Below are 52346 nucleotides of genomic sequence, written 5' to 3'. Positions count from 1 at the left end.
GTCGGCCTCCGACGCCGCCCGGTCCGCCCGGCGCTCCCGGCGCTCCCGGCTCGGGGCAGCCGCCCGCGCCGCCCGGTGCCCCCGGGGGCGGTGCCCACCACGCGGCGACGATGCTCGCCGGGCCCGGTGTGCCGCAGCCGCCCGGCCCGCCCGGTGCGCCCGGCGGCGGGCTCGATCATGCCGCGACGATGTTGGCCGGTCCGGCCGTCGGACAGCCCCCGACGCCCCCCGGCCCGCCCGGGCCGCCGCAGGGCGGCGCCGCGGGGCGGCCGCCGGTCCCGACCGGCGCGCCCACGGTCGGCCCCGGCTACCAGGCCGTGCTGCGCTACCGCGCGCCCGACGGCTCCGAGCAGCAGCTCATCCGTCGCTCGGCGCCCGGTACCCCGCACCCCGAGTGGCAGATCCTGTACGAGCTCCGCGCGATGAACGTGCCGCCGCAGCAGGTGCTGGAGCTGCACACGGAGCTGGCCTCCTGCGAGCTGCCGGGCGGGTACTGCGCCCGGATGATCCGGGAGACCTGGCCGCAGGTGCGGATCACCAGCGTGGCCCCGTACGGAACGGACCACGCGGGCCGTCAGCAGGGCGTGCGGCACCTCCTCACCCATCAGGGTGAGCTGCACCAGGTGGCGGACGGTCCGGCGCGCCCCGCGCCGGTACGGGCGCCGCTGCCCCAGGTCCCGCTCCAGCCGGCCGTTCCGATGGAGGTCATCGGGCAGGAGCTGGCGGGCGCGTTCGGGCCGCAGGGCGTGTTCCGCTTCGATCAGCGGGCGGTGTCCCGACAGGGCGTGCCCGACATCGTGGCGCAGACCCTGATGTGGGCGGGCCTGCCCGTCGATTTCGGGCCGTTCTTCTGGGCGCAGGCCGCTCCCGGTCAGCCGGTGCCGACGCTGGCCGAGCTGGCGGCGCAGAGGCAGGTGCAGCCGGCGTCCGACGCGGGCTCGTACCTCGTCGTCGGCAGCGACTTCGGCAAGGCGCTCTGCGTGCAGTACGGGACCGCGCACATAGTGGCGGTGCCGGTGGAGGCCGGTCCCGGCGGGGCGCCCGTGCCGCCGCAGTTCGTGAACTCCAGCCTGCCGCAGTTCGCCCGGTCGCTGGCCATGCTCGGTCACATGTGGCGCTTGAGGCAGCATCTGACGCCGGAGCAGGCCGGCCGGTGGACCGTCGATTTCCAGGCGAACCTCGCGGGGCTCGACAGTGCGGCGTTGGCGTCGCCGGAGAACTGGTGGTCGGTGCTGCTGGAGCAGATGTGGGACGGGTTGCTCTGATCGGATGATCGGATCGGTGGCCGGGCCGGGACCCCTCGAACGGGGGACCGGCCCGGCCATTCCGGCTTCTGCGAGCAAATGACGCATCCTTGACGGGAATCCCCGCGAGAGAGGCGCTTCCAGGATGAGTGCACCCATGTCACCTCACGGACCTCAGGGTTTGGCGACCGTACGCGGCCGCGGCTACCGGGTCGAAGACGTCGACCGGTACCTCGCGCGGCTCTCCGGCAGCCGGGACGAGGCCTGGGAACGGGTGGCGCGGCTGACCGTCCTGGAGAAGCAGATGGAGGCCGAGGCGGAGCGGCTGCGCGAGGCCGTGACCGCCCTGGCCCCCCAGACGTACGACGACCTCAGCGAACGCGCCCGGCGGATCCTGCTGCTCGCGCAGGAGGAGGCGGACGTCCTGCGCCGGGACGCCCGCACCGACGCGGGCGACGTGCTGGGCGCGGCGGAGGCGCACGCCGACCGGGTGGCGGAACTGGCCCGCCACGACGCGGAGGCGGTGCGCGAGCAGACCGAGGTGCGGGCGCGGCAGGGGCTGCTGCGGGCGCAACGGGAGGCCGACGACACGCGGGCGGAGGCGCGGGACGACGCGGCGGCGTGGCGGGCGGAGGCCCAGGCCGGGCTGGTGGAGATGCGGCGCCGGTCGGAGGCGCTGCTCGCCGAGCGCGAGCAGGAGCAGGCGGAACGCCGGGACGCGGCGGAGCGGGAGCTGACCGGGCGCGCGGCGGAGATGGAGGCGCGGGCCGCCGAGCAGGAGCGGTACGCGCAGGCGCGGCTGGACGAGGCCCGGCGGGGGTTCGCGGAGGCGGAGGAGTCCGCGCGGCACGGGCAGGAGGACGCGGAGGCGCGGGCGGCGGAACTGCTGGCGGAGGCGCGGGTGCGGGAGGAGCGGGTCGGGCGGGAGACGGAGCGGGTCCTGCGGGAGCACGCGGAGGCGCAGGACGAGATGCGGGCGCACATGAACCATGTCCGGTCCAGTTTGGCGGCGCTCACGGGGCGGGCGCCGGCGGAGGGGTGACGTTGCCCTGGCCGGGCGGATGCTTGGGGGGCGGTGCCGGTGCCGGGGTCGGGGGCTGCGGGTGGGTCGGGGCCGGGGCCGGGGTGGGGTGTCGTCCGGGACGGGCATGATTTATGGCGCCCTGTCAGGGGCTGCGTTGGTGGGGCGGTGGCGTGCGCCAACAAATCACGTTTTGGTCCCGGACGACACCCCACCCCGTCCCCGGCCCCGACCTGGCGTTTGTGATCCGGGCGTTCTTCGTGTCAGGGGTGGGCTGCTTCAGGGGGTGAGGGTGTTGAGGAAGGTGTTGATCAGGGGGGTTATTTCGGGGAGGTGGGTTTCCAGGGCGAAGTGGCCCGCTTCGTCGAAGAGGTGGAGTTCCGCTTCGGGGACGTCGCGGAGGTAGGCCTTGGCGCCCGCCGGGGTGAAGAAGGGGTCGCCCGCGCCCCAGAGGACGAGCAGGGGCGGTCGGGTGGTGCGGAGCCAGGACTGCCAGGCGGGGTAGTGGGCGAAGTTCGCCGCGTAGTCGAAGGCCAGATCGGCCTGGGCGTCGGCGCGTCCCGGCAGGCCGAGGTAGTGGACGTCCAGGGTCCAGCCGTCGGGGGAGATCCGGGCGGTGTCGGCGACGCCGGTCTCGTACTGGAAGCGGGTGCCCTCCTCGGTGAAGAGGCCGCGGACCCTGTCCTCGTCGCCGGGGACGTCGCGGCGCAGGCCGGCGAACGCGCGGGCCGCGTCCGAGAGGCCCTCCTCGTACGCGTTGCCGTTCTGGACGATCAGGCCGGTCACCCGGTCCGGGTGGCGGGTGGCGAGCCGCAGGCCGACGGGGGCGCCGAAGTCGAAGACGTAGAGGGCGTACCGGTCGAGGCCCAGGGCGTCGGTGAAGCCCTCCACGACGTCCGCGAGGCGGTCGAAGGTGTACGTGAAGTCGTCGGGGGTCCGGGTCCGGCCGAAGCCGGGGTAGTCGGGGGCGATCAGGCGGTGCGGGGTGCCGTCGAGGGCGTCCATCAGGCGGGCGAACTGGTGGGAGGAGGTGGGGAAGCCGTGCAGGAGGAGCAGGACGGGGGCGTCGGCGGGGCCGCTCTCGCGGTAGGCGACGGTCACGCCGTTCACGTCCACGGTGCGGTGCAGGACGGACATGTAATGCCTCCAGTGGCTTGGGTGGCATTAGCTTTGCTCAGGATTGCTAATGGGTCAAGGGGGGTTGGTATCATTAGTCCATGACCGTTTTTCCGCTCACGGGCGAGCACCTCGCGCTGGACCTGCTGAACACCCGGCCCACCGTCGGCGACCTGATCGCCGATCCGGAGGGGCTCGCCGCGTGGCTTGAGGCGGAGGCGGGGCGGGTCGGGCCCGTGGGTGAGGTGGGGGCCGTCGAGGTGGCGGCCGTGCGGGCCGTGCGGGAGGCGGCCGGCTCGGCGCTGGCGGCCGTCCGGCGGGGTGAGCGGCCTCCGGGCGATGCGCTCCGGGTGTTGAACGCCGCCCTGGCGGGGGCCCCGGCCCACCGGGAGTTGGTGTGGGGCGGGGAAGGTGGGCTGGAGTCGGTCGCGATCCGGGAGGCGGACCCCGGTCGGAGGCTGGCGGCGGAGCTCGCGGAGGCCGTCGCGGACCTGTTGGCCGGGCCTCGGGCGGCGGAGGTCCGGGAGTGCGAGGCCCACGACTGCGCCCTGTTGTTCCTGCCCGCCAACCCGAGGCGGCGCTGGTGCGTGGCGTCGGCCTGCGGCAACAGGGCGCGCGTCGCCCGTCACTACGCCCGGCGCAAGGAGAGCCCGTAGCGGTTCAGTCGTGTTCCTTCAGGACGGGGAACTCGCGGGGTGCGACCAGCAGGAGGACCAGCAGCGCGGCGAGGGCGGCGGCCGTCGCGCCGAGGAAGATGTGGTCGACGGCGGCGGCGACCGCCGAACGCAGGTGGGCGGTGGTCGCCGCGGGGAGGGAGTCCGGGGATGCCAGGGCCTTCGAGACGTCGTCCAGCCGGTGCGGGAGGCCCGGCAGCGGGGCGTCCGCCAGCCGGGCCGCGATCGTCGCGTTGGCCACGGCGCCGAGGAGCGCCGCGCCCACGCTCTGGCCGACGGTGCGGCAGAACAGCACCGAGGCCGTGGTGGTGCCCCGTTCCTCCCAGCCCACGGTGGACTGCACCCCGATCATCAGCGGCAGTTGGAAGAGGCCGAGGGCGAAACCCAGCAGCAGCATGATCAGCGCGGGCTGCCAGGCCCGTGCGGGCTGGGGGAGCAGCGTGAAGGCGAAGAGGATCACCGCGGCGGCCCCGATGCCGAGGACGGCGGTGTCGCGGAAGCCGATGCGGCGGTAGACGTGCTGGCAGAAGGCGGCCGAGATGGGCCAGCTCAGTGTCATCAGGGCCATCACGAACCCGGCGCCGACGGGGCCGAGGCCCAGCACCGTCTGCGCGTACGTCGGCATGAACACCAGCGGGGCGACCATCAGCAGGCCCAGTGAGCCCAGGGCCAGGTTCACGGCGGCGATGGTGCGCCGGCGCCACACCCACCCGGGCAGGATCGGCTCCGGGGCCCGGCGTTCCACCCGGACCACCACCGCGGCCAGCACGGCGGCGGCCCCGAACAGGGCCAGCGAGGGCGCGGAGAGCCAGGGCCAGGCGACGCCGCCCTGCACCAGCGCGAAGAGCAGCACCCCGCCGCAGGCGAAGACGCCGAGGGCGCCCGCCCAGTCGACCGGGCCCCGGCGACCGGGGGAGCGCACGGGTTCGACGAGGTGCCGGGCGGTGAGCCACAGGGCGAGCCCGGCGAGCGGGACGTTGATGAGGAAGGTCCAGCGCCAGCCCGCGTACGCGGCGAGCAGGCCGCCGAGCGCGGGCCCCAGCAGCGAGGACGAGGCCCAGACCGTGGTCATCCGGGCCTGGATCCGCGGCCGTTCCTTCAGCGGGTACAGGTCGGCGGCCAGGGTCTGCACGGTGCTCTGGAGCGCGCCGCCGCCCAGCCCCTGGACGATCCGGAAGGCGATGAGCGCGGCCATGTTCCAGGCGGACGCGCACAGGACGGATCCGATGAGGAACAGGGCCGTCCCGAAGAGGAGGACGGGCTTGCGGCCGAAGGTGTCGCTCAGCTTCCCGTACACGGGCAGGGTGACGGTGACGGCGAGGAGGTAGCCCGAGAACAGCCAGGAGAAGACGGAGAACCCGCCGAGGTCGCCGACGATCTGCGGGACCGCGGTGGCGACGACCGTGGTGTCGAGGGCGACCAGGGCCATGCTCAGCATCAGCGAGACGACCACCCGGGTCGGCGGGCGCCCCTGCGGGCGTCCGGCCGCGGGCTCGTCGCGGGGACGGCCCGACCGGTCGGCTGAAACGTTTCCTCCGGGGAGGTTCGTCCCGTCGTCCACAGGGGCCTCCCCCTGGTTCCCCTCCGCCGCCACCGCGTCGCCTCCCCCTTCGTGCCCCCGGCACCCGGACGCGGAGAACACCTTCTCACCAGGGGTGTGTCCGACGGTATCCCTCACCCCGGGCGGCCCCGGGGCCCCGGATCCCCTAGGGGTCGCTCCCCCCAACGGGCCAGGGGACGTTCGTCCCGGCGGATGAGGCCGAACGTCCCGCCGCGTCCTTAACTGATTCATACGAGCGGGGTGGGGTTAACCCCCCGGTGGATACGGCGATGGGCACCAGCGCGCCGGACACCCCCCGCGCCACAGACTTCACCACGGCGACGCACGCACGCACCAGCGCGCACCGGGCGCGCAGCGAACAGGGGAGAACACCGTGACAACCGCGATGACCGAAACCAGGCACGGGAGTACCGGAGGGAACGGCGCGGTCGCGGCCCGGGCCCGCCAGGTCGTCAAGGCCTACGGCTCCGGCGAGACCCGCGTCGTCGCCCTCGACACGGTCGACGTGGACATCCACGCGGGGCAGTTCACCGCGATCATGGGCCCCTCCGGCTCCGGCAAGTCCACGCTCATGCACTGCCTCGCCGGCCTCGACACCGTGACCAGCGGGCAGATCTTCCTCGACGAGACCGAGATCACCGGCCTCAAGGACAAGAAGCTCACCCAGCTGCGCCGCGACCGCATCGGCTTCATCTTCCAGGCCTTCAACCTGCTCCCCACGCTCAACGCCCTGGAGAACATCACGCTCCCCATGGACATCGCGGGCCGCAAGCCGGACCCGCAGTGGCTGGCGCGGGTCGTGGACACCGTGGGTCTCGCGGGCCGTCTCAAGCACCGCCCGACCGAGCTCTCCGGCGGTCAGCAGCAGCGCGTCGCCGTGGCCCGCGCCCTCGCCGCCCGACCGGCGATCATCTTCGGCGACGAGCCGACCGGAAACCTCGACTCCCGCGCCGGCGCCGAAGTCCTCGGGTTCCTGCGCCAGTCGGTGGACGAGCTCGGCCAAACGATCGTCATGGTCACGCACGACCCGGTCGCCGCCTCCTACGCGGACCGCGTCATCTTCCTCGCCGACGGTCGCATCGTCGACGAGATGTACGGGCCCACCGCGGACCAGGTCCTGGACCGCATGAAGGACTTCGACGCACGCGGGCGGACCTCGTGACCGTCATGAAGACCGCCCGGCGCAACTTCGTCGCGCACAAGGGCCGGATGGCGCTCTCCGCCATCGCCGTACTCCTGTCCGTCGCCTTCGTGTGCGGAACCCTGGTGTTCACCGACACGATGAACACCACCTTCGACAAGCTCTTCGCCGTCACCAACTCCAACGTCACGGTCACCCCCAAGGAGGCCGTGGCCGGCGAGGAGACCCCGGCCACCGGCAAGCCCCGGACGCTGGACGCCTCGGTCGTCGACAGGTCCGCGAAGGCCGAGGGCGTCAAGGGGGCCCAGGGCGGCGTCCTGTCCATGGCCGTCACCGTGGTCAACGCCAAGAACGAGAACATGGGCTCGACCACCGGCGCCCCGACCATCGCGGGCAACTGGAGCGACAACGAGCTCAAGTCGATGAAGATCACCTCCGGTCACGCCCCGCGCGGCCCCACCGAGATGATGGTCGACAGCGACACCGCGAAGAAGCACCACCTCGCGCTCGGCGACGAACTGCGCACCATCGCCGTCACCGGCGACACCCGCGCGCGGATCAGCGGCATCGCCACCTTCACCGTGACCAACCCGGGCGCCACGATCGTCTACTTCGACACGGCCACCGCCCAGCAGCGACTGCTCGGCGCCCCCGGCGCGTTCACGCACGTCAACATCACCGCCAAGGACGGGGTGAGCGACGAGCAGCTCAAGCAGAACGTCGCCAAGGCCCTCGGCGCGGACGCCTTCACGCTCCAGACCGCCAAGGAGGCCGCGGACGCCAACCGCAAGGACGTCGGCTCCTTCCTCGACGTCATGAAGTACGTGATGCTCGGCTTCGCCGGCATCGCCTTCCTCGTCGGCATCTTCCTGATCTTCAACACCTTCTCCATGCTGGTCGCCCAGCGCACCCGCGAGATCGGCCTGATGCGCGCCATCGGCGCCGACCGCGGACAGATCAACCGCTCCGTCCTCGTCGAGGCCTTCCTGCTCGGCGTCGTCGGCTCCCTGCTGGGTGTCGCCGCGGGCATCGGCCTGGCCGTCGGCCTCATGAAGCTCATGGGTCAGATGGGCATGGAGCTGTCCACCGACGACCTGACCATCGCCTGGACCACCCCGGTCGTCGGCATCCTCCTCGGCGTCGTCGTCACCGTCGTCGCCGCCTACGTACCCGGCCGGCGGGCCGGCAAGGTCTCCCCGATGGCCGCCCTGCGCGACGCCGGAACCCCGGGTGACCGCAAGGCCGGCATCGTCCGGGCCGTCCTCGGCCTCGTCCTCACCGGCATCGGCGGCGCGGGCCTGTTCCTCGCCGCGGCCGCCGAGAAGGCCTCGACCGGCTCGCTGTGGCTCGGCCTCGGCGTGGTGTTCAGCCTCATCGGCTTCATCGTCATCGGTCCGCTGCTCGCGGCGGGCGTGGTGCGGGTGCTCTCCGGAGCGGTCCTGCGGCCCTTCGGCTCCATCGGCCGGCTCGCCGAACGCAACGCCCTGCGCAACCCGCGCCGCACCGGTGCCACCGCCGCCGCCCTGATGATCGGACTGGCGCTCGTCGCCTGCCTCTCGGTCGTCGGCTCCTCGATGGTGGCCTCGGCCACCGACGAGCTCGACAAGTCGGTCGGCGCGGACTACATCGTCAGCTCCGAGACCGGACAGCCGGTCATGCCGCAGGCCGAGCAGGCCATGCGGGCCAACCCGCGCCTCGACCACGTCACCGCCTACCGGGAGATCCCTGCCAGGATCACCGCCCCGGACGGGAGCACCGAGGCCGTGGGCCTCGGCGCCACCGACCCCACCTACGCCCAGGACATCCGGCGCAAGATGGTGGCCGGCGAGCACGCGGCGGCGTACGGCAAGGACGCGATCGGCGTCGGTTCGATCTACGCCGACGCGCACCGCGTCAAGCTCGGTGACGAGCTGACGGTCGCCTTCGACGGCGGGAGGACGGTCAAGCTCAAGGTCGCGGCCATCACCAGCGACGAGGGCAACCTAGACAAGGGCATGACGTACATCAGCACCGCCCTCGCCGAGGCCTCCGTCCCGGCCGACCGGATGCCGCGCCCGTTCATGCTGCTGGCCACCGCCAAGGACGGCCAGGCCACGACCGCGTACGCCGAGGTCAAGAAGGCGCTCGCGGAGTACCCGCAGTACACCGTGCGCAACCAGGCCGACTACAAGCAGGCCCTGAAGGACCAGGTCGGCCAGCTGCTGAACATGGTCTACGGCCTCCTCGGCCTCGCCATCGTCGTCGCGATCCTCGGCGTCGTGAACACGCTGGCCCTCTCGGTCGTCGAGCGGACCCGCGAGATCGGCCTGATGCGCGCCATCGGCCTCTCCCGCCGCCAGCTGCGCCGCATGATCCGCCTGGAGTCGGTGGTCATCGCCCTCTTCGGCGCCCTGCTGGGCCTCGGACTGGGCATGGGCTGGGGTGCCGCGGCGCAGCAACTGCTCGCCCTGGAGGGCCTGAAGGTCCTGGAGATCCCGTGGCCGACCATCCTCGGGGTGTTCGCCGCCTCGGCCCTGGTGGGCCTGTTCGCCGCACTGGTACCGGCCTTCCGGGCGGGGCGGATGAACGTACTGAACGCGATCTCCGGCGAGTAGACCCGCCGGACGGTCGTACGGGGGGACGCGACCCCGGGCAGCCCGCAGGGGCGGCCCGGGGTCGCGCCGTGCCCGGGGTGCCCGGGCGGGGGGTGCGGGAGCGCCGCCGCGCCGGTGCCGGTCGGGCCGGACCGTGCTCAGATCCGGCGCAGGACGACCGTTCCCCGGGCGGTGCCCACCAGCGTGAAGCGGGCGTCCGGGTGCAGCTGCCGGGCGTAGCCGATCGGGTCCTCGCCGGCCCAGCCGGAGGCGTTGTCGTAGACGAGGTAGTCGGGCAGGACGCCCTTGGTGTCGCCGATCCAGAACACCCGGCAGCGCGAGGTCAGCCGGGTGATCGGCGCGATGTCGCTCTCCACGCTCGCGCCGTCCGGGATCCGGGCGAGCAGCCGCTCGACCGCGCCGACCCGCGCGGGTCGCTCGTAGGTGGCCGCTTCCCCGAGCCGGGACAGGGGCAGGGTGGTCGCGCTCAGCGCGAGCCCGGCCGCGAGCAGCGCGGCCGGCACCTGGAGGGAGTACGCCCGCAGCCACGGGCGGGGGGACCGCCGGGAGGCGTCGAGGGCGTCGGCCAGGGCGAGGGCGACGATCGGCATCAGGACCGCGCTGTAGTGCCAGTCGGTGGACCAGTAGTGCTCGTCGCCCGACAGGAACCGCCACCCCAGGGTCGGCGCGGCGACCAGCAGCAGCGGGGAGCGCAGCGAGAGCAGCCCCGTGGTGGGGATCAGCACCCAGGCGAGGGTGGAGAGCTTGGTGCCGAGCCCGTCGAGGGGGCCGGGGCCCGCGCCGTCGAGCTTGTCCCAGTAGGCGTAGCCGTCGGAGGCGAAGGCGGGGATCACGACGGTGAACACCAGGGCGGCGACCACCACACCGAGGACGGCCACCGCGACCGCGGCCCGCGCGGCCCACCGGTCGGTCCGCCGGGCCCGCCAGGCGACCACCAGGGCCAGGGCCGCGAGGGTGACCCCGAGGTCCTCCTTGACCAGCAGCAGCGGCAGCCCCCAGGCCAGCGAGGCCCACCACCGGCGGGCCACCAGCGCCTCCAGGGCGAAGGCCAGCAGCGGCACCGCGAAGCAGATCTCGTGGAAGTCGAACTCGACGGCCCGCTGGATCCCCCAGGACAGCCCGTACGCGGCGCCGAGCGCGAGCCCGCGGCCCGGCCCGAGGAACCGGGCCGCGGCCCGGGTGACGGGCACCGCGGACACCGCGAACAGCGCCGCCTGCACGACGAGGAGCGTGACCGGGGTGGGGAACGCCCGGTAGAAGGGGGCGATCAGGGCGATGACGGGGCTGAAGTGGTCGCCGAGGACGCTGGCGCCCGGCCCCTTCAGGTCCACCACCGGCGGTCGGAGCCAGGCGTAGGCCCGGACGGCCTGCTCGAAGATGCCCAGGTCCCAGGAGAGGTTCTCCATGCGCCGGTGGCGCGACACGGACAGCACGGCGTACGCGAGGAACAGCGCGGCGGCGAGCAGCCACGCGTCCCGGCCGGTGCGGGACGCACCCCCCGGCCCCCGCGCGACGCCCGGCCCCCGTACCGTCCCCGGCGCCCGGACGACCCGGCGCGGTCCCGGTACGACCGGGGCGCGGGGCGGCGCCGGGGTCGCCGGGAGCGCCCCGGCCGTCGTCGGACTCCCGGATGTGGACATACGTTCAGATTGTCATTCCGGTCGGACGGACCGGGCCCCGGCCCCCTGTTCCGGCCGTGGCCGAAAACCCCCGGGGCGGCGCCGGACGGGCGGGCCGAGCCCCGGTGGGGGACGGTGGAGGAGGGGCGGGCGGGCGTAGGGTGGGAACCCCCGGCCCGTTCACGTGTCGGGTCCTTCGCGTTGCCCCGTACCCGCCCCGCCCCGCTCTTCCCCTGCCCACGGACGAACTCGTCACCGGACGGAAAGCCCCCTTCATGAGCCTGCACGGACTGCTCGACGCCGTCACCCGGGATCCCGCCCTGACCGAGGCGGTCACCGCGGCCGGGGACGGCAACCGGATGCACGTGGACCTCGTCGGCCCGCCCGCCGCGCGGCCCTTCGCGATCGCCGCGCTGGCCCGGCGCACCGGGCGCACGGTGCTCGCCGTGACGGCCACCGGGCGCGAGGCGGAGGACCTGGCCGCGGCGCTGCGGTCGCTGCTGCCGCCGGACGGGGTGGTGGACTACCCCTCCTGGGAGACGCTGCCCCACGAACGGCTGAGCCCGCGCAGCGACACCGTCGGCCGCCGCATCGCCGTCCTGCGCCGGCTCGCCCACCCGAGCGCGGACGACCCGGCCGCCGGACCCGTCTCGGTGGTCGTCGCGCCGATCCGCTCCGTGCTCCAGCCGCAGGTCAAGGGCCTCGGCGACCTGATCCCCGTCAGCCTGCGGCAGGGGCAGAACGCCGACCTCGGCGAGGTCACCGCCGCCCTCGCGGCGGCTGCGTACGCGCGCGTCGAGCTGGTCGAGAAGCGCGGCGAGTTCGCGGTGCGCGGCGGCATCCTGGACGTGTTCCCGCCCACCGAGGAACACCCGCTGCGCGTCGAGTTCTGGGGCGACGACGTCGAGGAGATCCGCTACTTCAAGGTCGCCGACCAGCGGTCCCTGGAGATCGCCGAGCACGGGCTGTGGGCCCCGCCCTGCCGCGAGCTGCTGCTCACCGACGAGGTGCGCGGGCGGGCCGCCGCGCTGGCCGAGCTCCACCCCGAGCTGGGCGAACTGCTCGACAGGATCGCCGAGGGGATCGCCGTCGAGGGCATGGAGTCCCTCGCCCCCGTCCTCGTCGACGACATGGAACTGCTGATCGACGTCCTGCCCGCCGGGGCGATGGCCGTGGTCTGCGACCCGGAGCGGGTCCGCACCCGGGCCTCCGACCTGGTGGCGACGTCGCAGGAGTTCCTGATGGCCTCCTGGGCGGCCACGGCCGGTGGCGGCGAGGCCCCCATCGACGTCGGCGCGGCCTCCCTGCGGGGCATCGCGGACGTCCGCGAGCACGCCCGCGAGCTCGGCATGATGTGGTGGTCGGTGTCGCCGTTCGCCGCCGACGAGGACACCCTCGGCGGGGACACCCTCAAGCTCGGCATGCACGCCCCGGAGGCCTACCGCGGCGACACCGCCCGCGCGCTCGCCGACACCAAGGGCTGGATCGCCGACGGCTGGCACACCGTCTACCTCACCGAGGGCCACGGCCCGGCCGCCCGTACCGTCGAGGTCCTCGGCGGCGAGGGCATCGCCGCCCGCCTGGAGTCCGGCCTCGCGAAGCTCGAACCGTCGATCGTGCACGTGGCCTGCGGTTCCCTGGACAACGGCTTCGTCGACCCGGCCCTGAAGCTGGCCGTCCTCACCGAAACCGACCTCACGGGCCAGCGCACCGCGACCAAGGACCTCGGTCGGATGCCGACCAGGCGCCGCAAGTCCGTCGACCCCCTCACCCTGGAGGTCGGCGACCACATCGTCCACGAGCAGCACGGCGTCGGCCGGTACGTCGAGATGGTGCAGCGCACCGTGCAGGGCGCCACCCGCGAGTACCTCCTCGTCGAGTACGCCCCCGCCAAGCGCGGCCAGCCCGGCGACCGCCTGTACATCCCCACCGACCAGCTGGAACAGGTCACGAAGTACGTCGGCGGCGAGGCCCCGACCCTGCACCGGCTCGGTGGCGCCGACTGGACCAAGACCAAGGCGCGCGCGAAGAAGGCCGTCAAGGAGATCGCCGCCGACCTGATCAAGCTGTACAGCGCCCGTATGGCGGCCCCCGGCCACACCTTCGGCCCGGACACCCCCTGGCAGCGCGAACTGGAGGACGCCTTCCCGTACGCGGAGACGCCCGACCAGCTCACCACCATCGCCGAGGTCAAGGAGGACATGGAGAAATCCGTCCCGATGGACCGGCTGATCTGTGGCGACGTCGGCTACGGAAAGACGGAGATCGCCGTCCGGGCCGCCTTCAAGGCAGTCCAGGACGGCAAGCAGGTCGCCGTGCTCGTCCCGACGACCCTGCTCGTGCAGCAGCACTTCGGCACGTTCTCCGAGCGGTACGCGCAGTTCCCGGTCATCGTGAAGGCGCTGTCCCGCTTCCAGAGCGAGACCGAGTCGAAGGCCACCCTCGAAGGACTCAAGGACGGCTCGGTCGACCTCGTCATCGGTACCCACCGGCTGTTCTCGCAGGAGACGAAGTTCAAGGACCTGGGCCTGGTCATCGTCGACGAGGAACAGCGCTTCGGCGTCGAGCACAAGGAGCAGCTGAAGAAGCTCCGCGCCAACGTCGACGTGCTGACCATGTCCGCCACCCCGATCCCGCGCACCCTGGAGATGGCGGTGACCGGCATCCGCGAGATGTCGACGATCACCACCCCGCCGGAGGAGCGGCACCCGGTGCTGACCTTCGTCGGCCCGTACGAGGAGAAGCAGATCGGCGCGGCGATCCGCCGCGAGCTGCTCCGCGAGGGCCAGTGCTTCTACATCCACAACCGGGTCGAGTCCATCGACCGGGCGGCCGCGAAGCTGCGCGAGATCGTGCCCGAGGCGCGGATCGCGACCGCGCACGGCCAGATGTCCGAACAGGCCCTGGAGCAGGTCGTGGTGGACTTCTGGGAGAAGAAGTTCGACGTCCTGGTGTCGACGACGATCGTCGAGTCCGGCATCGACATCTCCAACGCCAACACCCTCATCGTCGAGCGCGGCGACAACTTCGGTCTCTCCCAGCTGCACCAGCTGCGCGGCCGTGTCGGCCGTGGCCGCGAGCGCGGGTACGCGTACTTCCTGTACCCGCCGGAGAAGCCGCTCACGGAGACCGCGCACGAGCGGCTCGCGACGATCGCCCAGCACACCGAGATGGGCGCCGGCATGTACGTGGCGATGAAGGACCTGGAGATCCGCGGCGCGGGCAACCTGCTGGGCGGGGAGCAGTCCGGTCACATCGCGGGCGTCGGCTTCGACCTGTACATCCGGATGGTCGGTGAGGCGGTCGCGGACTACCGGGCCGCCGTGGAGGGCGGTGTGGAGGAGGAGCCGCCGCTGGAGGTGAAGATCGAGCTGCCGGTCGACGCGCACGTACCCCACGACTACGCGCCCGGCGAGCGGCTGCGCCTCCAGGCCTACCGGTCCATCGCCGCGGCCAACTCCGAGGCCGACATCAAGGCGGTGCGGGAGGAACTCACCGACCGCTACGGCAAGTTGCCGGAGCCGGTGGAGAACCTGCTGCTGGTGGCGGGACTGCGGATGCTCGCACGGGCCTGTGGGGTCGGCGACATCACCCTCCAGGGTCCCAACATCCGCTTCGGGCCCGTGGAGTTGCGCGAATCGCAGGAGCTGCGGCTGAAGCGGCTCCACCCCGGGACGGTGCTGAAGCCGGCCACCTCGCAGGTGCTGGTGCCGAGGCCGAAGACCGCGCGGGTCGGCGGCAAGCCGCTGGTCGGGCGGGAACTCCTCGGCTGGACGGGGGAGTTCCTCACCACGATCCTCGGCTAGTGACCGGGTGCGCACGCGCGGGGAGGGCGTCGGCCGTGGCCGACGCCCTCCCCGTTCCGCGGGCGGGTGTTACTTGGTGGGGTCGTCGTCGATACCGAGGCGCTTCTCGGCCTGCTGCTGGGCCTTGTCGATCTGATCGGCGTACTTGTTGCCGGTCCTCTCGTTGGCCTCCTGCTCCAGGTTGTCCGAGATGTCCTTGCCCTTGGTCCTGGCCTGGTCCTTGAACCTGTCGAAAATCCCCATGCGTACGCTCCCTTTGATGCCCCTTTTGTGACGTTACGCCGGTTGCGGCGGGTTCGCTCGTCCGAGGTCGGGGCCGCCGGTCCGGCGTTCCGCGAGGTGCGGGGTTCCTTCGATCGGCATCCGGTCGGTGACGGGGCGGGGAACGGTGTCCGGCCGGTGGGCCCGGGGTCAGGACTTCTTCCAGGTCGCGCAGCCCGTGGTCTTGAAGTAGGCGTCCTTCGCGGAGATCGTCACGACGGCCGGGCCCTCGGGGTTCTCGTTGGCGATGATGGAGTCCAGTTCGTGGTCGGCCGACTTGGAGCGCTCCCAGTAGCAGCCCGCGGCGCCTTCGGCGAGGCCGGTGGACTTGTAGGTGCCCGGGGCGATGTCGGAGCCCACCTTGTACATGCCGCCCTCGCCCGAGAACTCCGTCTTCGGGGCGGTGCCCGCGGCCTTGGGGTCGACGGCCTCCCAGTCCTTGCAGCCGGAGGACTTGAAGATCTTGTCGGTGGCCTCGATGGTCACGTAACTCGCGCCGGTGACGTTGTCGTTGGCGATGATCGACTCCAGTTCGGCGTTGGAGTCCTTGGCCCGTTCCCAGTAGCAGCCCAGGCCCGTGTTGCCGGTGGTGCGGTAGGTGCCGGGCTTGACGTCCCCCGGGACCTGGAAGGTGCCGCTGCCGCGGATCGCGGCCTTCTTCTCCTCGGCCTTCTCCTCGGCCGGCTTCTGGCTGCTCTGCCCGCCGGGCCCGTCGCTCGACTTCGCGCCCGGCTGCCCGCTCTGCGCGCCGGCGGAAGAGGCCCCGGGCGTGCCCCCGTCCGTCTTCGCGCTCGCGGCGGCGGTCGGCTTCCCTCCCGTGGTGGCGTCCGTTCCGGTGCAGGCGCCGACCGTGACGAGGGCGAGGAGCGCGCCGCAGCCCGTGAGCACCTTGTTCCGGGCGGATCGGCTCTGGTGCGGGGTGTGGGACATGGAGTGCTCCTGACTGAACTCGGTTTCGTACGCGGCTGGTTGCTCGCGACGCCGTGCGACGGGATCATCACAACAGAGCCTGTGAACCGAGTCAACAAGATTCATTGCTTTGCTTTGGATTCACGCTGTGAAGTGGTCGTCTTCGTGTGCGCCGGTATGCTCCCGGCATGTTGGAGGAGAGCCCCGCAGAGGTCACCGCAGAGGTCACCGCAGAGATCGCCGCCGAAGTCACCGCAGAGGTCACCGCCGCCGAGATCGCCCGCCTGGCCGGCGTCGGCCGCGCCGCCGTGAGCAACTGGCGCCGCCGGCACGCCGATTTCCCCAAACCCGTCGGCGGTACCGAGACCAGCCCCTCCTTCGCCCTGCCCGAGGTCGAGGACTGGCTCCGGACCCAGGGCAAGCTCGCCGAAGTGCCCCTGCGCGAAAGGGTCTGGCAGCAGGTCACCGCCCACCCCGGCGGAGCCGTCTCCGCGCTCGTCGAAGCGGGGGCCGCGCTGCTCGTCGTACGGGACCGGCCCGCCGAGTGGCTGGAGCTGACCGCGGTCTCCGACCCCCGCATGGCCACCCTGCTCGGCCCCGTCCGCGACCGGGTCCTCACCGCCCGCCTCGGCCCCGGCCACCCCCTCGCCGACACGGCGCCCCGGGCCGCCGACATGCCGTTGCTGCGGGCCGCCGCCGAACTCGCCGCCGGACCAGGGGCCCACAAGGCCTTCGAGTTCCTCCTCGGCCGTCACCTCGACGCCAACCCCCGGCAGTACACCCTGACCCCCGACGGCTGCGCCGCCCTGATGGCAGCCCTCGCCGGACCGGGCGTCCGCAGCGCGCTCGACCCCGCCTGCGGAACCGGCGGCCTGCTGCGCGCACTGACCGGCGCCACCACCCTGCACGCCCAGGACGCCTCGCCCGAACTGGCCGCCCTCACCGCGCTGCGCCTGGCCCTGCACGGCTCCGCCCAGGTCCGCGCGGCGGCCGCCGACAGCCTTCGCGCCGACGCCTTCGCCGAGCCCGCCCTCGACGCCGTCCTGTGCCACCCCCCGTTCAACGAACGCAACTGGGGACACGAGGAACTCGCCTACGACCCCCGCTGGGAGTACGGCCTCCCCGCCCGCACCGAATCCGAACTCGCCTGGATCCAGCACGCCCTCGCCCACCTCCGCGAGGGCGGCACCGCCGTCCTGCTGATGCCCCCCGCCGTCGCCGCGCGCCGCTCCGGCCGCCGCATCCGCGCCGACCTGCTGCGCCGGGGCGCCCTGCGGGCCGTCATCGCCCTCCCCGCCGGGGCCGCCCCGCCCTACGGGATCCCGCTCCAGCTGTGGGTGCTGCGCCGGCCCGCCCCGCACGCCCCGGCCCCCACCGGACTGCTGCTGGTGGACACCGCGGGCCTGGCCCCCGACGGCCAGGCCCGGGCCGCGTGGCCCGCCGTGCACGGAGCGGTCCTCGACGCCTGGACCACGTACGACCGCACGGGCGCCGCCGACCTGCCCGGGCTCGGCCGCGTCGTGCCCGTGGTCGAGCTGCTGGACGACGACGTCGACCTCACCCCCGCCCGCCACCTCCCCCCGCCCGGCACCGGGGGCGGCCCCGCCGAACTGGCCGCCGTCCGCGAACGCCTCACCGAGAGCCTCACCCGCGCCGCCCGGCTCACCCCGCCGCCCGCCCCCGCCGACGCGGCCCCCGCCCGACTCCCGCAGACCACCATCGGTGAACTCGCCCGCGCCGGAGCCCTGCTGCTGCACACCGGAACCGGCACCGGCAGCGCCGCCGGCCCCGACGCCGACGAACCACCGGTGCTCACCGAGCACGACGTGTACGCGGGCACCGCCCCCTCCGGCACGCTCGCCACCGGCCCCGAGGAAGCCTTCCTCGCCGCCCCGGGCGACGTCGTCGTCCCCGTCGTCGGAGCGGCCGGCGCCGCCCGCGTCATCGGAACGGACACCGCGAGCGGCGCCGGCGCGGCACTCGGCCGCAACGTGCAACTGCTGCGCCCCGACCCCGCCGCCCTCGACCCCTGGTTCGTGGCCGGATTCCTGCGCGGCACCGCCAACACCCGGCGCGCCAGCAGCCACGCCTCCACCGCCACCCGCCTCGACGTCCGCCGGTTGCGGCTGCCCCGGCTGCCCCTGGCCGAACAGCGCCGCTACGGAGCCAGGTTCCGGGAGCTCGCCGAGTTCGAGGACGCGCTGGCGCGCGCGGCACGGCTCGGGGAGCAACTCGTCCAGGGCCTGTACGACGGCTTGTCGGACGGATCCGTCCCGCCGGGGTGACCCCTGTGCAGCGACCCTGCAACGGTTGGGTCCATCCCCTCACGGACGGCCGGAAAGGCTGTATACGCTCAGACCCGCAAACCGTCCGCACGGCCCGTCAGGAGCACCGATGCACGCCCCCGGCATCCCGCCGCAGCAAGGCCCCCACGGCCACCGTCCCACTTCCTCCACCGTGGTGACGCTGCGCGTGCTGTTCGCGGTGCTCCCCGTGATCAGCTGCGGCTTCCTCGCCTGGGGCGCGATGCTGCGCCTGGCCCTGGTGACCCGCAAGACGCGCGACTGGGTCCTGCTCGTCGTCAGCGGCGTGCTCGCCGTCGTCTGGATGACCTTCATCCAGCTCGACCCGACCGCCGAGACCAACGGCTGGCAGGGCAACCTCGGGGCCGGTGGTTCGATCCTCACCGGCTTCGCGACCTGCGTCTACTTCCTCATCGTCGACATCAAGCACCACGAGGCCCTGGCAGCGGCGGGCCCCGCCCGGGGCTGGTACCCGCAACCCGCCCAGCCCCCGTACATGCCGCCGCAGCAGCAGACCAACCCCGCCTACGGGTACCCGCCCGCGCACACCCCGGTGCCCACCCCGGCGCCCAGGCCGCCGCAGAACCCGCCGCACGCGACGCCGCCGCCCAGGATCGGGCAGGTCCGCGCCGAGCTCGACGAGCTCAGCGAACTCCTGCGCCGTCCGCAGCAGCCGCCGCAGCCCGGGGGCCCGTACCAGGACCCCAACGACACGGCCCGCCAGGACCGTGACAAGTGACCGAGGAACGCCTGATCGGTGAGCGCTACCAGCTCGCCACCATCCTCGGACAGGGCGGCATGGGCCAGGTCTGGACGGCCTACGACCGCCGCCTGGACCGCCGCGTCGCCGTGAAACTGCTGCGCCCCGACAAGGTGGCCGGCCCCGGCACCGTCGCCGAGGAACTGCGCCGCCGCTTCGTGCGCGAATGCCGCGTCACCGCCCAGGTCGACCACCCCGGGCTGGTCACCGTCCACGACGCGGGCAGCGACGGCGACGAGCTGTACCTCGTCATGGGCTACGTCGAGGGCTCCGACCTCGCCGACCACCTCGCCGAGCACGATCCCTACCCGTGGCCCTGGGCCGTGTCCGTGGTCGCGCAGCTGTGCGCCGTCCTGTCGGCCGTGCACGCGGTGCCGATCGTCCACCGCGACCTGAAGCCCCGCAACGTGATGATCCGCCCCGACGGCACCGTCCTCGTCCTCGACCTCGGCGTCGCCTCCGTCATGGACACCGATACCACCCGCCTCACCAGCACCGGATCGCCCATCGGCAGCCCCGCCTACATGGCACCCGAGCAGGCCATGGGCGGCGCCGTCGGCCCGTACACCGACCTCTACGCCCTCGGCGTGCTGCTGTACGAACTCCTCAGCGGCAACGTCCCCTTCGCCGGCTCCACCGCCCTCGGCGTCCTCCACCGGCACCTGTACGAGCCCCCGCTCCCCGTGCGCGGCGCGCGCCCCGAGATCCCGCAACAACTGGAGACGCTCCTGATGCGCCTCCTCGCCAAGGACCCCCAGGACCGGCCCGGCTCCGCGCAGGAGGTCTACGAGGCCCTCGCCCCGCTGCTGCCCGCCCGCGGCAGCCGCGGGCCGGCCGGGCCGCTCGACCCGACCCGCCCCTTCCTGCGCCCCCAGGCCCCCTGGCCCGACCGTGCGGCCGTCGTCCCGCCCCGGCCGGCCGACCCGCCGGCCCCGCCCCGGCCCGACATCCCCGGCGCGGTCGACGAGGCCCGCAAGCTCCTCGACCAGGGCCGCCTCACCCAGGCCGTGGACATCCTCGGCGGCATCCTGCCGGCCGCCGCCGCCGAACACGGGGAACACTCGCCCGTGGTCCGCTCCCTGCGCAAGCAGTACGCGGCCACCCTGATGGACGACGGCCAGTACCGCCGGGCCCTGCCCGAACTGCGCCGCCTCGCCGACGAGTTCCCCGCGGGCGACGCCCAGGCGCTGCGCTTCCGCTACGACGCCGCCCAGTGCCTGGAGCAGCTCGGTGAACCGGCCGCCGCCCTCGCGGAGTACCGGTCGCTGCTCCCGCTCTTCGAGAACCACTACGCCAACCCGGACCCGGGCCTGCCCCTGGAGGTCCGCCGCCGGATAGCGCACCTGCTGCTCTCCCTCGGGGACCGGCAGGGCGCCCACGACACCCTGGTCCGCCTCCTGTTCGACGCGGACCGCGTCCACGGGCCGGGCCACCCCCTGCCCGTGGAGGTCCGCCGCACCCTCCAGTGGCTGGGCCAGGTCCGCTGACGCGCCGGCCCGGCCCGTCGGCTCAGACGGCCGGGCCCCACCGGCGCCGGTGGGCCGCGCCCAGCAGGACGGCCAGTGCCGCCGCGGCCACCGCCGCCCCCGGCAGCAGTCCCGGCGGGCGGAACCCGCAGTCGAGGGCGGTGGTGCGGCCGTCCAGCTCCACGGCGACCAGGCCCAGGCGCGCGCCCGCGGGGCGGCCGTTGCAGCTCCAGCCCGCGACGGCCGGCACCGACAGGACCGCCGTGCCCGTGCTGCCCGGGGGCAGGGTCGCGCGCACGCCCGAGGCGGAGACGTGTACCGAGGTGGCGGCCGAGGCGCGCAGCGCGGACACCGCCGCGTCCAGCCGGGGCCGGTCCAGGCACGACAGGCTCCAGGCCGCCGGTGCGGGCCGGTCGAAGACCAGCTTCGAGGCGGGACCGTGCGAGACGCCCATCGGCTGGAGCGCGGCCCGGTTGCGGGGCGCCCAACCGTTCAGGCGGAAGGCGGGGCCGTCCGCGAGGCGGGCCGTGGCGTTGTACTCCGGCGCCCAGAGGAAGGCCTCGGTGCCCGCCCGACAGATCCCGGGGGCGACCGGATCCTCGTAGACCCGTGCGCCCAAAAGCAGTTCCTGGTTGGCGAACGGCGAGTCCCCGTAGGTGGGGGACGGGCCCGCGGGACGGACCGTCACCAGCGGCGGGACGTCGGCGCGGGCCACGCTCCCGTCGGGCCGCAGCCGGGCACCCACCGCGAACACCGCGTCCGTCACCGGGCTGTCGAGGCTCTGGACGTTGCGGCCCCGCGAGGTCCAGCCCGCGCCCAGCGCCGCCATCGAGCGGGTGAACACGTCCGGGGTGTGACTGCTGTAGTACGAGCCGCCCTCACCGCCCAGCAGCATCGGGTCGTTGCCCGACAGCGCCGGCCGGCCCGGGTCGGTCCGGTACGCGGGCCAACCGTCGGCGTCGGCCAGGGCCGCGGCGCGGGCGGTGTGCTCGGCGCCCCACGACGGGTAGTCGTCCAGCCCGCCCAGCTTCCCCCTGTGCCCGTAGGCCGCCGTCGCGGCGGCCTGCGCCCCCAGCACCGCGATCAGCAGGGTCGCCGCCACCGGCGCCGCCCGCCGCCGCCCGAGCGTCCACCACGCCCAGGCGGACGCCGCCAGCCCGACGCCGAAGAGGGTCGTGCCCCACCCCGTCGTCAGTCCGCTCCCGGCCGCCGCCACCGCGACGGCCGCCACCAGGACGGCCGCGCCACCGGCGAGGGCCCGCACCCCGGGCAGCCCCGCGGCCAACCCCGTCCAGGCGGCGATCACCACGATCCCGGCGAGGACGAAGGTCTGCCGGTACGGGCTGCCGTTCGGCGTCGCGAAGACGTGCCAGGCCAGATGGGTCGGCGCCCACTGCAGGGACACCAGTACGGCGGCCACCAGCCCCGCCCACCACCACCGGGTCCGGGCCGGCAACGCCCGGTGGAACGGCAGCGCCGCCACCAGCAGCAGGATTCCGGTGCCCACGAACAGGGCGGGGGAGGAGAAGGAGTACGTCCCCGGCAGCAGCCGCGCCGCCAGGTCCGGCCACGGCACGGGCCGGAACTCCTTGAACCAGCCCGGGTAGGCCTGCTTCGAGCTCAGGAGCAGGGGCACCAGCAGGGGAGCCGTAAGAGCCGTCCCCAGCAGCGTCGTCACCGCCGCCCGCCCGCACACCCGTACCCGCTCGCGGACGTCGTCCCGGGTCAGCACCACCCGGACGAGCAGGACCAGCCCCGCGCCCAGCGTGGCCATGTACGCGGTGTAGAAGTTCGCCGTCCAGCACAGGGCCACCACCAGCGCCCCCGCCACCGGCCGGCGCGTGCGCAGCGCCCATTCCCCCGTCAGGCACAGGAGCGGGAAGGCGATCAGCCCGTCCAGCCACATCGGGTTGTAGGACGCCTCCAGCACCGACCAGCCGCACAGCGCGTACGAGGCGCCCAGCAGGCCCGCCGCCCAGCGCGGCCCCCGCCGCTGGGTCCGCAGCAGCCAGGCCATCGCCGCGGCGGCGGCGGCCGTCTTGAGCACGGTGACCACGTACACCGCGAGGTCGATGTCGGCGCGCGGGAAGAACGCCACCAGGACGGCGAAGGGACTGGACAGGTAGGTGCCCAGGTCCGGCAGGAAGCTCGTGCCGTACCCGGAGCGCCAGTTGAGGAGGAGTCCGCCCTCGGCCCGCCCGTGCAGCAGGTCCCACAGCTGCGCGTGGAAGGGGACGAACTGGTTCCCCAAGTCGTTCACGCTGCGGTGGCGCGGACCGTACGGGAAGACGCGCGCGGCGGCGTCCCCCGCGCAGACGGCAGCCGTCGTGATCAGGGCCGCCAGGGCGGCCCCGGCGAGGCCGGCGCGCCGGTCGGACCCCGGGCGGGGACCGGCCGCCGCGGAGTGGGTCGGGGCCTGCCCGGCGTCCGGCGCGGGGTCCTGCCCGGGTGCCGCGGAGCGGTGCGGGGCGTGCTGCGATGTCGACATGGTGGGTCGACCTTCCCAGGAACGGAGGGCCCGGTGGTGGCCGGGGAGTGAACTCGCACCCCAACACCCCCGGAATCGTTGGTCGAACCGGTGGCTCGGGCCACCCTGACTGCATACCATCGATCACCGCACGGCCCTTGTGCACCGACGCACAATCTCCCGGCCCTGGAGGCTCCTTTGCACCGTCGCACAGCGCTCTCCGTCTCCGCCGCCCTGCTCGTGGCGGCCCCCCTGCTGTCGGCCTGCTCGGGCGGCACCCGCCCCGGCACCGCGGCCGTCGTCGGCGGGGAACGCATCACCACCTCCGCGCTCCAGGCCCAGGTGAACGACGTCCGCACCGCGCAGAACCGTTCCGAGCAGGGCGCCCAACTCATCGAGGCCACCGCCGGCCTGGAACGCACCAAACTCAACAAGATGATCCAGAGCGCCGTCCTGGAGCATGCGGCCGAGGACGCGGGCGTCTCCGTGACCACCAAGGAGATCGAGGGCGTCCGCAAGGCCCAGCTCCAGCAGGCGGGCGACGAGAAGACCCTGGAGGCGGCGGCCCTCCAGCAGGCGCAGCTGGCGCCCGGCCAGATGGACGACGACGCCCGCTTCAAGCTGCTGCGCGACAAGCTCTTCGCGCACTACGGCAGCCAGGAGAAGGCCCTGGCCCAGCTCGGCGCGGCCGCGAAGGCCCTCGACATCGAGGTCAACCCGCGCTACGGCCGGTGGGACGCCCAGCAGATCCTGCTCGGCGACCAGGAGACCCCGTGGATCACCCAGCGCACCCGGCCCGAGCAGGCTCCCCCCGCCGGGGCCTGAGCCCGCGCGGCGGAGGTAGGTTCGGAGGGTGACCGACCACACCGCCGAACCCGCCCCCGCCGCTCCCGTGCCCGCCGAGGGGGACGCCCCCGTCCCGGCCGGCCGGATCGTGCTGCTGACCGCGAGCCACCGGGTCGCCCCCGGACTGCTGTCCTGGCCCGCCTGGCAGACCCTGCACGGAGCGGACCGGGTGCTGTGCGCCGACCCGGGTCATCCCCAGTTGCCGTACCTGCGCGAGGCGGGCGTCACCGTGGAGCGGGCGGCCCCCGACGCGCACGAGCTGGTCGAGGCCTGCGCCGGCGGCCGCACGGTCGTGGTGATCCCGGGCGGGGAGGGCGACGGCCGGCTCACCGACGGCCTGGCCCGCCTCGCCGGGTCCGGCCGCGTCTCCATGCCCGACCTGGAACTGCTGCCCGGCTCGTACGACCTGCCCGGCGCCCGGCTGCTCGACGTGGTCCAGGTGATGGACCGGGTCCGGCGCGAGTGCCCCTGGACCTCCCGGCAGACCCACGAGGGGCTGGTCAAGTACGCGCTGGAGGAGGCGTACGAGCTGGTGGAGGCGATCGAGGGCGGGGACCGCGCCGAACTGCGCGAGGAACTCGGCGACGTCCTCCTCCAGGTCGTCTTCCACGCCCGCATCGCACAGGAGGGTGCGGAAGCCGAAGCCGACCCGTACGGCGACGGGGACGGCGACGGGCCGTTCTCGATCGACGACGTGGCCGGGGACCTCGTCGACAAGCTGATCCGTCGGCACCCGCACGTCTTCGGCGACGAGAAGGCCGACACCCCGGAGGAGGTCCACGCGCACTGGCAGGCCACCAAGGCCGTCGAGAAGCAGCGCGCGTCGGTGACGGACGGGATCCCACTGGCCCAGCCCGCCCTCGCCCTCGCGGCCAAGCTGGCGGGCCGGGCCCGGGCGGCGGCGGTGCCCGTGGAACTGCCCCGGGGCGAGGGGATCGGCTACGAACTGCTGGCGCTGGCGGCGCGCGCCGAGGAGGCGGGAACCGACCCCGAGACGGCGCTGCGCGCGGCGGCCCGCGCCTACCGGGACACGATCCGGGCGGCCGAGGGCGTCGGGTAGCGCTCCGGCGGGGGAGCCCGGCGGAGCGTCGGGCGGGGGCCGGGCGGCCCCTCAGCCATCGTGCGGGGAGCGTCCCGACGGGTTGTGCCAGTGCGTGGCGGGCCGGTTCAGGAACCACTCGCCGAAGCCCGTCGGCCGGTTCGGGGCGGCACCGACGGGGGGAACGGCGTCGTGGAAGAGGCGGTCCGGGCGGGCCCCGAGCCCTTCCAGCAGTTGAACGGTCTCGTCGACGAACTGCGGCGGTCCGCTGAGGTGGACGTCCTGCTCCGGCCAGAGCCCCCGGTTGCTGAGCGCGGTCGCCAGCCGGTCGGTCGCCTGGTTGCGGTGCCGGCCCGGGGCCGGCGTGATGTAGGTGACGGCGAGCCAGCCCAGTGAGGCGGCGTACGCGTCGATGAGCGGCCGGTCGTAGAGGTGCGCGGCGTCCCGGGCGACCACGAAGAGCCGTACGTCGTGGTCGGGAGGCCGTTCGACCAGGTCCTCCAGCATGGCGCGGACGGGTGCCCAGCCGGTCCCGGCGGCGATGAGGGTGAGGGGCCGGTCGGCGCGGCGCAGGATCGCCGACCCGCCGGGGGCGCCGAGCCGTAGGCGTTCGCCGGGTCGGACGTCGCGGACCAGGGCGGTGCTGAGCCTGCCGCCCTCGACGCGGCTGACGTGGAGATCGACGGTGTCGTCGGCGCGGGGCGCGTTGCCCAGCGAGTACGTGCGCCAGGTGGTCGGCACGCGCGCGCTGCTCACGCTCACGTACTGACCGGGAAGGTGGGCGAGGGGGGCGTGCGGCCGCAGGGTCAGTACGGCGATGTCCTCCCCGTACTGGAGGTGTCGCACGATCTCGGCGTCCCACCAGGGCGGTGAGTCGTCGGCGGCGGCGCCGGCCGTCATCACGTCGGCGATCACCTGGTAGGCCTCGGCCCAGGCCTTCTCGGTGGCCGGGTTCCACGCCTCGCCGGAGGTCTCGGCGAGCGCGGCGAGCAGGCTGGCGCCGACGGCCGCGTAGTGCTCGGGTCCGACGAGGAACTTGCGGTGGTCGCGGCCGAGGTCCTGGAGGTAGGGGACGAGGGTCTCGTCCTCCAGGCGCGAGATCACATGGGTGAGGGCCGCGAAGAGCCGGTCCCGCTGCCGCTCCATGTCCTCGGAGGCGGCCGGGAAGAGCTCACGGATCCCGGGGTTGTGCCAGAACAGGTGGGCGTAGAAGTACTTGACCGCGTGCTCGGCCCTCCTCTCCACCACCGCGAAGCTGCTTTTCAAGATCCTCACATCCACAAAACCGAAAGTAGGAACGGCGGGGAACGGGACGTCAAGGGATGGCCGATCTACGGACAGCCCCGACGAACACCCCATATCGGATCGCCGGTACGGTCCGGGATACGGTCTGCGGGTGCATGAGCAGACCTCCGCGACCCCGGCCGATCCGCCCTCCACCGAGGGTCCGACCCTCTTCGACTGGGAGTTCGCGACCGACCCCTACCCCGCCTACGCCTGGCTGCGCGAGCACTCCCCGGTGCACCGCACCGCGCTCCCCAGCGGGGTCGAGGCCTGGCTCGTCACCCGCTACGCCGACGCCCGGCAGGCGCTCGCCGACCAGCGCCTCAGCAAGAACCCGGCGCACCACGCCGGACCCGAGCACGCCAGGGGCAGGACCGGCATCCCGGGGGAGCGCAAGGCGGAACTGATGACGCACCTGCTGAACATCGACCCGCCGGACCACACCCGACTGCGCCGGCTGGTGTCGAAGGCGTTCACGCCGCGCCGCGTCGCCGAGTTCACCCCGCGCGTGCAGGAGCTCACCGACCACCTGATCGACGCCTTCGCCGCGAAGGGGGAGGCCGACCTCATCCACGAGTTCGCCTTCCCGCTCCCCATCTACGCCATCTGCGAGATGCTCGGCGTACCGCGCGAGGACCAGGACGACTTCCGCGACTGGGCCGGGATGATGATCCGCCACGGTGGCGGTCCGCGCGGCGGGGTCGCCCGCTCCGTCAAGCAGATGCGCACCTATCTCGGGGAACTCATCCACCGAAAAAGGGACGACCTGGGCAATGACCTCATCTCCGACCTGATCCGGGCGAGCGACCACGGCGACCACCTCACCGAGGCCGAGGCCACGGCGATGGCGTTCATCCTCCTGTTCGCCGGCTTCGAGACGACCGTGAACCTCATCGGCAACGGCGTCCACTCCCTCTTCATGAACCCGGAGCAGCGCGCGCGCCTCCAGGCCTCCCTCGCGGCCGGCGAGAGCGGCCTGCTGGAGACCGGTGTCGAGGAACTCCTGCGCTACGACGGCCCGGTGGAGCTGGCGACCTGGCGGTTCGCGACCGTGCCGCTGACCCTCGGCGGTCAGGAGATCGCGGCCGGCGATCCGGTGCTGGTGGTCCTCGCGGCGGCGGACCGCGACCCCGAGCGGTTCGACGATCCGAACACCCTGGACCTGTCCCGCGGTGACAACCAGCACCTCGGATACGGCCACGGGATCCACTACTGCCTCGGCGCCCCGCTCGCCCGACTCGAAGGGCAGACGGCGCTCGCGACTTTGCTGACGCGTCTGCCGGATCTGGAACTTGCCATTCCCCCCACGGACCTGCGCTGGCGCGGCGGACTCATCATGCGTGGCCTGCGCACGCTTCCTGTTCGATTCACACCCCGAAACAACTGAGGCGCATTCCGACGCCGTCTGATCACACGTCAGTCACCGACCGAACTTGTGACAATCGTTCGAAGGCCGCTAGGTTCTGCCGTTACCCCGCCGTTATGCGAAAGGTGCAGCCTCATGCGTTCCGGGAACGGCCGCCACAGACGCCCCCGCCAGGTACCCGCCCTGGTCGTCACCGCCGGAGTCACCGGCTCCGCACTCGCCCTGCCCCTGCTCGCCGCGACGAACGCGAGCGCGGCCGACACGTCCACCTGGGACAAGGTGGCCGACTGCGAGAGCGACGGCAGTTGGAGCGCCAACTACGGCAGCGGTGAGTACGGCGGGCTCCAGTTCACCCAGGAGCAGTGGAGGAACGCGGGCGGACTCGCCTACGCGGAGCGCCCGGACCTCGCCAGCCGCTCCCAGCAGATAGCCGTCGGCGAGAAGGTGCTGGCCTCGCAGGGCCCCCAGGCGTGGCCGCTGTGCGCCGCCTCGGCCGGTCTGACCCAGCAGGGCCCGGCCGCCGCGGTGGATCCGGGTGACCCCCGGCCCGCCGGTCCGGTCACCCCCACGCCCGTCCGGCCCGAGGGTTCGGTGCCCGTCGCCGGCTCCGAGCCCGCCGTCGACTTCGGGGCGCCGACCCCGCAGCCGGGCCAGGAGGGCCCCGCCACCGGTCCGACCGGCCTGCCGGACTACCCGCTGGGCCCCACCAGTGGACTGCCCGTCATGCCCGACCCGGTCTCCCCGGCCCCGTCCACGGACCCCACGGTCCCGCCGACGACCGTGCCGCCGACGACGACCCCGCCGACCACGGCGCCCACCACCCCGGTGGACCCGACGGCCCCGGCCACCCCGACCGTTCCGGGCGACCCCACCGCCCCGGTGGACCCGACGGCCCCGGCCACCCCGACCACTCCGGGAGCCACGCCCACGGCCGTGCCCGCCGGTGTGGTCGACGGAGCGGGCAAGCACCGCGGTCCGGCCGCCGTGGAGGCGCCGGGCGCTTCTGACGCCGCGTCGAAGCCCTCGTACACCGTGAAGGCCGGCGACAGCCTCACCGCGATCGCCGACGCCAAGGGTCTCAAGGGTGGTTGGGGCGAGCTGTACGCGGCCAACGAGCAGGTCATCGGGAAGGACGCCGACCTCATCAAGCCGGGTCAGAACCTGGATCTAACCAAGGAATAGGGGCAGTTCGGCCACCCGGAAAGAGCTGAATGTCCGTTATCGGCAAATGAGACATGCGTCTCTTCCGATCAACTGGCGTGTCTCATTCCGGAACTTCCACAAACCCGCCCCTCACCTGCGTAAACGTACTTTTGAGGATGGCAAGTAGGCCGGTTTCTCCCTGATGTCGCGCGTTGAACATCAGGGGGAGACCTGTCTACCTTCTGAGTCGCTCGCCACCGCGAGCTCCTTCGACCGCATCGCCGAATCCTGCCGGCGGACGGGGGGAACAGTCGTCGCGCAAGCGCCGAAGGCAGGAGCGGGGGAACCAAGGTAGGCGCCGGGAAAGGCCGTTGGGAGACGGCTGTATACCGGCTTGGGGTTAAGCCACGTGCTCGACACGTGACCGGGCAACTCATCCGCCCGAACCCGACAGCTCACCTCGAAGGCGTCGGTGAGGAGAACTCCATGCTGCTTTCCGGCAAGGGCAAGCACCGTCGCGGCTCCAAGGCCGTCCGTATCGTCACGCTCGCCGGTGTCGCCGGTGTCGCCGTCGCGGCCCCGCTGATGGCCGCCGGTACCGCGAGCGCCGCGACCGTCTCCGAGTGGGACAAGGTCGCGCAGTGCGAGTCCGGTGGCAACTGGGCCATCAACACCGGCAACGGCTACTACGGCGGCCTGCAGTTCTCGGCCTCCACCTGGGCCGGCTACGGCGGCAAGGCGTACGCCGCCACCGCCAACCAGGCCAGCAAGTCCCAGCAGATAGCCATCGCCGAGAAGGTCCTCAAGGGTCAGGGCAAGGGCGCCTGGCCGCACTGCGGCAAGGGCCTGTCCAACGCCGCGTACAACGGCGGCGGCTCGACCACCACGCCCGCCAAGCCGAAGCCTGAGACGAAGCCGGCCAAGCCCGCCCCGGCGAAGCCCGCGAAGCCGGCCACGCCCGCCAAGCCGAGCACGCCGAAGGCCGAGCCGAAGCGCACCGAGGTCCCCGTCTCGCGCTCCGAGCGCGTCGAGACCCCGGCCGTCAAGCCGCAGGCCCCCAAGACCGAGGCCCCGGCCACCGGCAACGGTTCCTACGTCGTCAAGGCCGGCGACACCCTGGGCACCATCGCCCAGGCGAACGGCGTCAAGGGCGGCTGGGAGAAGCTCTTCCAGCTGAACAAGGACACCGTCAAGGACGCCGACCTGATCTTCCCGGGTCAGAAGCTGAAGCTCAGCTGAATTCCGGCATAACACCGCATCACCCGCGGTCCCCGCACGATGCCCACCGCCCGGCGCGTATCCCCTCACGCGCCGGGCGGCGGCATGTCCGGGGCCCGCTCCGACCGGCCCTTCGTGGACCGGAAGCCGTTTCTTCAAGAGACCTATGTCCTGGAACGGGGGCATTCAGCCCCTATTTCGTCCCAGGACCCGGGCGGTCGGCGGGCCCAGTGCCCGGAGCCGGTTAGGCTCTAGGCGGCAAGGCCATCCCACGGCCTGACACGCCACCGCACACCCAGCGTCACATCCCAGAAGGAGATGCTCGTGCCGTCCATCGACGTCGTCGTAGCCCGGGAAATCCTGGACTCCCGAGGCAACCCCACGGTCGAGGTCGAGGTGGGCCTCGACGATGGCAGCACCGGCCGTGCTGCAGTTCCGTCCGGCGCCTCCACCGGTGCATTCGAGGCCATCGAGCTGCGTGACGGTGACCCCAACCGTTACTTCGGCAAGGGTGTCGAGAAGGCCGTCCTCGCCGTCATCGAGCAGATCGGCCCGGAGCTCGTCGGCTACGACGCCACCGAGCAGCGCCTGATCGACCAGGCCATGTTCGACCTGGACGCCACCGAGAACAAGGGCTCCCTCGGCGCCAACGCCATCCTCGGCGTGTCCCTCGCCGTCGCGCACGCCGCGTCCGAGGCCTCGGACCTGCCGCTCTTCCGCTACCTCGGCGGCCCGAACGCGCACCTGCTGCCCGTTCCGATGATGAACATCCTCAACGGTGGGTCGCACGCCGACTCCAACGTGGACATCCAGGAGTTCATGATCGCCCCGATCGGCGCGGAGTCCTTCTCCGAGGCGCTGCGCTGGGGTGCCGAGGTCTACCACACCCTCAAGAAGGTCCTCCACACCAAGGGCCTCTCCACCGGCCTCGGTGACGAGGGCGGCTTCGCCCCGAACCTGGAGTCCAACCGCGCCGCGCTCGACCTCATCGTCGAGGCCATCAAGCAGGCCGGCTACGTCCCGGGCAAGGACATCGCGCTCGCGCTCGACGTCGCCGCGTCCGAGTTCTACAAGGACGGCAAGTACGAGTTCGAGGGCCAGTCCCGCTCGGCCGCCGAGATGACCGAGTACTACGAGGAGCTCGTCTCCGCGTACCCGATGGTCTCCATCGAGGACCCGCTGTACGAGGACGACTGGGCCGGCTGGAAGACCCTCACCGACAAGCTGGGCACCAAGGTCCAGATCGTCGGCGACGACCTCTTCGTCACCAACCCGGAGCGCCTGGCCCGCGGCATCGAGGAGGGCTCCGCCAACGCCCTGCTCGTGAAGGTGAACCAGATCGGTTCGCTGACCGAGACCCTCGACGCCGTCGAGATGGCCCAGCGCAACGGCTTCAAGTGCATGATGTCGCACCGCTCCGGCGAGACCGAGGACGTCACCATCGCCGACCTCGCCGTCGCCGTGAACTGCGGCCAGATCAAGACCGGCGCCCCGGCCCGCTCGGACCGCGTCGCCAAGTACAACCAGCTGCTGCGCATCGAGGAGATCCTCGACGACGCCGCCGTGTACGCGGGCCGCTCCGCCTTCCCGCGCTTCAAGGGCTAAGGGCCAATCAGCGCCTCGCGGCGCCGGCCTCCGTACGTCCCCGCACTCGGTCCCGTACCGTGTGCGGGGACGTATTGCGTAGCGCGCACTCAGGGGAGGCGGGACCATGACCGGGAACCGGGACCGGTTCTCCACCTTCTCGACCGCGACCAGGCTCAAGCAGCTCGGTGAGCGGACCGCCGCGCACGTCTACCGCTCGCAGTCGCGGCGCCACGTCCGCCGCAGCCGACTCACGGGCCGGGCCGCCCTGCTCGTCCTCGTCCTCTGTACCCTGGTCGTCGCCCTCGCGTACCCGATGCGCCAGTACGTTTCCCAGCGCTCGGAGATCGCGGACCAGCAACGGGCGGCGGTCGACGCGTACAAGCGCCTCGAACAGCTCCGTGACGAGAAGGCCCGCTGGCAGGACCCGGCCTACGCCGAGCAGCAGGCGCGCAAGCACCTGCACTTCCTGCGTCCGGGCGAGACCGGCTACATCATGAACGACCCCGGGGCCGAGGCCTCGGAGCGCCGCCGCGGCGGGGAGGCCGGTTCCGACCGGCCCTGGTACTCCAACGTCTGGGACGGGGTCGACAAGGCCGACCGTCCCGGCGACTGAACGCGTACCCGCCCGTCCCGCACCCACCACCCACGACACCGAAGAGACTTCCTCCAGGCATGCAGACGCCCCCGCCCCAGACCGACCGGACCGAGCCGACCGACGCGGACATCGAGGCGTTCGAGCAGCAGCTCGGCCGCCCCCCGCGCGGACTGCGCGCCATCGCGCACCGCTGCCCCTGCGGGCAGCCGGACGTCGTCGAGACCGCGCCCCGGCTCCCCGACGGCACCCCCTTCCCGACGCTGTACTACCTGACGTGCCCGCGCGCGGCCTCCGCGATCGGCACGCTGGAGGCCAACGGCGTGATGAAGGAGATGCAGGCCCGGCTCGCCGAGGACCCGGAGCTCGCCGCCGCCTACCGGGCCGCGCACGAGGACTACATCCGGCGCCGCGACGCCATCGACGTGCTCCAGGGCTTCCCGAGCGCCGGCGGCATGCCCGACCGGGTCAAGTGCCTGCACGTGCTCGTCGGCCACTCCCTGGCCGCGGGTCCCGGCGTGAACCCGTTCGGCGACGAGGCACTGGCGATGCTGCCCGAGTGGTGGGCCAAGGGCGCCTGCGTCACCCCCTGCGGGGGGAAGAAGGCCGAGGAGAAGGCGGCGGAGAACACCGAGGGGTCCCTGTGACCCGGGTCGCGGGCATCGACTGCGGCACCAACTCCATCCGCCTGCTCGTCGCCGACTGCGACCCCGACACGGGCGCGATGACCGAGCTGGACCGCCGGATGACCGTCGTCCGGCTCGGCCAGGGCGTGGACCGCACCGGCCGGCTCGCCCCGGACGCGCTGGAGCGCACCTTCGCCGCCTGCCGCGAGTACGCCGCGGTGATCAAGGACCTCGGTGCCGAGCGGGTCCGCTTCGTGGCCACCTCGGCCTCTCGGGACGCCGAGAACCGGGACGACTTCGTCCGTGGCGTCCTCGACATCCTGGGCGTCGAACCCGAGGTGATCTCGGGGGACCAGGAGGCCGAGTTCTCCTTCACCGGCGCCACCAAGGACCTCACGGGCGCGGGCGAACTGGAGCGTCCCTTCCTGGTCGTCGACATCGGCGGGGGTTCCACCGAGTTCGTCGTCGGCGAGGAACACGTACGGGCGGCCCGGTCCGTCGACGTCGGCTGCGTCCGGATGACGGAACGCCACCTCATGGCGGATGGCGTCGTCTCCGACCCGCCCACCCCGGCGCAGGTCGCCGCCATGCGCGCCGACATCGAGGCGGCCCTCGACCTCGCCGCCGGGACCGTCCCGCTGGCCGAGGCCCGCACCCTGGTCGGCCTGGCCGGCTCGGTGACCACGGTCGCCGCCATCGCGCTGGGCCTCACCGCGTACGACTCCGCGGCGATCCACCACTCGCGGATCCCCTACGAGCGGGTCCGCGAGATCACCGGCCGCATGCTGACCTCCACCCACGCCGAACGCGCCGCGATCCCCGTGATGCACCCCGGTCGGGTCGACGTCATCGGCGCGGGCGCCCTGGTCCTCCTCGCGATCATGGAGCGCACCGGAGCGCGCGAGGTCGTCGTCTCGGAGCACGACATCCTCGACGGCATCGCCTGGTCCCTGGTCTGACCGCGCCGCACCTCGCGGCGGACGAACAGCGGTCCTGATCTGCCGCACGGCTGAACGGCGGTGCTCCGGTGAGTCCACCGGAGCACCGCCGTTCAGCCGTGTTCCACACGCGTACTTCACGCCGCGCCCTCACCCCGCTCGCTGAACAGGTCGGCGAGGAGCTCGGCCATCTTCACGGTCGGTCCGCCCTTCGCGAGCACGGCCTCCGCCTCCCGTGCGAGCAGTTCGTCGGCCGCATCTTCCAAGGCGTTGAAATCGGCGATCGGCACGAGGGCGGCCACGGGAACACCGTTGCGGGTGATGATCGTCGGGACGCCCTGCTCGGCCCGGTTGATGTGGTCCGCGAGGTGGGCGCGGGCCTCGCGCACGGTCACAGCGTTCTCACTCATGAATCGAGTGTGTACGCGCAGGCCAGGCGTGTACACACGCGCGGCCCCCGGGGGTCAGGGGCGCCGGTCCAGCGGGGGTTTCGTGGTGCGGACCCAGGACAGGCCGAAGCCGTACCGGCGGTCGATCAGTTCGTGGACGTTCAGCTCCCCGTCCGGCGTGTACCAGTTCACCTCGCGGCGCACCGTCAGGGCGTCCCCGTCCGGGACCGCCATCGCGATCGTGCAGCCCGTCGCCCCGGCCGGGGAATCGTCCAGCAGGATCCGGCACCCCGGACCGGAGGGTTCGGTCACGTCCACCGCGGCCCCGAGCCGGCGGAAGTCGGCCGCGCCCTCGTAGACGTAGACGAAGAACAGCAGCCGGGTGAGCAGCTCGCGGTGGGACAGGTTCACCCGCAGGGTCTCCCCGTCCGAGGAGGCGCCGGTCCGGTCGTCGTGGTCGAGGGCGAGGTACGGCCACTCGGTGAGGGAACCGAAGTCCTCGCCCAGCGCCTGCACGACCGTGGTCCGTCCGTCGCGGAACTGCGCGAACGCGCACAGGTTCACGTCCGCGCGGGCCGCGGGCAGCCAGTTCAGGTTCGCCTGGAGGGTGCCCCGCCCCCGGATCCGCGTCTGTGGCGCGGCCCGCGTGAGCACGGGTGCGGCACTCTCCTCGCCGCGGAGCCTGATCACGCCGCGCGGTCGGTCGGCTGAGCCCATATCTCCCCATCTCCCGCAATCAGTTGATGGAGGATCATATGACGGATCATCGGGTTGGGCTATGATCCGAGCGCGCCGCCGAGGGTCGCCACCCGGGCGGGCAGGGGGTGGGACGCGGCTTTCGTACGGTCGTTCGGACGTACGGCCCGCCACCCCGCGTCTTCCATGGGGGTGGAAATGCCCGTTGGGGCACTGGCGACGCCGTCCGCGGTCGCCTCGCAGCTCGACGACCTCGCCGCGCACCCGGGACTGGGGTCCCGGCGGGACGAGCTGACAGCACTCGCCGACGCCCTCCGGGGCCTCGGCGACGGGGACCTCGAACCCTGGACCGAACTCGACCTCCTCCAGGCCTTCGCCCGGGAGGAGAGCGTGCGGGCAGTCCTGGCCGAGGAACCGGAACACCGGGCCTGGGCCCATCTGGAGGTGGGCATCGGCTGCCTGGTGTTCTTACCCCTGCTGCTCACCTGGCTCGGCCTCTCCCGGGCCACCACCGCCTACGAGGCGCTGATCGGCGCCGACCCGGCCGCTGCCGGCCGGCCCTTCCTCCAGCTCTGGCAGTCGGGTTTCGAGGGCCGGCTCGGCTCCTGGGCCACCTTCGGGCACGTCGCCGGCTCCGCCACCTTCGTGATCGTCCTGTTGGTCCTCCTCGCGGCCGTCCACGGGGTACGCCGCACCCGTACGGAACGCCGCGCCGACGACGCCCGCCGCACCGCCGACGAACTCCTGGCCCGGCTCGTCCCCGTACTGACCCGGGCCCAACTGCTGCTCAACGAGCGGCGGCTGTCCTCCCCGCAGCGATTCACGGCCGAACTCACCGAGGCTGCCACCACCCTCGGCAAGCTCGGCGACAAGGCGGTCCGCGCCCACCGGCAGCTGAACACGGCGGTCACGGCCGTCTCCGACGCCGTCGAGAACGCGGGCAACCGCCTCGCCTCCGTCGACGCCGCCGTGCTCCCGCTGGAGCGGGCCGTCACCCGGGTGGAATCCGCCGTGACGGCCAACGGCGCCGAGGTGAGCAAGGCCGTCGAGTCGCTGAACGAACCGCTGGAGCGCAGCGGGGCGCTCCTGGAATCCGCGGTGAACGGCAGCGGCGTCATGGTGCGCCGGGCGTTGGAGGACGTGCGCGCGGTCAGCGGCGAGGTGCGGGACGCCCTGGGCGCCGCCGGGGAACGGGTCGAGGACTCGGTGACGGTACTCGCCGCCGCCCAGCGGTCGTTCACCACCGGCACCGAGGTCGCAGCGGACGTCTCGGCCCGGGTCCTCGCCCGCCTGGGCGAGGTCACGGAGAGCACGGCCCGCGCGGTGGAGCTCTCGCAGCGGGCGGTCCTCGGGCTGGACGGGCAGACGGAGGCGCTGCGCCGGGCCGCCGAACGCTTCGCGGAACTCGCCGAGGCCGTGTCCCGGGCGGCGGCCGACTTCGCCGCCGCGGCCCCGGCGGCCCGGGTTCCGGCGGCTCCGGAACCGGTCGACGCGGTTCCCGGCGCGTTCCTCCACGACGCGGTCGCCGCACGGGCCGATCACGCGCCCGCCGTGAACCTGGCGAAGACCGAGGACGGTCACCACGAGCGGGCCGCGGACCGGACCCGGGCGGACACCCGATGACGAGGCCGCGCCGGCCGCGGTTCAACCCGTTGACGCTCGCCGGCTGGCTGTTCGCCGACATGCTCCTGGTCCTGGCCCTGGTGGCGATGGGGGACCAGGGCGACCCGGTGAAGGCGGCGACGGCGAAGAAGCCGGGGCCCTCCCCGAGCCCGAGCGCCTCCCCGAGCCCCTCGCCGACGCCCTCGGGCCCCCGGGCCGTCGAGCGGCAGGCCGTGGAACTCGCGTTCGACGCGGCTGCGGGTGACACGGACCGCATCGTGCGCCAGCTCCGGGAGCGGACCGAAGCGCACAAGGGCCGCACCGCGGCCTTCGTCCTCACCTTCGGCCGCAGCCCGGAGGTCGGCTCGGGCGTCGACTACGCCCGACGCGTCAACTCCCTGCTGGCCCAGGCACGTCCGGAGATGTTCACCGGCGCCACCACCCGGGACTTCTTCGTACAGGGCCCGGCCGGCGGCCACGCGGAGCTCGAAATCTACTTCTACACCTACTGACTCCCACTTCCCGGAGGCGCGAGACCGTGCAGATCCTTCCCTTCTACCTGGTGTGCGACGAGTCGGGCTCGATGGCCGGGCCCTCGATCGACAGCATCAACAGCGCCCTGCCCGAACTCCACAACGAGATCAGCACCAACCCGACGGTCGCCGACAAGACCCGCTTCTGCCTGATCGGCTTCTCGGACGACGCCACCGTGCTCCAGTCGCTGGCCGACCTGAGCGACCTCGACACCCTCCCGGCGCTCTCCGCCGGCGGCCTGACCGCCTACGGAGAAGCCTTCCGCACGCTGCTGCGCTGCATCGAGACGGACGTCGCCGCGCTGAAGGCGCAGGGGCACGAGGTCTACCGGCCGGTGGCCTTCTTCCTCTCCGACGGCGGCCCCACCGACGAGGACTGGATCCAGGCCCACAAGGAACTCATCGAGGCGCGCTACCGGCCGAACATCATCGCCTTCGGCATCGGCGAGGCCGACCGGGCGACGATCGGCCACGTCGCGAACTTCCGGGCCTTCATCCAGGAGGACAGGAACGTCTCGCCCGCCGCCGCGCTGCGCGAGTTCGCGGCCAGCCTGACCCGGTCCATCGTGCGTTCCGCGAGCAGCATCACGGCCAACGGCAACGACACGTTCAACCTCGTGATCGACGAGACCGTGCCCGGCTTCATGACCGTCCCGCTCGACAAGCTCTGAGGGCCACCATGCGACAGGAAGCGACCGGTCCCGCGGAGCCGACGGGATCGAAGGAGCCGCAGGAACCGACGGAGGTGCGGCAACCGACGGAGCCGACCCGGGCCCCCGATCGGCCGGCCCCGCCGGAAGCGGCCGAGAAGGCGGACGCGCGGCCTTGGCGGGAACCGTCGGATCGGGCCGAGCCGGCGGAGCCCGAGGAGCCGCACGCCCCCGCGTACCCGGTGGAGCGCACCGGAGGGGGGTACGGGGCGCACGCGGCGGACCCGGGCCGAGCGGAGTCCCGGGCGTACCCGGAGCCGGTCGAGCCGGGCGAACCGGCCGAACCGGCCTGGCGCCAGGGCCCGCCCGGGCCGGAGCCGGCCGGCCCGGTGACCGAGGCCGATACGGAGTACCCCCTGTACCCGCCCGTACCCCCTGCCCCGCCCGCCCCTCCGCAGCCGACCCGGCCTCCCAGGCCGCGCACCCAGGTACCCACCGCCGGAGGCGGAGCCCCGCTGCGGCAGCGGCTCCAGCCGCAGCCACCGACCCGAGCCGCTCGTGCCGTGGTGCCGCTCCATTCCGCTCCGCCGCCCCACCAGGACCCACGGATCCCGGTCGGCCCACCTCACGCCGAACCGCCCCCGGCAGCCCCGCCCCGGTCGGAGCCGCCGTACGAGCCGCAGGCCCCGTACTCCGCGCCGCTGTCGGAGCCTCCCTACCTGCCGCAGGCCCCGCAGCCTGCGCCCCGGTCGGAGCCCCCACACCTGCCGGAGGCCCCGTACTCCGCGCCGCGGTCGGAGCTTCCCTACGAGCCGGAGGCCCCGTATCCCGCGCCGCGGTCGGAGCCCCCGTACGAGCCGGAGGCCCCGTACTCCGCGCCCCGGTCGGAGCCTCCGTACCAACCGGAGCCCTCGTACCTGCCGCAGTCCCGGTACCCCGCGCCCCAGGACCCGCCCCCGCACCCGCCCGGCGCAGCCGTCCGGCGGTGGGGGGATCCGAAGTTCGGCGGGCCGCGGCCTCCGCGGTACGCGCCGGATCCGGGCCGGGCCTCCGCCGCCCGGGCCGACGCGGAGGCCGCGGCCGTGCCCGACACCGTCCTCGACGGGGCCGCGCACGGGCCGTTCACCGTCCGGGCCGCCTCCGTGCGCGGCGACTCCCACCGCTACTACGCCGAGCCCCGCCAGGACTCGCTCGTCGTGGCCCGGCTCGGGGACGCCGAGGACACGGCCGGGCTGCTCCTGCTCGGCGTCGCGGACGGAGTCGGTTCCGCCCCCCGCTCCCACCTGGGCTCGGCGCTGGCCTGCCGGGAGGCCGTACGCCTCCTGGACGACTACGCCGAGGAACTCTCCGAGTGCCTGCGCACCGGCAACCGGCGGGGCCTGAACGGGCTGGCCGACTCCGCCGCCGGCCGGATCGCCGACGCCCTCGTGCGCGCCGCCGGGGCCGCCGGGCACGAGCCCCGGGAGTACGCGACCACCCTGCGAGTGCTCCTCGTCCCCCTGGATCCGGCCGTCCGCGTCCGGGCCCTGCTCACCGTCGGCGACGGCGGCACGGCCCTGCTCCGGGACGGAACCTGGTACCCGGACGCCCGCGCCACCCCCCGGACCCCGGACGGCCGCGGCGCGCCCGCCGGGGACGGGGTCATCGACACGGGCACCGCCGCCCTGCCCTCCACCCGGCACGCCGAGACCGACCTCTTCACCACCCGCCCCGGGGACGTGCTCGTGCTGTGCACGGACGGTCTGTCCAACCCGCTCGGCGGGGACCCCGGCATCCGCGATTTCCTGGGCCGCGTCTGGGGACCGGCCGAGCCCCCGCCGGGCCTGGCCGACTTCCTCTGGCAGCTCCAGTTCCGGGTCAAGTCCTACGACGACGACCGCACCGCCGTGTGCCTGTGGGAGGCGGGAGCATGACCGTCGCCGACGGAGCCGACGTACCGCTCTCCTCGCTGCGCCCGCTGAAGAAGGTCGGTGACGGCGGCCAGGGCGAGGTGAGCACCCTCGAAGGGCAGCCGGGGGTGCTCTACAAGAGCTACCGCGAGCCGCACCTCGTCGCCGGCGACGCCCTGTCCGGCCTGGTCTCCGTACGCCTGGCCCTGACGCCGGCGGAGCGGGACCGGCTGGACGCCTCGGCCGCGTGGCCGCTGTGCCGGGTCGTCGACGCGGGCCGGGTCACCGGCTTCCTCATGAACGAGGCGCCCGCCACCATGCGGTGGCCCGCCGGCGACGGCACGATGCGGCTGACGGAGCTGCAGTACCTGATCCGCGGGGTGAAGGCGCCCTGGCAGGGGCTGCTCCAGCCGACGCCCGCCGAGCGGTACGCCCTGGTGGTCGCGTTCGTCGAGCTCGTCGACCGGCTGCACGCGACGGGCCTGGTGATCGGGGACCTGTCGCAGGCCAACGTGCTGTGGACGGTCCGTCCCGCCCCGGCCGTCCACCTGCTGGATTGCGACGGCATCCGGCTGAGCGGCAGCGACCCCGTGCTGGCCCAGGCGGACACCCCTGACTGGAACGACCCGCTCGCGCCGGCGGGGACGGTCACCGTCGACAGCGACCGCTACAAGGCGGCCCTGGTGATCGGGAGGATCCTGGCGCAGGACGCCTACGTGATGCCGGGCCGACCGTTGGTCCCGCTGCCCGGGGTCCTCGACGACGACCGCAAGGTCGCCGCCGTCCTGGTGCTCTTCGAGCAGGCCGCCGGCGCCCACGGCACGCGCCCGGGCCTCGGGCAGTGGCGGGCCGCCCTGGCGGGTCGGCAGCAGATCAGGCTCGCGGCCGCGAGGGCCCGGCCCAGGCCGGTACTGGACCCGTCGGCGATCGAGGGGCCCCGGACCCGATCGGTGATCCGGCTCCGCGACTGATCAGCCGCGGCTCCGCCGGCCCTCCAGCCCTCCGGCCCGGCCGGAGGATCGCGGTCCGGGCGAGAACGATCAGTGCGGCGGCAGTGCGCAGGACGTGCGGCCGGCCCCCAACGGCCTTTCCGGGGGCCGAAAGTCCCCCTGTCCACATGAACTTCGTGAAGTTCTTCACAAGGAATATGAGCCCGCGGGCCCCCAATGGGGCCGGTTGGTGGCCGGCATGCGGGTTTCGTGAGGGTGTTCGTGCGAACAGTGGACATCGGGTGGGGTCGCCGGTAGGTATCCACCAACCCGGTGGTCTACTCCGCTCACCGGCCTGGAGGCCAGTTCAGGACGGGTGAACAACGATTCCGGCCACCCCTCGGTTCCCGCTCCGACCCATGATCTGGGTCACGTGGGCCGCGGAGTGTAGCAGAGGTGCCCCATCACCTTGTGAAGGGGCTCACGAGCGTCACCCCTGAGGGTGCTGGATACTCATTCTCATGAGCACCACGGAGCGTCCCAGGATCCTCGTTGTAGGAGGTGGGTACGTAGGCCTGTACGCAGCCAAGCGCATCATGAAGAAGATGCGTTACGGCGAGGCGACCGTCACGGTCGTCGACCCGCGCTCGTACATGACCTACCAGCCCTTCCTCCCCGAAGTGGCCGCAGGCAGCATCTCGCCTCGGCACGTCGTCGTCCCGCTGCGACGCGTGCTGCCCAAGGCAGAGGTCCTCACCGGCCGGGTCACGACCATCGACCAGGACCGCAAGGTCGCCGTCGTCACGCCGCTCGTCGGCGAGGCGTACGAGCTGCCTTTCGACTACCTGGTGATCGCGCTCGGCGCCGTCTCCCGCACCTTCCCGATCCCCGGCCTGGCCGAACAGGGCATCGGTATGAAGGGCGTGGAAGAGGGCATCGGCCTGCGCAACCACGTACTCGAACAGCTCGACAAGGCCGAGTCCACGACGGACGAGAACGTCCGCCGCAAGGCCCTCACCTTCGTCTTCGTCGGCGGCGGCTTCGCCGGCGCGGAGACCATCGGTGAGGTCGAGGACATGGCCCGCGACGCCGCGAAGTACTACGCCACGATCAAGCGCGAGGACATGCGCTTCGTCCTGGTCGACGCCGCGGACAAGATCCTTCCCGAGGTCGGGCCGAAGCTCGGCACCTGGGGCAAGGAGCACCTGGAGTCGCGCGGCATCGAGATCTACCTCAACACCTCCATGGACTCCTGCGTGGACGGCCACGTGGTGCTGAAGAACGGCCTTGAGGTCGACTCCAACACCATCGTCTGGACCGCCGGCGTCAAGCCGAACCCGGTGCTCGCCCGCTACGGCCTGCCGCTGGGTCCGCGCGGCCACGTCGACGCCGAGCCGACCCTCCAGGTCAAGGGCACGGACTACATCTGGACCGCGGGCGACAACGCCCAGGTTCCGGACGTGGCCTCCCGCAAGGCCGGCGTGGAGAACGCCTGGTGCCCGCCGAACGCCCAGCACGCGCTGCGTCAGGCCAAGGTCCTCGGCGACAACGTGATCTCGGGCATGCGGGGCTTCCCGCAGAAGACGTACGAGCACTCCAACAAGGGTGCGGTGGCGGGCCTCGGCCTCCACAAGGGCGTCGCGATGATCGTCATGGGCAAGATGAAGATCAAGCTCAAGGGCCGGCTCGCCTGGTACATGCACCGTGGCTACCACGGCATGGCCATGCCGACCTGGAACCGCAAGATCCGTGTCTTCGCCGACTGGACCCTCGGCATGTTCCTCAAGCGCGAGGTGGTCTCCCTCGGAGCCCTCGAAACCCCGCGCGAGGAGTTCTACGAGGCCGCCAAGCCGGCTCCGGCCCCCGCGGCCGCCGCCGCACCGGCCGAGAAGGCCAAGGCCTCCTGACCCGGCGCAGCCCGGCAGGAACCTGAGCACGACCAGTACGTCCCCGAAGGGGCCGCCCGCCATCCGTGGTGCGGGCGGCCCCTTCGGCCTACCCGGAGGAACCAGCCGCTGATTGGCGCGGATCCGAAGTGGGTAGGCCGTTCGGTCGGAACTTCTGGAGGTGCCTGCGATGACCGACGCCGCGCCGCGGCTGGCCGCTCTTGCCGAAACACTGCTGGGCGCCCCCCTGCCCGTCCGCATACGGGCCTGGGACGGCACCGAGGCCGGCCCCGGGACGGGCCCCGTCCTCGTCCTGACCAACAGGCGCGCACTGCGCCGCATGCTGTGGAAGCCGGGCGAGCTCGGCCTGGCCCGCGCCTGGGTCGCCGGCGACCTGACCGTGGAGGGCGACCTCTTCGAACTGCTGGACCGGGTGGGCGGCCTGCTGTGGGAGCGGGAAGCCGCCCCGGCGCCCTCGCCGACCACCCCGCCCACCGGACTGGCCAAGATGGCCGCGCTGCGCCCGTTCCTGCCCGCGCGGGCCACCGGCGCGGTCGACACGGCGGCGCTGCTCCGCGACCCGGACGTACGGGCCGCCGTACGCGAGCTGGTGACCCTGGCGCGCCCGTGGACCGCGCCCGCCCCGCCGCCCGAGGAGACGGCGCGCCGCGGGGGGCCCGCGCACTCCAAGGGCCGCGACCGCCAGGCCATCAGCCACCACTACGACGTGGGCAACGAGTTCTACGAGCACGTGCTCGGGCCCTCGATGGTCTACTCGTGCGCCTACTGGACGCCCGGCGGCACCCTGGAGGACGCGCAGCGGGACAAGCTCGACCTGGTCTGTCGGAAGCTGGACCTCACCCCCGACACCCGGCTCCTCGACGTGGGCTGCGGATGGGGCTCCATGGCCCTGCACGCGGCCCGCGAGTACGGCGTGCGGGTCACCGGCGTCACCCTCTCCCGGGAACAGGCCGCGTACGCCCGCAAGCGGATCGCGGAGGAGGGCCTGACCGACCGGGTCGAGATCCGGATCCAGGACTACCGGGACGTCAAGGACGGCCCGTACGACGCCATTTCGTCCATCGGGATGGCCGAACACGTCGGCGCCGACCGCTACCGCGAGTACGCCCGCACCCTGCACTCCCTGCTGGCCCCCGGCGGCCGGTTGCTGAACCACCAGATCGCCAGACCTCCGGAGCCCGACGAGGAGGCGCACCGGATCGACGAGTTCATAGACGCCTACGTCTTCCCCGACGGGGAGCTCTCCCCGCTCGGCACCACCGTCGGCGAGCTGGAGCGCGCCGGCTTCGAGGTGCGCGACGTGGAATCGCTGCGCGAGCACTACGCGCTCACCCTGCGCGCGTGGGTGACCCGGCTGGAGGACCACTGGGAGGAGGCCGTACGGCTGACCTCGCCCGGCCGGGCCCGCGTCTGGCTGCTGTACATGGCGGCCTCCGCGCTCGGCTTCGAGCACGCCCGCCTCGGCGTGAACCAGGTCCTGGCGGTCCGGCCGCGCACCGGCGGCGCCGCCGACCTGCCGCTGCGCACGCGGACCTGGGGCACGCCGTAGCCGCTCCCGCCGGCCCGGGGAACCACGGGAACCACGGCGGCGACGGGAACGACGGGAAGGGCCCCGGGGCGAACGCCCCGGGGCCCTTCCGTGTCCCTGCCACCGCCGGTCGGCGGGCTACTCGGTCTTGATGGCGGTCAGCATGTTCAGCCGGGCGGCGCTGCGGGCCGGCCACATGGCGGCGAGGACGCCGACCACCGCGGCGAGCAGCAGGAAGATGCCGATCCGGTCGTAGGGCAGGACCAGCTCGTAGTTCGGTACGGACTTGGTGAGCGTGGTGCCCACGGCCCATGCGAGGAAGACACCGATCGCCACGCCGAGGACCGCGCCGAAGAGCGAGATCACCACGGCCTCCAGGCGGATCATGTTCTTGACCCGACTCCGGTCGAGGCCGATCGCCCGCAGCATGCCGATCTCCTGGGTCCGCTCGAAGACGGACATCGCCAGGGTGTTGACCACGCCCAGCACCGAGATGATCAGCGCCATGCCGAGCAGGCCGTACATGATGTTCAGCGCGGTGTTGACCATGCCGCCCATCTCGTTGCGCATGTCCTGCCGGGTGGCGACGCTCATCGCCGGGTTCTTGCCGAGGGCGTCGACGACGGCCTGGTGGTTCGCCTTCGTCTCGCCGCCCGCGGTGTTGACGTACACCTCGCGGATGTACTGCTCCTCGCTGTGCTGGGCCAGGATCTTGTTGTCGAGGACGTACGGGGACAGCAGGCCTTCGAGGTCCTTGTAGACCGCGCCGATCTTCAGCGTGCCCTTCCGGCCGTCGTCGAAGGTGACGTCCATGGTGGAGCCGGCCGTCAGCTTCTGGTCCTTCGCGGTGCTCTCGGCGACCGCGACCTCACCCTTGACGAGGCTGTCGAGCGAACCGCCGATGACCTCGATGTTCAGCAGCCGCCCGATGGTGGCCGGGTTGACGCCCGACGCCGACCGGTAGGACTCGCCGACCTTGAAGAAGCCCTCGGCCTGTGCGGAGACGGCCTCGACACCGGGGGTCCTGGCGAGGGTGTCGGCGACCGCCTGGTCCAGGCTGCCGATGCCGCCGGACATGGTGACCTTGTAGTCGGCCCTGAGCTTGTCCGTGCTCATCCGGTCGACGGCCTTGCCCATGGTGACCCCGAGCACCGACATGGTGGTGACCAGGGTCAGTCCGATGGCCAGCGAGGCGGCGGTGACGGCGGTGCGGCGCGGGTTGCGCACCGCGTTCTGCGCGGCCAGCTTGCCGGGGACGCCGAACACCTTCTGGAGTGCGGGGCGCACGGAGGCGATGACCGGCTTCGAGAGCAGCGGCAGCAGCACGATCATGCCGAGCAGCATGAAGAACGCGCCGCCGCCGATGACCATGCGGCCGTCGCTCTTCATGGAGACGCCGAGGAACACGACGCCGATGCCGAGGGCGCTGATGACGCAGCCGAGCACGTTGCGCAGCACGAGCGACTTGGCACTCGCCGGCAGGTGGGCGCTGCCCATCGCGGCGACGGGGGCGATCCGGCCGGTGCGCCACGCGGGCAGCAGGGCGGCGAGGGTGGTGACGAGGACGCCGATGACCAGCGCGGCGACGATGGTGCCGGGGGCGATCACGAGTTCGCCGCCGGGGATCTTGGCACCGATCGAGTCCATCAGGGTCCGCATGCCGGCCGCCAGGCCGATGCCGCTGACCAGGCCGATGGCGGCCGAGAGGGCGCCGACGACCAGGGCCTCGGCGAGGACCGAGCGCATGACCTGACCACGGTTGGCGCCGACGGCGCGCAGCAGGGCGAGTTCCTTGGTGCGCTGGGTGACCAGCATGGTGAAGGTGTTGTAGATGAGGAAGACGCCGACGAAGAGGGAGATGCCGGCGAAGGCGAGCAGCATGGTGCTCATGCCGCTCATCTGCTTCTTGATGTTCTCGGCCTCCTCGGCGGCGAGCGCGACGCCGGTCTGCGCCTTCGCGTTCTTGGCGAGGAGGGGCTTGACGTCGGCCAGTACCTGTTCGGCGGAGGTGCCGGCCTTGGCGGCGATGGAGACCTCGTCGTAGAAGCCGGGCTGGAGGTAGAGCTCCTGGGCGACCTTGGTGTCGAAGAGCACCAGGCTGCCGCCCGCGTTCACGGCGCCGTCCTCGGTGGTGAAGACGCCGGTGAGGGAGAATTCGCGGACCGGGCCGTTGGTGGCGACGCGGACCTTGTCGCCGACCTCGTACTTGCCCTTGGCGGCGGTCTCCTTGTCGAGGGCGATCTGGTCGTCCTTGGTGGGGCCGGTGCCACCGGTGAAGGTGTAACGGGGGTCCTTGCCGTCCTTGACGGGGGCGTAGTTGGAGCCCTTGTTGGCCCAGCCCGAACCGATCAGCTTTCCGTCCTCGTCGCCGACGCCGGCGAAGCCGGACACGCGGCCCGAGACCGTGTCGACGCCCTTGACGGCCTTGATCCTGTCGAGGGTCTCCCGGCTGATGCCCGGGTCTCCCTCCTTCTGGCCCTCCTCGTTGCGGCTCTGGCCGTACGAGGTGACGGAGACGGCGATGCCGTCGTAGCTCTTGGCCGACTGGCCGGACAGGGCCTTGCTGAGCGTGTCGGTGAAGATGAGGGTGCCGGAGACGAAGGCGACGCCGAGGGTGACGGCGAGCACCGTCATCAGCAGCCTGGCCTTGTGCGCGAGGACGTTGCGCAGGGCGGTACGGAACATGGGGATATCAGTCCTGGTGGGCTGGAAGTCTGGAGGAGGGCTTCGGGGGCCGGGGGCCGGGGACGCGCGGAGTGCGCCGGGCGGTGGCGGCCCCGGGGTCAGCTGGTGCGGCCCTTGGCGTCGAAGGCCTTCATCCGGTCGAGCACGCCGTCGGCGGTGGGGTTGGCCATCTCGTCGACGATGCGGCCGTCGGCGAGGAAGATGACGCGGTCCGCGTAGGAGGCGGCGACCGGGTCGTGGGTGACCATGACGACGGTCTGGCCGAGCTCGCGGACCGAGTTGCGCAGGAAGCCGAGCACCTCCGCGCCGGAGCGGGAGTCGAGGTTTCCGGTCGGCTCGTCACCGAAGATGATCTCGGGACGGGAGGCCAGGGCGCGGGCCACGGCCACGCGCTGCTGCTGGCCGCCGGAGAGTTGGGTCGGCCGGTGCGAGAGCCGCTCGGAGAGGCCGACCATCGCGATCACGGTGTCCAGCCACTGCTTGTCGGGCTTGCGGCCCGCGATGTCCATCGGCAGCGTGATGTTCTCCAGGGCCGTCAGGGTCGGCAGCAGGTTGAAGGCCTGGAAGATGAAGCCGATCTTGTCCCGGCGCAGCTGGGTCAGCTGCTTGTCCTTGAGGGAGCCGAGCTCGGTGTCCCCGATGCGGACCGAGCCGGAGGAGAAGGTGTCCAGTCCGGCGACGCAGTGCATCAGCGTGGACTTGCCGGAGCCCGACGGGCCCATGATCGCGGTGAACTGTCCCTGCGCGAACTCGACGGAGACGTTGTCCAGCGCGACGACCTGGGTCTCACCCTGGCCGTACACCTTGGACAACTGCGTCGCACGGGCGGCCGAGGCCTGGAGGGTGTGCGGGGCGTAGTTCGTGGCGGTCAAGGGGGGACTCCTGTCGGGCGGACTGCGGAACGGCGGGACGGTTCCATCCTCACGGCGCCCCCGGGGGTTCCGGATCAGCCGCGGTGCCCGTTCGCAGGCCCACTGGAGTCTGACCGGGCATCGCCCGGACTCCTCCTTTGGTATGACGGCCACCCTGAGGATGTCCATGTCAGTGCCCGACGGGCACGGGGTGGCCGGGGGTGGCGGAAGGGGGTGGCGGGAGGCAGCGAAATCACGTCAATCACGCCCGGACGACGGGCGTCCCCCGGAACGGTGCCGACCGTGACTTATCGGCCCTGACGCCCCCTCAATCACCAATAAAATCAGACAACATCGGATAGACGACCGTCTGGGGCGGAGGGTGTTCCGGATAGGCTCGCGTCAGCGTTCAAGGCTTTTAACGGGGGCCCGCGGCGCCTTGCCCGGATGGTGGAATGCAGACACGGCGAGCTTAAACCTCGCTGGCCCTCGGGCCGTGCCGGTTCAAGTCCGGCTCCGGGCACACAAGCAGCCGTTCCGTTTATCCTCTGCGCCCGACCGCGCCTTCTCCTAAGATCCTCCTCCAGCGGTAGGGTGCTTTTTTTGCGAGCGCATTACTCTTGGAGACAAGGCTGCGCACGGTGGCCATGGAGGAGTGAGATGAGGAGCAGTAACCCGGTCTTCTCGCGACGGGGGTTCAGCCGCGACAACGGCGGCTACGCGGGCTTCGAGGCGCAGCACGCGCAGGCCGGGACCGCGACCAACCCGTACGCGACGAACCCCTACGCCACCGACCCCACCACGGGGATGCCGGCGGCGCCGGTCAACAGCAACGCGATGACCATCGACGACGTCGTGAGCCGTACGGCCATGACGCTCGGCACCCTGGTCCTGACGGCGGCGATGGCCTGGATCTTCCTCCCGGTCGACGCGGCCAACCTGAACGTGTCGTACGGCATCGCCATCGGCGCGATGCTCGTGGCGTTCGTCTTCGCGATGATCCAGTCCTTCAAGGCCAAGGCCTCGCCGGGTCTCATCCTGGCGTACGCCGCCTTCGAGGGCGTCTTCCTCGGCGTCATCAGCTCGGCCACCAGCACGTACTTCGGTGCCGGTGTGGTCATCCAGGCCGTCATGGGCACGATGTGCGTCTTCGCGGGCGTGCTCTTCGCCTACAAGATGCGCTGGATCCGCGTCACCCGCCGGTTCACGGGCTTCGTGATGGCCGCGGCCGTGGGCTTCATGCTCCTGATGCTGACCAACCTGCTGATCTCGCTCATCGTGGGCGGTGACGGCCTCGGACTCCGCAGCGGCCCCCTGGGCATCCTGTTCGGCGTCATCGGCATCATCCTGGGCGCCTGCTTCCTCGCCCTCGACTTCAAGCAGGTCGAGGACGGCGTCGCCTACGGCGCCCCGCGCGAGGAGGCCTGGCTGGCCGCCTTCGGACTCACCACCACCCTCGTGTGGATCTACATCGAGATGCTCCGCATCTTCCAGATCCTCTCGGGCAACGACTAGCCGGACCGCCTCACGGCACCCCGGCACCCCAGTACGGCTAAGGCCCCGCGAGCACGGCTCGCGGGGCCTTCCCGCGTATCGGGACGGACGTCGGGACGTGGGCGGACGAGGAGGTCGGGGAACGGGCTTCGGGGGGCCTGAAGGCCGTGGCGGCGGCCGTGGCGGGAGCCTCAGCCGAACCGGCGGGCGGCTCTGCGCAGGTCGTGCTCGTGGATGATCGCCTTGGCCTGGCCGTGCGACAGCTCGTGCGCGCCGCGCAGCCAGCTGACCTTCTCCTCGAACCGGAGGAGGGACGGGCCCTCGTCGACGGCACGGAGCCAGTCGGAGATCTCACGACCGGTGCTCTGCGGGATTCTGTCGATCATGTTGCGGTGGGTCTGCTCGGAGAACTCTACGGACATGGGCGCCTCCGGAGGTGTTGCCGTGCTGTTCCCTTCACGCCACCGTGCCGGCGAGTTCGCCCGTTGGCAATGGCGCGGTAGCGGCGCGTAAGGTCGGCCGGGTGCTCGATACCTCACCCCTGACCGTCGCCGTGGAACGATTCGCCGACCGCCTGAGGGCGGCGCCGCAGAGCCGCCTCCAACGCGGCGCGGCGGCCGAGGGGCTGGCCCTGGCCCGGGAACTGGCCGAACGGGCGCAGCGGCTGGAGGAGGCCGCGGGACGGGCCCCGCAGGGGGCGGCTCCGGCGCCCGCGCGCGTGGTGCCGGACGCGGGGATCTTCGTCGTGGGGGACCAGCTGTCGGTGACCGGCCTGGACCTCGCGGAGGCCCTGCGCACCTGCCCGGACGACACGGGAACGGCCCCGTCCGTACTGCTGGACGAGGCCGTGGCGCTGGTGGGAGCGGCGGAAGTCAGAGCGATGCGATGACGCGGTCCGCCAGGATGTAGACGTTGCTCTCGGGGTCCTCGGAGTCACCGCAGGAGAAGGTCAGCGCGTACGCGCCGGAAATGCCGGAGCCGCCCAGCAGGATCGGGGCGGTGCCCGCCCGCAGGGCCTCGGAGAGGCGCTCGGCCGTCTCCCGGTGTCCCGGGGTCATGCAGAGCGTGGTGCCGTCCGTGAAGACGTACACGTCCAGGGTGCCCAGCGGGCCCGGCCGGACGTCCGCGAGGGCCGTACGGGCCTCCGCGAGCTCCTCCAGGCGGCTCACCGTGCGCTCGTGGTCCGCACCGTGGTGGGACTGGACCGGCACGAAGTCGGGGTGCGAGGGGTGGCGACGGCGGGCCGCGGCGAGTTCGGCCGAGTCCTCCGGGTACTCGTCCGCGAAGTCCTCGCCGAGCACCGGCTCCAGCCCGACCAGGTCCGCCTGCCGGGGCAGGAAGACCGGGCTGTCCTCGCCGAGCCCGGGCAGACCGCCCAGCAGCGAGGGGGCGTCGGCGGCGTCACGGGCCTCCTGCGCGGCCCAGAACGCCCGCGCCTCGGCCAGCTCGCGCTCGCGCTCCTCGGCGAGGGCTTCGGCCACGGCGGCTCGTATCTCGGCGGCGGGGGACTCCACGGCGCTGCGGGCGTGCGGGACGGCCGCGGTGCGCGGACGGGCCGGCAGGGCCAGTTCACCGCGCAGGGCGGTGACCTGCTTGCGCAGCCCGTGTACGGCGTGCAGCGCAGCAGCGCCCACGGCCGTGGCAGCGGCCGTGGTCAGCAGCAGGGCAAGAGACATGGCGCTCACTGACTAACTCCCGATTGATTCGATCCCCCGACTTCCTACATCAGCTTGTCCTCTGCTGGGAATGGCGTGCAGTGCATTACGTCATGAATTGGACAGGTCTTTCGTCCTCGGGGCACCGGGGGGAGGGTGCCTGAGCTGGGCAAATGCCGATCCCCCAGGACAAAGGTCACATCCTGGGGGAGATTCGGTCACAGGTCGGCCGCGACGGGGTTAGATCCGGGGTCAGTAGAGCTCACTCGTCTGGAGTATCCCTTGCGGCGTCAGGGGTTCCGCCTTGATCGCCCCCCGAACGGGGCACATGGTGACGACCGGGACACCCTCCGCGACGGCGCGTTCCGCTTCGCCTGCGGCTCAGCTCAGCCGCTGTCTTCTCGGTCGCGTTCCGCTTCGCCTTCGCTGCGGGCGGGTGCCGTCCCTCGTGCCTCGGGGCGGCCCCCACCCTCCGCTACAGCTCAGCTCAGCCGCTCGATGACCATGGCCATGCCCTGGCCGCCGCCCACGCACATGGTCTCCAGGCCGAACTGCTTGTCGTGGAACTGGAGGCCGTTGATCAGGGTTCCCGTGATGCGCGCGCCGGTCATCCCGAACGGGTGACCGACGGCGATGGCCCCGCCGTTGACGTTCAGCTTGTCCAGCGGGATCCCCAGGTCCCGGTAGGACGGGATGACCTGGGCCGCGAAGGCCTCGTTGATCTCGAACAGGTCGATGTCGTCGACGGTCAGGCCGGCCCGCTTCAGGGCCTGCTTGGACGCCTCGACCGGGCCCAGGCCCATGATCTCGGGGGAGAGGCCGGTGACACCGGTGGACACGATCCGGGCCAGCGGGGTCAGGCCCAGGTCGCGGGCCTTCGTGTCGCTCATGATGACCAGCGCGGCGGCGCCGTCGTTCAGCGGGCAGCAGTTGGCCGCGGTGATCCGGCCGTCGGGGCGGAAGACCGGCTTCAGGCCCTGGACGCCCTCCAGGGTGACCCCGGCGCGGGGGCCGTCGTCCTGGGAGACGACCGTCCCGTCGGGCGTGGTGACCGGGGTGATCTCGCGGGCCCAGAAGCCGTTCTTGATGGCTTCCTCGGCCAGGTTCTGGGAGCGGACGCCGAACTCGTCCATGTCCTGGCGGGTCACGCCCTTCAGGCGGGCCAGGTTCTCGGCGGTCTGCCCCATGGAGATGTACGCGTCCGGGACCAGGCTGGCCTCCCGCGGGTCGCTCCAGGAGGCGCCCTCGCTCTGCGCGACGGCGGCCGTACGGGCCTCCGCGTCGGCGAAGAACGGGTTGTGGGTGCCCGGCATGCCGTCCGAGGAGCCGTTCACGAACCGGGAGACGGTCTCGACGCCCGCGGAGATGAAGACGTCGCCCTCGCCCGCCTTGATGGCGTGCAGGGCCATCCGGGAGGTCTGCAGGGACGAGGAGCAGTAGCGAGTGACGGTGAGCCCCGGCAGGTGGTCCATGCCCATCTGCACGGCCACGATGCGGCCCAGGTTGTGGCCCTGCTCGCCGCCCGGGAGGCCGCAGCCCAGCATCAGGTCGTCGATCTCGCGCGGGTCCAGCCCGGGGACCTTGGCGAGCGCGGCCTGGATGATCTGCGCGGTCAGGTCGTCCGGACGGACGTCCTTGAGCGACCCCTTGCCGGCGCGCCCGATGGGGGAACGGGCGGTGGAAACGATGACGGCTTCGGGCATCGGGACTCCAAGGGGTGCGTCGTTGCGGGACCGCATGCGAAGTTACCGCCCCGTACGGTCGAGGTCACGGGCCTCGGCGTGTGATGCGGGTCGCTCCGCGGGCGGACGGGGTCGGGGACGCCCGCCCGGCCCCAGGGCCTGTCGTCGAACTCCCGTCTGCCTCGCGGTGTCCGGCACGCACTCCCGCCGCACCGGGCGGAAGCCCGAGTACGTCCAGTACGCGGGCTTCCGCCCGGCACGCCGGGAGCACGCAC

The 52346-nt window shown here is 72.7% G+C and carries 41 protein-coding genes, 1 tRNA gene and 1 riboswitch; of the genes, 28 read left to right on the top strand and 14 right to left on the bottom strand.

What is annotated here, in order from left to right:
• Positions 1–1265 (top strand): SUKH-4 family immunity protein (locus ACZ58N_RS13080; RefSeq protein ID WP_471158427.1); only part of this gene is annotated, 1265 nt, incomplete at its 5' end.
• Between the two features lie 160 nt (positions 1266–1425).
• Positions 1426–2286: a DivIVA domain-containing protein gene (locus tag ACZ58N_RS13075; RefSeq protein WP_471158425.1), complete on the top strand. Its 861-nt coding sequence runs from the start codon at positions 1426–1428 to the stop codon at positions 2284–2286.
• A gap of 258 nt (positions 2287–2544) precedes the next feature.
• Here the strand turns inward: ACZ58N_RS13075 and ACZ58N_RS13070 are convergent, their stop codons facing one another.
• On the bottom strand, positions 2545–3402 hold the full coding sequence (locus ACZ58N_RS13070) for an alpha/beta fold hydrolase (RefSeq protein WP_471158423.1): 858 nt from the start codon (positions 3400–3402) through the stop codon (positions 2545–2547).
• Positions 3403–3482: 80 nt separating this feature from the next.
• Between ACZ58N_RS13070 and ACZ58N_RS13065 the strand changes: the two genes are divergently transcribed.
• On the top strand, positions 3483–4037 hold the full coding sequence (locus ACZ58N_RS13065; RefSeq protein WP_471158421.1) for a CGNR zinc finger domain-containing protein: 555 nt from the start codon (positions 3483–3485) through the stop codon (positions 4035–4037).
• A 4-nt stretch (positions 4038–4041) separates the two neighbouring features.
• Here the strand turns inward: ACZ58N_RS13065 and ACZ58N_RS13060 are convergent, their stop codons facing one another.
• Positions 4042–5616: an MFS transporter gene (locus tag ACZ58N_RS13060; protein WP_471158419.1), complete on the bottom strand. Its 1575-nt coding sequence runs from the start codon at positions 5614–5616 to the stop codon at positions 4042–4044.
• A gap of 385 nt (positions 5617–6001) precedes the next feature.
• Between ACZ58N_RS13060 and ACZ58N_RS13055 the strand changes: the two genes are divergently transcribed.
• Entirely contained in the window at positions 6002–6778 is a 777-nt protein-coding gene (locus tag ACZ58N_RS13055; RefSeq protein ID WP_471158417.1) for an ABC transporter ATP-binding protein, read from the top strand.
• On the top strand, positions 6775–9351 hold the full coding sequence (locus ACZ58N_RS13050; protein ID WP_471158415.1) for an ABC transporter permease: 2577 nt from the start codon (positions 6775–6777) through the stop codon (positions 9349–9351). Before ACZ58N_RS13055 ends, ACZ58N_RS13050 begins: the two co-directional genes overlap by 4 nt.
• Positions 9352–9488: 137 nt before the next feature.
• Here the strand turns inward: ACZ58N_RS13050 and ACZ58N_RS13045 are convergent, their stop codons facing one another.
• Positions 9489–10991 carry a DUF2079 domain-containing protein gene (locus ACZ58N_RS13045; RefSeq protein WP_471158413.1) on the bottom strand — a complete coding sequence of 501 codons (1503 nt, stop codon included), beginning with the start codon at positions 10989–10991 and terminating at the stop codon, positions 9489–9491.
• Positions 10992–11245: 254 nt separating this feature from the next.
• Between ACZ58N_RS13045 and mfd the strand changes: the two genes are divergently transcribed.
• On the top strand, positions 11246–14776 hold the full coding sequence (mfd, locus tag ACZ58N_RS13040) for a transcription-repair coupling factor (RefSeq protein ID WP_471158411.1): 3531 nt from the start codon (positions 11246–11248) through the stop codon (positions 14774–14776).
• 69 nt (positions 14777–14845) lie between these two features.
• Here mfd and ACZ58N_RS13035 read toward each other — a convergent pair whose 3' ends face one another.
• The gene (locus ACZ58N_RS13035; protein ID WP_471158409.1) at positions 14846–15019 is read right to left on the bottom strand and encodes an Rv0909 family putative TA system antitoxin; all 174 of its coding nucleotides are present in this window, start codon (positions 15017–15019) and stop codon (positions 14846–14848) included.
• A 168-nt stretch (positions 15020–15187) separates the two neighbouring features.
• Entirely contained in the window at positions 15188–15967 is a 780-nt protein-coding gene (locus ACZ58N_RS13030) for a hypothetical protein (protein WP_471158407.1), read from the bottom strand.
• 167 nt (positions 15968–16134) lie between these two features.
• On the opposite strand from ACZ58N_RS13030, the gene ACZ58N_RS13025 reads away from it, so the two are divergent.
• From ACZ58N_RS13025 to ACZ58N_RS13015, 3 genes are all read left to right on the top strand, one after another.
• Positions 16135–18231, top strand: coding sequence for an N-6 DNA methylase (locus ACZ58N_RS13025; protein WP_471158405.1), 2097 nt, complete (start codon positions 16135–16137; stop codon positions 18229–18231).
• A gap of 109 nt (positions 18232–18340) precedes the next feature.
• Complete coding sequence (locus ACZ58N_RS13020) at positions 18341–18988, top strand: hypothetical protein (RefSeq protein WP_471158403.1); 648 nt, start codon at positions 18341–18343, stop codon at positions 18986–18988.
• Positions 18985–20496, top strand: a complete 1512-nt coding sequence (locus ACZ58N_RS13015) for a protein kinase domain-containing protein (protein WP_471158401.1) — start codon at positions 18985–18987, stop codon at positions 20494–20496. The genes ACZ58N_RS13020 and ACZ58N_RS13015 overlap by 4 nt, the downstream gene beginning before the upstream one ends.
• A gap of 22 nt (positions 20497–20518) precedes the next feature.
• On the opposite strand, the gene ACZ58N_RS13010 is transcribed toward ACZ58N_RS13015, so the two are convergent.
• Positions 20519–22963 (bottom strand): YfhO family protein, encoded by a 2445-nt coding sequence (locus ACZ58N_RS13010; RefSeq protein WP_471158399.1) that lies wholly within the window; start codon positions 22961–22963, stop codon positions 20519–20521.
• A 177-nt stretch (positions 22964–23140) separates the two neighbouring features.
• On the opposite strand from ACZ58N_RS13010, the gene ACZ58N_RS13005 reads away from it, so the two are divergent.
• Both ACZ58N_RS13005 and ACZ58N_RS13000 read left to right on the top strand, forming a co-directional pair.
• Positions 23141–23767 (top strand): SurA N-terminal domain-containing protein, encoded by a 627-nt coding sequence (locus tag ACZ58N_RS13005; RefSeq protein WP_471158397.1) that lies wholly within the window; start codon positions 23141–23143, stop codon positions 23765–23767.
• Positions 23768–23834: 67 nt separating this feature from the next.
• Complete coding sequence (locus tag ACZ58N_RS13000) at positions 23835–24848, top strand: nucleoside triphosphate pyrophosphohydrolase (RefSeq protein ID WP_471159203.1); 1014 nt, start codon at positions 23835–23837, stop codon at positions 24846–24848.
• Between the two features lie 51 nt (positions 24849–24899).
• Here ACZ58N_RS13000 and ACZ58N_RS12995 read toward each other — a convergent pair whose 3' ends face one another.
• Complete coding sequence (locus ACZ58N_RS12995; protein ID WP_471158395.1) at positions 24900–26102, bottom strand: globin domain-containing protein; 1203 nt, start codon at positions 26100–26102, stop codon at positions 24900–24902.
• A gap of 121 nt (positions 26103–26223) precedes the next feature.
• On the opposite strand from ACZ58N_RS12995, the gene ACZ58N_RS12990 reads away from it, so the two are divergent.
• From ACZ58N_RS12990 to ACZ58N_RS12960, 7 genes are all read left to right on the top strand, one after another.
• Positions 26224–27498 (top strand): cytochrome P450 family protein, encoded by a 1275-nt coding sequence (locus ACZ58N_RS12990; protein WP_471158393.1) that lies wholly within the window; start codon positions 26224–26226, stop codon positions 27496–27498.
• 114 nt (positions 27499–27612) lie between these two features.
• A complete protein-coding gene (locus ACZ58N_RS12985) occupies positions 27613–28659 on the top strand; it encodes a transglycosylase family protein (protein ID WP_471158391.1) in 1047 nt (348 codons plus the stop codon).
• A gap of 274 nt (positions 28660–28933) precedes the next feature.
• Positions 28934–29104: riboswitch (cyclic di-AMP (ydaO/yuaA leader) on the top strand.
• Positions 29105–29106: 2 nt separating this feature from the next.
• Positions 29107–29859, top strand: a complete 753-nt coding sequence (locus ACZ58N_RS12980; RefSeq protein WP_471158389.1) for a transglycosylase family protein — start codon at positions 29107–29109, stop codon at positions 29857–29859.
• Between the two features lie 297 nt (positions 29860–30156).
• On the top strand, positions 30157–31443 hold the full coding sequence (gene eno / locus ACZ58N_RS12975) for a phosphopyruvate hydratase (protein ID WP_281203559.1): 1287 nt from the start codon (positions 30157–30159) through the stop codon (positions 31441–31443).
• Between the two features lie 106 nt (positions 31444–31549).
• Positions 31550–32038: an FtsB family cell division protein gene (locus tag ACZ58N_RS12970; protein WP_471158387.1), complete on the top strand. Its 489-nt coding sequence runs from the start codon at positions 31550–31552 to the stop codon at positions 32036–32038.
• Positions 32039–32097: 59 nt separating this feature from the next.
• Positions 32098–32664 carry a DUF501 domain-containing protein gene (locus ACZ58N_RS12965; protein WP_471158385.1) on the top strand — a complete coding sequence of 189 codons (567 nt, stop codon included), beginning with the start codon at positions 32098–32100 and terminating at the stop codon, positions 32662–32664.
• Positions 32661–33602 carry a Ppx/GppA phosphatase family protein gene (locus ACZ58N_RS12960; RefSeq protein ID WP_471158383.1) on the top strand — a complete coding sequence of 314 codons (942 nt, stop codon included), beginning with the start codon at positions 32661–32663 and terminating at the stop codon, positions 33600–33602. The genes ACZ58N_RS12965 and ACZ58N_RS12960 overlap by 4 nt, the downstream gene beginning before the upstream one ends.
• A gap of 116 nt (positions 33603–33718) precedes the next feature.
• On the opposite strand, the gene ACZ58N_RS12955 is transcribed toward ACZ58N_RS12960, so the two are convergent.
• Positions 33719–33991, bottom strand: a complete 273-nt coding sequence (locus ACZ58N_RS12955; RefSeq protein ID WP_471158381.1) for a type II toxin-antitoxin system Phd/YefM family antitoxin — start codon at positions 33989–33991, stop codon at positions 33719–33721.
• Positions 33992–34045: 54 nt separating this feature from the next.
• Positions 34046–34687, bottom strand: coding sequence for a tellurium resistance protein (locus tag ACZ58N_RS12950; protein ID WP_471158379.1), 642 nt, complete (start codon positions 34685–34687; stop codon positions 34046–34048).
• 177 nt (positions 34688–34864) lie between these two features.
• Here ACZ58N_RS12950 and ACZ58N_RS12945 point away from each other — a divergent pair, with 177 nt between their 5' ends.
• From ACZ58N_RS12945 to ACZ58N_RS12915, 7 genes are all read left to right on the top strand, one after another.
• The gene (locus tag ACZ58N_RS12945) at positions 34865–36289 is read left to right on the top strand and encodes a methyl-accepting chemotaxis protein (protein ID WP_471158377.1); all 1425 of its coding nucleotides are present in this window, start codon (positions 34865–34867) and stop codon (positions 36287–36289) included.
• Positions 36286–36780 (top strand): hypothetical protein, encoded by a 495-nt coding sequence (locus tag ACZ58N_RS12940; RefSeq protein WP_471158375.1) that lies wholly within the window; start codon positions 36286–36288, stop codon positions 36778–36780. Before ACZ58N_RS12945 ends, ACZ58N_RS12940 begins: the two co-directional genes overlap by 4 nt.
• Before the next feature lie 26 nt (positions 36781–36806).
• Positions 36807–37472, top strand: a complete 666-nt coding sequence (locus tag ACZ58N_RS12935) for a vWA domain-containing protein (RefSeq protein WP_471158373.1) — start codon at positions 36807–36809, stop codon at positions 37470–37472.
• A 1061-nt stretch (positions 37473–38533) separates the two neighbouring features.
• A complete protein-coding gene (locus tag ACZ58N_RS12930) occupies positions 38534–39364 on the top strand; it encodes a PP2C family serine/threonine-protein phosphatase (protein ID WP_471158371.1) in 831 nt (276 codons plus the stop codon).
• Entirely contained in the window at positions 39361–40311 is a 951-nt protein-coding gene (locus tag ACZ58N_RS12925) for a hypothetical protein (protein WP_471158369.1), read from the top strand. The genes ACZ58N_RS12930 and ACZ58N_RS12925 overlap by 4 nt, the downstream gene beginning before the upstream one ends.
• 479 nt (positions 40312–40790) lie before the next feature.
• Positions 40791–42176 carry an NAD(P)/FAD-dependent oxidoreductase gene (locus ACZ58N_RS12920; protein ID WP_389707459.1) on the top strand — a complete coding sequence of 462 codons (1386 nt, stop codon included), beginning with the start codon at positions 40791–40793 and terminating at the stop codon, positions 42174–42176.
• A 169-nt stretch (positions 42177–42345) separates the two neighbouring features.
• The gene (locus ACZ58N_RS12915) at positions 42346–43725 is read left to right on the top strand and encodes a class I SAM-dependent methyltransferase (RefSeq protein WP_471158367.1); all 1380 of its coding nucleotides are present in this window, start codon (positions 42346–42348) and stop codon (positions 43723–43725) included.
• 117 nt (positions 43726–43842) lie between these two features.
• Here the strand turns inward: ACZ58N_RS12915 and ACZ58N_RS12910 are convergent, their stop codons facing one another.
• The gene (locus ACZ58N_RS12910; protein ID WP_471158364.1) at positions 43843–46389 is read right to left on the bottom strand and encodes an ABC transporter permease; all 2547 of its coding nucleotides are present in this window, start codon (positions 46387–46389) and stop codon (positions 43843–43845) included.
• Between the two features lie 98 nt (positions 46390–46487).
• The gene (locus ACZ58N_RS12905; RefSeq protein ID WP_471158362.1) at positions 46488–47261 is read right to left on the bottom strand and encodes an ABC transporter ATP-binding protein; all 774 of its coding nucleotides are present in this window, start codon (positions 47259–47261) and stop codon (positions 46488–46490) included.
• A gap of 420 nt (positions 47262–47681) precedes the next feature.
• On the opposite strand from ACZ58N_RS12905, the gene ACZ58N_RS12900 reads away from it, so the two are divergent.
• Together ACZ58N_RS12900 and ACZ58N_RS12895 are read left to right on the top strand one after the other, a co-directional pair.
• Positions 47682–47763 (top strand) — tRNA-Leu (locus ACZ58N_RS12900).
• Positions 47764–47900: 137 nt separating this feature from the next.
• On the top strand, positions 47901–48755 hold the full coding sequence (locus ACZ58N_RS12895) for a Bax inhibitor-1/YccA family protein (protein WP_471158360.1): 855 nt from the start codon (positions 47901–47903) through the stop codon (positions 48753–48755).
• 170 nt (positions 48756–48925) lie between these two features.
• Here the strand turns inward: ACZ58N_RS12895 and ACZ58N_RS12890 are convergent, their stop codons facing one another.
• Entirely contained in the window at positions 48926–49156 is a 231-nt protein-coding gene (locus tag ACZ58N_RS12890) for a DUF4287 domain-containing protein (protein WP_281206443.1), read from the bottom strand.
• 101 nt (positions 49157–49257) lie between these two features.
• Here ACZ58N_RS12890 and ACZ58N_RS12885 point away from each other — a divergent pair, with 101 nt between their 5' ends.
• A complete protein-coding gene (locus tag ACZ58N_RS12885; protein WP_471158358.1) occupies positions 49258–49623 on the top strand; it encodes a hypothetical protein in 366 nt (121 codons plus the stop codon).
• Here the strand turns inward: ACZ58N_RS12885 and ACZ58N_RS12880 are convergent.
• Positions 49607–50410, bottom strand: a complete 804-nt coding sequence (locus ACZ58N_RS12880) for a hypothetical protein (RefSeq protein ID WP_471158356.1) — start codon at positions 50408–50410, stop codon at positions 49607–49609. The genes ACZ58N_RS12885 and ACZ58N_RS12880 overlap by 17 nt on opposite strands.
• A 461-nt stretch (positions 50411–50871) precedes the next feature.
• Complete coding sequence (locus tag ACZ58N_RS12875; RefSeq protein WP_471158354.1) at positions 50872–52092, bottom strand: acetyl-CoA C-acetyltransferase; 1221 nt, start codon at positions 52090–52092, stop codon at positions 50872–50874.
• Positions 52093–52346 lie beyond the last annotated feature (254 nt).

This window comes from Streptomyces sp. NPDC040432, from assembly GCF_055595445.1.
The sequence above is the reverse complement of the archived record's forward strand: the minus strand, read 5'-3'. Positions and strand labels throughout refer to the sequence as shown.

What these genes read in the sequence shown, in the direction of transcription:
- ACZ58N_RS13070 (WP_471158423.1), bottom strand. Translation starts at nt 3,402, where the DNA reads ATGTCCGTCCTGCACCGCACCGTGGACGTGAACGGCGTGACCGTCGCC.
- ACZ58N_RS13065 (WP_471158421.1), top strand. Translation starts at nt 3,483, where the DNA reads ATGACCGTTTTTCCGCTCACGGGCGAGCACCTCGCGCTGGACCTGCTG.
- ACZ58N_RS13055 (WP_471158417.1), top strand. Translation starts at nt 6,002, where the DNA reads ATGACCGAAACCAGGCACGGGAGTACCGGAGGGAACGGCGCGGTCGCG.
- ACZ58N_RS13045 (WP_471158413.1), bottom strand. Translation starts at nt 10,991, where the DNA reads ATGTCCACATCCGGGAGTCCGACGACGGCCGGGGCGCTCCCGGCGACC.
- mfd (WP_471158411.1), top strand. Translation starts at nt 11,246, where the DNA reads ATGAGCCTGCACGGACTGCTCGACGCCGTCACCCGGGATCCCGCCCTG.
- ACZ58N_RS13035 (WP_471158409.1), bottom strand. Translation starts at nt 15,019, where the DNA reads ATGGGGATTTTCGACAGGTTCAAGGACCAGGCCAGGACCAAGGGCAAG.
- ACZ58N_RS13030 (WP_471158407.1), bottom strand. Translation starts at nt 15,967, where the DNA reads ATGTCCCACACCCCGCACCAGAGCCGATCCGCCCGGAACAAGGTGCTC.
- ACZ58N_RS13025 (WP_471158405.1), top strand. Translation starts at nt 16,135, where the DNA reads ATGTTGGAGGAGAGCCCCGCAGAGGTCACCGCAGAGGTCACCGCAGAG.
- ACZ58N_RS13020 (WP_471158403.1), top strand. Translation starts at nt 18,341, where the DNA reads ATGCACGCCCCCGGCATCCCGCCGCAGCAAGGCCCCCACGGCCACCGT.
- ACZ58N_RS13010 (WP_471158399.1), bottom strand. Translation starts at nt 22,963, where the DNA reads ATGTCGACATCGCAGCACGCCCCGCACCGCTCCGCGGCACCCGGGCAG.
- ACZ58N_RS12985 (WP_471158391.1), top strand. Translation starts at nt 27,613, where the DNA reads ATGCGTTCCGGGAACGGCCGCCACAGACGCCCCCGCCAGGTACCCGCC.
- ACZ58N_RS12980 (WP_471158389.1), top strand. Translation starts at nt 29,107, where the DNA reads ATGCTGCTTTCCGGCAAGGGCAAGCACCGTCGCGGCTCCAAGGCCGTC.
- eno (WP_281203559.1), top strand. Translation starts at nt 30,157, where the DNA reads ATGCTCGTGCCGTCCATCGACGTCGTCGTAGCCCGGGAAATCCTGGAC.
- ACZ58N_RS12970 (WP_471158387.1), top strand. Translation starts at nt 31,550, where the DNA reads ATGACCGGGAACCGGGACCGGTTCTCCACCTTCTCGACCGCGACCAGG.
- ACZ58N_RS12965 (WP_471158385.1), top strand. Translation starts at nt 32,098, where the DNA reads ATGCAGACGCCCCCGCCCCAGACCGACCGGACCGAGCCGACCGACGCG.
- ACZ58N_RS12955 (WP_471158381.1), bottom strand. Translation starts at nt 33,991, where the DNA reads ATGAGTGAGAACGCTGTGACCGTGCGCGAGGCCCGCGCCCACCTCGCG.
- ACZ58N_RS12950 (WP_471158379.1), bottom strand. Translation starts at nt 34,687, where the DNA reads ATGGGCTCAGCCGACCGACCGCGCGGCGTGATCAGGCTCCGCGGCGAG.
- ACZ58N_RS12945 (WP_471158377.1), top strand. Translation starts at nt 34,865, where the DNA reads ATGCCCGTTGGGGCACTGGCGACGCCGTCCGCGGTCGCCTCGCAGCTC.
- ACZ58N_RS12940 (WP_471158375.1), top strand. Translation starts at nt 36,286, where the DNA reads ATGACGAGGCCGCGCCGGCCGCGGTTCAACCCGTTGACGCTCGCCGGC.
- ACZ58N_RS12925 (WP_471158369.1), top strand. Translation starts at nt 39,361, where the DNA reads ATGACCGTCGCCGACGGAGCCGACGTACCGCTCTCCTCGCTGCGCCCG.
- ACZ58N_RS12920 (WP_389707459.1), top strand. Translation starts at nt 40,791, where the DNA reads ATGAGCACCACGGAGCGTCCCAGGATCCTCGTTGTAGGAGGTGGGTAC.
- ACZ58N_RS12915 (WP_471158367.1), top strand. Translation starts at nt 42,346, where the DNA reads ATGACCGACGCCGCGCCGCGGCTGGCCGCTCTTGCCGAAACACTGCTG.
- ACZ58N_RS12910 (WP_471158364.1), bottom strand. Translation starts at nt 46,389, where the DNA reads ATGTTCCGTACCGCCCTGCGCAACGTCCTCGCGCACAAGGCCAGGCTG.
- ACZ58N_RS12895 (WP_471158360.1), top strand. Translation starts at nt 47,901, where the DNA reads ATGAGGAGCAGTAACCCGGTCTTCTCGCGACGGGGGTTCAGCCGCGAC.
- ACZ58N_RS12890 (WP_281206443.1), bottom strand. Translation starts at nt 49,156, where the DNA reads ATGTCCGTAGAGTTCTCCGAGCAGACCCACCGCAACATGATCGACAGA.
- ACZ58N_RS12880 (WP_471158356.1), bottom strand. Translation starts at nt 50,410, where the DNA reads ATGTCTCTTGCCCTGCTGCTGACCACGGCCGCTGCCACGGCCGTGGGC.
- ACZ58N_RS12875 (WP_471158354.1), bottom strand. Translation starts at nt 52,092, where the DNA reads ATGCCCGAAGCCGTCATCGTTTCCACCGCCCGTTCCCCCATCGGGCGC.